The following is a 57,671-nucleotide window of genomic DNA, read 5'->3' as shown; positions in this document are numbered from 1 at the left end:
ATACGTATCAATTTTTAAATCCTCGGTGCGGACTTCCACCTGAATTTCTTCATTAAATTCAGGCATAACTTCGCAAGAAACAAACGAGGTATGACGTCGTCCTGAAGCATCAAACGGCGAAATCCGGACAAGCCGGTGAACCCCTTTTTCTGCTTTCAAATAGCCATAGGCATTATGTCCTTTGATCGACAATGTCACACTCTTGATTCCCGCTTCATCCCCAGGAAGATAGTCAAGTGTTTCCACTTTAAAGCCCTTCTTTTCTGCCCAGCGAGTATACATGCGAAGGAGCATGGATCCCCAATCCTGGGATTCCGTTCCACCGGCACCCGGGTGCAGCTCTAATATTGCATTATTTTTATCATATTCTTCACTTAAAAGTAGCTGAAGCTCAAATTGAGCTAAACGACTTGATAATTGTTCTAGCTCTTCTTCAAGCTCAGCCCTTAATTCTTGGTCATCTTCTTCTTTAACCAGTTCATAGGTGATTTCGAGATTTTCGTAGGATTCATTTAACCCCAAAAACTCATTTACCTGATCTTTTAACGCATTGGCTTCGCTAATAACCGTTTGAGCCTTTTCTTGGTCATTCCAGAAATCAGGCTGCAGCATCTCATCATCTAGCTCAGCAATTCTGGCTTCTTTATTTTCAAGGTCAAAGAGACCCCCTAAAGTCCGCTAATGTTTTAGCTGTTTTCTCAAGTTCATTCCGAATTTCTGCTAATTCCATTTTCTTCACCTCTATAAAAAATAATCATTATGTGTTTATTAAATTAATCAGTCCCTATCCATTATAGCGTGATAACCTAAATAAATTCAAAATTAGACCATCATATTTTTAAAACACTCCTATCCCTAGGCGAAAATTACCTGCAAAATTCCATTAAATATCCTTAGTATTTATATATTTCAATGTGTCAAAGATGGTACTATTAAATTAGAACAGACTGGATCATCCCTTATACATAGAAAATTTAGTTTGGGAGCTAAACCAAAGTAAAGGAGCAGGAGAATGGAGAAAATAAACCGTAATGAACCTTGTCCTTGCGGAAGTGGGAAAAAGTATAAAAAGTGCTGCGGTGTACATGATGCCATTTCCATCACTGGGGTCCTATTAAATGAAATAGATGAACTGCAAAAACAGTTCCTCCATTTTGCTTACTATCATTATGGTCATGATATTATAGAGGATTTTGAGATTCTAGAAGCAAGTATGGAAATCGAAAACGACCAGGAGCGGGAATTCTATGAATTGATTCACGCCATTTGGTTTTCTCTTTTTGAAGGTTTGGATGATGGCGAAACCATCGTTTCAAAATTTATTTCAGCTGAAGCTGGCAAAATAAAACGTCCTAAATTAAAGCAGATTTTAAAGTCATGGACCTATGCAAGAACGGTAGCCGGGATCGTTCTTGCTGTAGATGATAATCTCCTGACCATTCAAGATGGTTTTACATCAGAGCGCCTTGAGTCGATTAATTTAAATGAAACCTATGAGGTAAAGGAAGGAGCGTTCTTTGTTGGTATCCTGCTGCCCTTTGAACAAAAATATGTTTTCTTTCCCTCACCATTAGAATTGCCAGATCTTAAGCCGGATCTAGCTATTTCCTATATCGAAGATAGCAGTATGGATGCAGATTATGACTCTCCACAAGAATATTTGACAGACTTCTTTATGGATGTAGTCAGTGAGCTGCCGATGGTGGGAGGACTGCTCGAAGTAGATGAGATGGATTGGCCTGCCCCTATATACAAGGAAGTAGCCAACCTTTTTAAAGAAAAATTGGAAGAACAAATACCGCCTCCCATTTTAGATACAGGAGTGATTCTTTGGCATCAATTTTGTCAAAAAAGACAAAAACGAATCCAAAACCCAACTATTTATGTAGCTGCCCTTCATTATTTATTATCAACTTTTGCTCCTATAGAACAAGTAACTCAAAAGGAATTAGGGAAACAATATGGCGTGTCTCCAAGGAGCATTTCGACTATCACCTCAGAGCTTGAAAAAGAATTAAAAGATGAAATTGGCGAGTTAATTAGGATCATCTATACGGAAGATCCGATTTCTGTTCAGGTTCCGCCCCAGGTCATTGAGTTTCCTAAAAAGGAAGATTCTCAATCTGCAAAGACTGCGGAGACAATTTCTAGTGTCACGCCACTTCAGAATGTATCAGATAAACCTGTAAAGAAAACCAATGGGCGAAAGGTTTCTAGGCGTGATGAGGAACGGGCCCGCAACTTAATCTATGACGCTATGCAATCGGACGGTAAACAGCGTTATAAATTGGCAGAAGAAGCACTAAAGCTAAATCCAAATTGTGCCGATGCATACGTGATCCTTGCAGAAAAAACCAAAAGTTTAGAGGAAGCAATCTTGCTTTATGAAAAAGGAATCCAAGCCGGCGAAAGAGAACTCGGCAAAGAATTTTTCATGGAAAACAAGGGTTACTTTTGGGGGTTAATTGAGACAAGACCATTTATGCGGGCAAAACTTCATTATGCGGAGGCCCTTTCACTTTTTGGAAAGGTGGACAAAGCTGCCAAGCAATACGAAGAATTACTGGAATTAAACCCGATGGATAACCAAGGTGTCCGGTACTCGTTGTTTGTTGCTTATATGGATTTAGAGGACTTTGACAAGGCACATATGCTCCTTGATTTATATGAAGAAACGAGTGCTCAACAGTTATACAACAAACTATTGCTGGAGTTAGTTAAAAATGGCTACACAGCAAGAGCCGGCATGCTGTTGAAGGGGGCAAAAAAGGAAAACAAATATGTCATTCCTTATTTAACCGGAAAGAAAAGACTTCCTGCCTATCCGCCGGATTTTTACGGCGTTGGGGATGAGAATGAAGCGATTGTTTATGCAGATATGCATTTGCATTTGTGGAAGAAGATGGATGGGTTGGTGGAATGGTTGAAGGGGAAATAGATTACTTTCCATCACTTCTTAAAATAAGAAACACGAGAGTTTTTTGCTCTCGTGTTTTCGTGTTTATGGACTTGATGTTTTCACACCTGCAAGCGGGGCATGGGCTGCATTCATTGATTGTTCTCTAAAGTCCTTATAAGTCTTTGTTTGATCACTATGACATTCCGAGCAGCCTCTCACATCATCCGCTTGGTGCCCAGAGATGGTTGAATCAATGGCAGCCTTTTTACCATAAATCTCTCTTCCTTTATTGTGGCAATTTAAACAGAAATTTCGTTCATTTGCTGCGTTCCATGTGGTTCCCACGGTTTTAAATTTATCATTTTCAGATACACCAGGATTATTCCCCAGTATTTCTCTTAAATTCATTAAATTATTTGAACCATGTGTTTCATGACACTCTGCACAAGGAATTGGACCGCTTAGTAAACTGCCATCACGTTGGGTTTGTTGATCAGCAGGCAGAGTAAAATTGTGACCTGAACTTTGTTTAAGATATAGTGTTTCGATATCGGATGGATTAGAATCCACCGCACTTTTTTCAGCATTATGGCATCTTAAACACAAGGAATAATCAGATAGGGTTTTAAGGGTAGAATCAGTTAGTTTATCTGAAATCGTTCCTTTAGCAGTTAAAGATTTATTATATGCTAGTGTTTCTAATTTCCCCTTATCACTACTTATGGTTGAAAAATCTATATAATCATGACATGATTCACAAGTTGTATCGAAGCTGTCTACTGTTGGATTAGATAATCCTTGATCAGGATTTGCTTTGTTGTGTGTATACACATAATGATCTTTTAATAGGTTTTGATTTTCTTCTGACCATTCTAAATGTGGATTATGGCAGCTAGCACAAGATTCCTGCTGTTTTAATACTGTATTAGCAGCAGTATAACCATGAAGGTGCTGACTATCCTTATTTTCGATAGATGGCGCATTTAATGTCCCATCATGACATGCCATACAATAATTTTGTGATGGATCATTAGCTGGCTGATTTTTTGAAAGTTGCTCTGTAAATTCAATTTGATATGACCCTCCTGTTAAAGAAGAGCTCTTGGAATCATGCGGTCTATGGCAGGCCGCACACATATTGGTATTTAATTTATAATGTCCATGTGGATTGGATGATGCGTGACTTTGCGGATCATCTGGATCATCCCACTTGACATTCGTCATGGTTGTGAATTTAAAAAGCTTAGTAAAAATGGGATTATCCAAATCATCCATAAGTTGTGGATCAACATAAACCAAATAGGTTTTATTCATTTTTAATTCATTATTATTAGGGGTAAAGATCATGTCATAATAATATTTTCCATCTTTAACAACTGGTTCACTTATTTTTGTTGTGCCTTGTAATGTATTGGAACCTAATAATATTTTAATAGGGTCATAATTATTATTTTTTATCTTATTTTTTAGTTGATTCATTTGCTGGTCATCCACTATGGTAATCTTTAATTTAGCATCTAGAGGGACATTGGTTAAATCTTCGCCCTTTCGACCAGCTCCATCAGCTAGAATAATTGCTGTTTCCTTCACGTATGGTCTTGTTAAAAATAGGGTGAACTTGATAGTTGAAACGCCGGTTTCATTAGTTAATAAGTTTTTAATCTGTACTGTAAAATTATGTTCCCCTTCTTCCAGGGAAATTGTGGAGAACGTCCATTTCTTCGGCGAACTACTTTCATCAATAGCCCAATCCGACTGATTCGTAATGGAATCTGAAATGATTTTACTATTTTCATCAAAAACAATAAATTGCAAGTCACTCTTTGAAACATTATCTGCAGTATATTCGCCTGAAATCTCTACTCGTTTTGAATTTAGAATATCATCTGATTGTGGAGTTGTAATTGAAATACTAGGTACAGTTATTACTGTCGAATTAGTGATAGTAAATGAAAGAGTAGCCGTTGATACATCGTTTGTAGCTGTATTTTTAACTTCTACAGAAATAACATGACTTCCCTCTTGTAAGGACGAATTAGTAAATGACCATGTCTTAGGTGTACTGGTATCGTCAATAGTCCAATCTGATTGGTTGGCAGAAGAATCTGATATAACGTTACCATTTTCAGAAGCCGAAAAAAGGAGATCAGTCTTTGTAATATTATCAGCTGCATAGGTTCCCGAGATTGTAACATCCCCTTTATTAACGACTGCATCTGGGGATGGGGAGTCAATTGTAATGGAAGGCTGACTTTCAATCGCTGAGTATACACCTGTAGGTTGAAAGGAAAAAATTGAGGTTAGCACTAATAATATAATTAAGAAACTACAAAAGTACTCTGTCTTCATCTTGTAGAATGGTTTCATATTTTTCAACTCTTTTTCTGGTAAATTTTATATAATTTTCTATTGTAACTTAATTATATATAGGAATTATATGATTATTATAGCAATCAAGCTGAGAAAAAGTTGGGGCAGAAATAAAGCAATTTATTGACAGAATTGTGTCTTATATTTTGACTAAATTGTGTCTTATATTTTGACTAAATTGTGTCTTTATGAAATAATAAAATAAAAGCAAGGCAACAATTATTTGCTACCTTGCTCTTTAAACAACTACATTTCACTTTTTAAAGCTAACAAGTAGTGGCGCTATTTGTTGGCTTTTTTATTGTCTTGGAGTACCTGGCTGACCAGATTTTAATGCATCGCCAGCCACAGGGCCTACAGAGTGGCTGCCATAAACAGGATCGTTTGCAACTGGATCAATGTGGTTATTGTTAGGGTTATTAATAAATTGTCCTCCTGAACCATGACAAGCGTAACATACTGACATACCAGTATAACGTTTTAATGCAGAAGATGGGTTTGGATCCACAAAGTAACTCAAATCATTTTTATGATTTGCTGATGTGAATTGAGATTCATCGTTAGCATCTTTCATGATTGTTGCATCAGTACCGTGACCGAAGTGGCAGCGCACACAAGTAAGCTTGTCATTTCCAGTAGTGTGCCGGTGTGCTTGTGTGTACACTCCAGTTTCATTTGTACGTACGTTAGATAGATAGTCAGTGTGACAAGAAGCGCAATATTTACTCATTTCTGTACCACTGTCATAGATATAATTATCAAAGGTATTATCAAATAGAGATCTAATATCAGTAGTAGTTTCGACATCAATACCTAGGGATATTTGTGCCTTAGTAACTGCATCAACTGCTCCAGCATCACCAAATGCAAAGCCATCTCTCCAAACAAATGTAAGGCCAGTACCCGCACCAGTTAAGATTGTATTAGCTGGCTCGCGGCTAGAACCTCTTAACCATAAAGAATAGTCTTTAGCATAAGCTTTGCCAGTCCATCTGTATGTCTGGATCACTTTTTTGCCTACTGTAACATTTGCACGGGTATATAAGTAACCCTCTGCCTTTGTATCAGTGGAAAGGTCACTGGCTGCTACAGTTTTCTTGGCAACAATATATGGTGTAGTCATGGAAGCCGGTAACTTACCACCATTGGCATCAATATCGTAAATAGAAAGATCTTTAAATAATTTACCGTTTAATGAATCCTTTTGAGATTCAGTTGCATTAGCGAGTGTTACTCCTGATGGTAATGCTTTGTATTCAACTCCGCCCCAGCCTAGTGGGTCCATATTCAAGTTGTTTTCTGCAGTAGAACCGGAACCGTGTGGTGCGTGACAGCTTGCACAGTTAAATTCATTCCCCCAGATAACATTACCTGATACGCTTTTTGTGTTTCCTCCAGGAGCTGCACTTACTTTAATGGAGCCGTCTGATTGGTGAAGGGAACCGTTGTGTGTAGAATCTGTTTTAATGTTAAAAGTACCAGCAATCTCATTTGGAGTTTCTTCATTAGCTGTTGCAAATGCATTGTATGCTCCAGTTGTACCATCATGACAAGCAGAACATGTGCTGTATACGCCGTCTTTAAATAATAAAGCTTCACCGTTAGCAGCAGTATGCGTTTGGTGACAGCCTGCACAAGAGTTTGTGTTGTTTTGATAGAAACCGTGAGTATTTCCGCCTTTCTTAGCAGTTCCAGGCTGTCCAGTATGGTTGGCGTTTGTAATTCCTGAACCATCCACATCCAAAAGACCATTAGGGTCATTTGCTATGGAAGCCAAAGCTGGATTTTCATGAGAATAATTTACAGCGAATTTAGTCTCGGTTGGTGTAGCGCCGTCCATAAGGACAAATTTATAAATAATCTTTGCCTGATAATTAACACCAGTAGCAGGATCAGTTGATTGTGGGATAGTGATTGTTCTGTACTCAGCAGCAGCACCAGTTGGTTCTGGGTATGCCGGTACATCATTTAACTCAGCTGATGTAAATTTTAATGTATACTCCCCACTATCTTGTCTCTCATAAACTTTTACGCTAAAGTCTTTGGTAGGATCGTCACTAGTGTTAATAAACTTAAAGCTAAACCCTTGGCCGTTTGCTGTCAAACTGCCCCAGTAGGCACCTCTTGCAAAAACAGAGGTGCTGAGTATTCCCACTAAAATGAATGTTAGGATTAGTGAGAAACTAATTTTGATCTTACTCATTCCAAAAAACCTCCCTGTTTCTCTCTTTTCTCTCTCTATCTTTTTCACTCTATTAAAACAATACTTCCTCTTATTTAGGCATCACCTCCTTTATCAATCTAAATGTTTAGTTAGTAATAAAGGCCAACTCTCGCATTCACGGTGTCGGTGATGAGCACTTCCCCTTTGTCATCAATGAACAATCCGTTTGGAAGATAAAATTGTCCTTTATCGCTGCCGATTCCACCATATTGGAAAACTTGTTTCCCGTTTTTATCAAAACCATAAACGTAATGAGTCATGTTATCAACCAATAGTAAGGTTCCATTTTCTTCAACCCCAATTCCTCTAGGGTTCACGAACTTAGAGCTGCCTTTACCATCTGTTGAACCGTTAATAATCCGCTTGAAATTCCCTTTTTTATCATACATGACAAGACGTTGATTGCCAGTATCGGAAACATAGATGTTTTTATCGTTGTCAATGGCGACTGCATTAGGCGAGTTAAGAAAATCGTCTTTCCCAGTCGCAGTTGCGATTTCAAGCAATTTCTTTCCTTTTAAGTCAAATACTAATACTTTATTTTTTGGAATATCAGTTACGTAGAGTTTATTATTGTAAATTCGTAGACCGCCAGGGCCCTTTAACACATCAGCTTTGTTTGCAACTTCAAAGTATTTAATGAATTGTCCCTTTGATGTAAAGATGGAGATTTTGGCGTTGTATAAGTCAGCAACATAAATGTTTCCATCCTTATCTCCTGCAATACCGTAAGGGAATTGAAATTGACCTTTATTTGTACCTTCTTTGCCAAATTTAAAAATAGGTGTTCCAGAAGTATCAAAAGCTTGAACTTGTTTATGATTAGTATCTGTTACATAAACGTATTGACCTACCTTAGTAACATCCATTGGCTTTTCAAGCGGGTTATCTAAATCCCCTTGAATATAGTAGCTTAATGTCGGAGGCCCTCCTGGTTTTACATCACTTGCTACTTTTATTGCATCATCCTGAAGATGGAAGAAGTAAATAACCGCAAACAGAGCAATACTAAATACGACAATAGCACCCATCCATTTATACGTTGTCTTTTTTTTCATGAATCCCATCTCCTTCCTTATTTCTTTTTAGATTTTAAGCGTTCTAATGCTTCTAATGCTGGTTTAAATGTTGGGTCAAAGGAAAGAGATTCTTTATAGATATCTTCTGCGTCCTTTAGCTTTCCTTGATTCTCTGCAATTAAGCCTGTCTCATAGATAATATCTGTATTTCCTGGTTTAAATCGATAGGCTTGTTGAAGTGCTTCAGTTGCTTTGTCATACATCTTTAATTTTCGGTAGCTTCTTCCTTTTAATAAAAGACTTTTATAATCCTGCGGAGAGAGTTTTGCTGCCTTTGTAGCCATTTGAAGTGCATCATCAGTTCTATTTTGTTTATCATAAACAATGGCTAAATTAAGATAAGCTGCATAATAATCTTTATCTAAGCTTTTAGCTGTCTGATATTCTTTAATGGCATTGTCATCGTCACCTTTTAAGAAATAACTATACCCCAGTTGAACTCTTAAACTTGGATCATTTGGTTTCTCTTCCACAAGTGCCTTGTTATATTTTATTTGTTCAACAATTTGATCATCATTCTTATTCCAAAGGTATTTTTCACTTATAAAGTAGCCGGCAGCTAGGCAAATGGCCAAGGTTGCTACAAGGATGATAAGGGATTGCCACCATGTAAACTTGTCTTTTTTTACTTTTTGAGCATTTTGTATTCTTGATTGTTCCTGGGCATCAGGCTGAACTAGACTTTCCATATTAGCCCTCCTAATCTAGTTAATTGCCATTATTCTCTATGGCATGAAGTACATTTTGGTTTATTGTGACAGGTATAACATGACTCATTTGGTGAAGTCACTGCACTAATGTTGATTGGATGGCGTTCCTTGAAGTTTTTTCCATCATGCATAGCTGGATGACAACTGTTACAAGTAACATTCTTCGTTTTGTTAAAGCCGGTATTTTGATAATCATGGCATGCAAGACATTTTTCCTTGTTACCTTTAGCAATGGCACCATGGAGATTCGTATATCCTTTTACGTGGCTTGCTGGTTTCTTTGTATGACATTCCTGACAATAGGTATTTTCCATAGCGTATTCTTGTGCGGAAATTTGTTTTGTTTTTAAATTACCATTGCTTAAAAATTGTTGTGATGCTGGAACATCTGCCATACCTTCAATGTCTGTTTTTGACATATATGAATGACATTTATTACAAGTCTTTATGTCTTTTTTAGCTAATTTTCCATGATTCTCAGTCTTAAAATTAGAATTTTGATGGGATTTTGGCAGGATCCCATTAGAGTGGCATGTTTTACATTCAGTTGATACTTCCCTTGCTTCATGGCATTCCATACACGTTTCCATTTTTGGTCTTGTAAAAATTACATCGCTCATCATGGATTTTCCTAGAGAAGTGTCCCATTTATCATAATCGGATTTAAATGTTACATTTCTTTCAGATATTTTCCCGTGTGCAACCCCGCTGTGACACTGCGTACATTTAATATCTTTAGCTAAGTGCTTATTATGTGGAATGATTAAATCTCCTGATGTTGTTACTTGTCGTTTACTCATATCATGACATTGTTCACATGCGGAATTAGGTATCTCTTTAGGCATTTGAATGGGTGCTGTATAGGAATTGGTTTCCTTCTCAAAGATCTTAGTTATGCCTTCAGCTTTATCTTTCGCTATATTTTTGGCCCCCGGCTGTATATGACAGCTAACACAATCAACCTCACTATGTGAAGAAGCTTTCCAGGTATAGTATTCAGGCTTCATCTCATGACAAGATGAACAAAAAGATGAACTTGAGCTTGCTTCTAGCCCAAATGTGCCTAAAGCAAAAAATAGGGCTAGAAACAAAACGGTTAGAGTCATTATTTTTATTACCTTATAGCGATAACTCGGAGGGGCCGATCGCGTTTCTTTTTCCTCTTCCATAAAAGCGTCCCTCCAGATTGAGATTTAACTAGTTTTTCGCATCATCTTTAAAGCCAGTTCTATGGCAGTATTGGCAGTAAACATCTGTTGCTGCTTTAGCTTCAGTCGAGTCAGCTTTTGGTTTTTCGAAATCGTGGCATACAAAGCACTCTGCTTTTTGATTAGCTGTTTTTGCCTTATTAGCATGAGCTGTTAACCATTGATCACTATTTCCGTGACTAGTCGGACGATCAGAGTGACATGCGCTGCAGAATTTATTAGTTCTTGCTTGTTCTTTAGCCAGCGTTACGTTCGGTGTGTATTTCACTTTCTTATTTCCCATTTTAAGAAGAGAAATAATATCTTCTTTTGGAATTTCTCTAACCCATTTAGAATCTTGGTGACATTCCATACACGTATCTAGCTTTTTGATCGCTGTCGTTCCGTGATTGTTGTTCCAATCTAGGTTTTTGTGGGATTTTGGAACCTCTGTCTGTTTGTGGCAGGTTGTACATTCCATTGAAAGCTTCACATCTTTCTTTTCCTTGCCAATTGCTTGCAAAATAATAGATTGTGTTTTTTCATCATTTGCTGATGCCAATGTTTCAGTAGTATTCACTTCACTTGCTGCTTCAGTCTTAGCTTCTGCCTTTTCTTCCCCGTTTGCAGCCGTTTTGGTTTCTTCAAGTTTTTTCTCTACTTCTTCCGGATTCGGCGGAACACTATAGGCTGGGTCCTTCCAAGGTTTTTCGCCATTATTCACTTTGTCATGACAGTCAATACAGGTTCCCATGTTAGGTCTCAAGTATTTTTCTTCCATTAACTTTTCAGCGCTTTCCTTTGTCCATTCGCCGCGCACATCTTCCGTATTGATTCCGCGAGAAGCCATTTTCGCATGGACGACACCTGCGTGACAGGTTATACAAGGGATCCCTTGTTCAATATGTCCTTTGTGGTTAACCTTTAAGTCCCCTGAAGCTGTCACTAAACGATTTTTCGAGTGACACTGTAAACAGTTTTGGTTGGAAACTGCTTCTTCTTCTGTTTGAACAATTTGTTTTGGCACACCCGTTGCGTGATAGTATAATTCCTTAACTGATTTCATTTTGTGTGTGATCATATTAACAGCACCAGGTTTTATATGACATTGGACACATGAGATCTGATTGTGTGCACTGGCTGTGTAAGATGAATATTCTGGCTGCATTTCATGACAGCTGGAACAGAATGACGGAGAGTTTGTAAAAGCGATGACTCCATATCCCCCGCCAAATAAAACAATACAGCCTATTAATGAAACAAATAGTAATTTCCACCTGTTAACTGGATTTTTCCAATCTATAGCTCTGAATTTTTGCCAGAGTCTGCGTATTGGGCCCGTCTTTTTTCTATTTTCTCTCGATTCGGGTTCTGTCTCTTTATTTTTTCTCCCCCAAAAGGCCACTTGTACTCACCCTTCCCATATCGGACTTTTTATCTATTTATTTTCCATATTAACCTCTCTAAAGGTAGTATCTAATATTGCCAGAGTATATTCCAATGTACAATTTGTGAATATTTTTTCATACTTTCGACAAGTTCATTTTCACCTAAAAACAACATATAAATGTTGTTATATAAAGGGTTATTTATCACTGTCCTTATGTTGTAAAATTAAGTGAGTTGTATTTTTATACGAAAATAACCCCATTATATGCGATTATTATACAATTCTAAGTTCCTTCCTGTTTAACCGCCATCTGTTTGTCAAAATTGACGGAAAATCGAATTTTTGACCATGCTTTATTAGGAGTTCAATGGACAAATAATATATAATAGTAGAATCACAATTTTTCCTCTGTTTTAACATTGTTGTCACTGTAAAAAGTAAATGGTAAGATGAAAAGGGAAAATATCGAACATTTTGACGGATTTTTTTATTGTGAATTAGTCTCAGATAAAGGAGCGTTCATCAGGTATGGGGATTTTAAATAAAGTATTTGATATGAACAAACGCGAGTTGAAGCGTTTAGACAAGCTTGCTGCGAAAGTAGACGAGCTTGCAGCCGCAACAGAAAGATTAACGGATGATCAGCTTCGTGAAAAAACAGAAGAATTTAAAGCACGCTATCAAAAAGGCGAAACACTTGATGATTTGCTTGTTGAAGCATTCGCGGTTGTCCGTGAAGGCGCCCGCCGTGTGCTTGGATTATATCCGTACCACGTCCAGTTAATGGGTGGTATCTCTCTTCATGAAGGGAACATTTCCGAAATGAAGACCGGGGAAGGTAAAACGTTAACGGCAACGATGCCGGTTTACTTAAATGCACTATCTAGTAAAGGGGTTCACGTTGTTACAGTCAACGAATACTTGGCAAGCCGCGACGCCACTGAGATGGGACAGTTATATGAATTTTTAGGACTCACTGTCGGTTTGAATCTCAACAGTATGGATAGCGAAGAAAAGCAGGCTGCCTATGCGGCAGATATTACCTACGGAACAAACAACGAATTTGGTTTCGACTATCTACGTGATAATATGGTCCTTTATAAAGAGCAAAAGGTTCAACGGCCACTTTTTTATGCGGTCATTGACGAGGTTGACTCCATCTTAATCGACGAAGCCCGTACACCATTAATTATTTCAGGCTCCGCGCAAAAATCAACCGCCCTTTATATACAAGCGAATGCGTTTGTAAGAGTGCTGACAAAAGATGTGGATTACACGTATGATGAGAAAACAAAAGGCGTTATGCTGACTGAAGAAGGGATTAGCAAAGCAGAGAAGGCTTTCGGAATCGAAAACCTCTTTGATATGGCACATGTTACCCTGAACCATCATATTAACCAGGCTTTAAAAGCAAATGTCAGCATGCATCTTGATGTGGACTATGTTGTCCAGGATGGCGAAATTGTCATTGTGGACCAATTTACTGGCCGTTTGATGAAAGGCCGCCGCTATAGCGAAGGATTGCACCAGGCCATTGAAGCAAAAGAAGGCCTTGAAGTTCAAAATGAAAGCATGACAATGGCTACCATTACGTTCCAAAACTACTTCCGTATGTACGAAAAATTGTCTGGTATGACTGGTACAGCGAAAACGGAAGAAGAAGAGTTCCGTAACATCTATAATATGAATGTTATTGTGATTCCAACAAATAGACCGATTGCCCGTGATGACCGTCCGGATTTGATTTACGCAACCATGGATGGTAAATTCCGTGCGGTTGTTGAGGATATTGCTGAGCGTCATCAAAAGGGACAACCTGTTCTTGTTGGTACAGTCGCTATTGAAACATCCGAATTAATTTCAAACTATTTATCCAAAAAACGGATTCAGCATAATGTCTTGAATGCGAAAAATCACGAACGCGAGGCTGAAATCATTGCCGAAGCAGGACATAAAGGTTCAGTAACCATTGCGACCAACATGGCCGGTCGTGGTACGGATATTAAGCTTGGGGAAGGTGTTCTTGAACTAGGCGGACTCGCTGTTATTGGTACCGAGCGCCACGAGAGCCGGCGGATTGATAACCAGCTTCGCGGACGTTCCGGACGTCAAGGGGACCCTGGTGTGACTCAGTTCTACTTATCTATGGAAGATGAATTGATGCGCCGGTTCGGCTCTGACAATATGAAAGCCATGATGCAAAGACTTGGCATGGATGATTCCCAGCCAATTCAGAGTAAAATGGTCTCTCGTGCGGTTGAATCTGCACAAAAACGCGTGGAGGGCAACAACTTTGATGCCCGTAAACAGCTCTTACAATATGACGACGTTCTTCGTCAACAGCGTGAAATCATTTACTCCCAGCGTGATGAGGTATTAGAATCTGAGAACCTTCGTGACATCGTTCAGAAGATGATTCTAAACTCGCTTCAGCGGAATGTAGAAGTTCATGCCCCTCGTCATGAGGATGAGGAAGAATGGGATCTTAAAGCGATTGTGGAATACGTTCATGCCACGCTTCTCCATGAAGGGGATATTACGGTAGATGACCTAAAAGGCAAAGAGCCGGAAGAAATCGTTGAAACGATTTTTGCCAAAGTCGGGGAACGCTACGAAGAGAAAGAACAGATCCTGTTCCCTGAACAGATGCGTGAATTTGAGAAGGTTGTCACACTACGAGCCGTTGACTCTAAGTGGACAGATCATATTGATGCGATGGATCAGCTTCGTCAAGGAATCCATTTACGTGCCTATGGACAAATTGATCCACTTCGTGAATACCAGCATGAAGGTTTCGCGATGTTTGAAGCGATGATTCAATCGATTGAAGATGAAACGGCCATGTACATCATGAAGGCAGAAATTCGTAATAACCTTGAGCGCCAGGAGGTTGCAAAAGGTCAAGCTGTGAATCCGAAGGAAGACGGCGAACCAGTGAAGAAAAAGCCAAAAGTGAAACAGCTTGATGTCGGCCGTAATGCTCCATGTATCTGCGGAAGCGGGAAGAAGTATAAAAACTGCTGTGGAGTAGGAAAATAAATACTTTTAGGATTGGCGAGTCAACCGCCAATCCTTTTTATATGAAAAAAATCAAATTGTTGATAAGTGAACAAGTTGTTCATTAAATTGTGAATATTGTGGATATAATGAATCTGTTTTTGTGAATAATCATCATAAAAAGAGTTATCCACATGGGGATAACTCTTTTTATTAGTTCCTTTTCATATATTCTAGAATCTCCCAAGTCCCTTTGGACCATAAGAAGTATTCGCATACGACTGGGTAGCAACCGCACCGACCCCGGCTTTTGCCCATGGAACTACTGCTCCTACTCCTAAAAACTTCGATTGTACCGCAATTCCCCACTCTTTTTCATTTGGATCATAGCCAATGATTGAAAATGTCATTATGTAACCTCCACTATGTTTAAAGCTAATTTTATAAAAGATAAGATTACAGTATATCGAAAATGTATATTCTATCCAAAAAAACGCTGCTCCCAATTTGGAGCAACGTTTTTATTCCTATTAATGTGCTTCAATTAAGCCATAGCGACCATCTTTCCGCTTATATACAACATTTGTACGGTTAGTATCTGAATTTGTAAATACATAGAAGCTGTGGCCAAGCATGTTCATTTGAAGAATGGCCTCTTCACTATCCATTGGTTTCAAATCGAAACGCTTTGTACGTACTAATTCAAGATCTTCATCATCATAATCGTGAACTTCAGGGCTTTCGGGTGCAACAAAAGTGAAAGATGGTTCCCCTTTTTCACGGAATTTACGGTTCACTTTGGTTTTGTGTTTGCGAATTTGACGCTCTAACTTGTCAGTAATTAAGTCAATTCCCGCATACATATCAATGTTTGTTTCTTCAGCACGTAATACTAACTGTGGCAGCGGAATAGTTACTTCCACTTTTGAAGATTTATCTTGATTGAATCGAAGATTCACGTGTACTGTCGCATCTGGTGCCTCAGTAAAATAACGCTCTAATTTGGATATTTTCTTCTCTACATACTCTCTAATTGCTGGAGTTACCTCAATGTTTTCGCCACGTACGTTATACTTCATGTGGACTCCTCCTTTTGTTAAGGCTATGTAAATACAATTCTATTTTACCCTATGAGATTCCTGCTAAAACAATACAGAAATTTTGTCGAATTATTGACAAAAACAACAGGGAAATAGTGACAATGGTGAATACAAACGTTGACTTTACTGAATTATTTTGTCTAAAATGAATGGTTATTCATATATTTATTGTATTATTTTGGAGGACTATTTGCCACTAAAACGCTTAGGTGATACGTTACATATATGTGAACTTTGAATGGAGCCGGTCTACCTTGCGATGGTTAGGGATTGAATGCTCTCTGCCCCCGCCTCTTTTAAAAGCTTGGCAGCATGTCTTAGTGTTGAGCCTGTAGTGTAAATATCATCAACTAATAAAATCCTTTTATCTTTGATATACCCATTGTGTTTCATTTTAAAAACCTGTGGGATCTGGATTCGTTCTTCCCTTGATTTTTTCGATTGCTTTTCAGAATGGACGCGGGTAAGAATTTCTGCTGCAGGAAAGCCGGCATAGGTTAGTACTGCCGTTGACTGGTTAAAGCCCCGCTCGTACAGCCGCTCTTCGCTTAAAGGGATCGGAACCAATAAATCGGGAGCCATTTCTGATACTTCTTTTTTAAAAAGTTCTATAAATACCTTTGCTAATATATAGTCGCCGCGAAATTTGTAAGTGGCAATCAGCTCTTTTAAGAAATCATTGTAAAGATAAAGAGAATGATTTTTTTCAAGGAATCCCTGCCATTCGGGGTCTGCCTCCCAGCGGGTGCAATCATGGCACAAATCACCATTGCGGTATTGTTCTCCTAAGCGGTGAAAAGGTCGGCTGCAGATTCGGCAGGTTTCCCCCTCTACTTTTTCCAGCCTTTCTTCACAAGTTGGGCAAAGAGGCTGTTCTTTTTCTTTTGAAAATAGTGCTACCCATCCAACGGCCGGGGCAATGACACGATGGCAATAGAGACAACGTTCCTGCTGAAATACACTCATTTTGCTCCCTCACGTGAATCAAGTAAGCCTCTCTTCACACCTTCCCGATTCATAGTCATAATCTGCTTCCTCGCTTTTAGCATTTCTTCCGTTTTTCCATAATGGAAAAAGCTCACCACACCTGAAGGATGATCCTTGCTTCTGCCTGCCCTGCCAGTGATTTGAACAAGGGCGCTTTCCGTAAAAATAGAATCCTCCGCTCCGACTACCGCTACGTCGATATTGGGAAAGGTCACACCTCGCTCAAGAATAGTGGTGGTGAGAAGCACGAGTATTTCCTTGTTCCGCATTTTTTGTACCTTGCCTTTTCTATCAGGATCTTCCGCATGGACCGCTTCAATGGCGGGATGAATGTCCCTTAGGATTTTAAGAGCTTTTTCCATCATCGGGATATGTGGAAAAAAGACTAATGTCTGTTTGTTTGATTGGATTCGAGTCTTTATCCAGCGAATCACATTGGGAGGCAGCTTCCCTTTTTGAAGCTGTTTTGACCAGTTCCCGCACCAAACGAACTCTGGGACTGGGAGCGGTTTGCGGTGGAACCGGGCAGGGATCGTGGTAAACGCCCTTTTACCAGAACGGCATTCCCTTTGCCATTTTGAATTGGGGGTCGCGGTTAGATAAATCAAGGCGGAAAGAGGTTTACGGGCCTGGGCGGCGGCATATTGGAGGGACTCCTCCACCGTATATGGAAAGGCATCAACTTCGTCTAATATGATGGCATCAAAAGCCTGGTAAAATCGGAGGAGCTGATGGGTGGTTGCGATGGTTAATGGCGCATACAGATGACGGTCCTCGCTCCCGCCATAAAGGGAGGCAATGGGGATTTCAGGAAATGCTGCCTTTAATCTCGGGGTCAATTCTAATACGACATCTGTTCTCGGAGTGGCAATACAGATTCTTTTTTGGGCGGCAAGTGCGGTCTCGATTCCAGCAAACAAGACCTCTGTTTTCCCTGCCCCGCAAACCGCCCAAACGAGGTGCTCTTCATTTTGCCGGATGGCTTCGACCACATGGTCAGAGGCTACTTTTTGCCCTTCAGATAATGTACCTTGCCAAGCCATGATTTGGGAAGGATTTTGTGTCTCGGGTGCGGGTCCATTCCAACTGATGAGAGGCGAGCATTCACTGATTCTCCCCATCATGAGACATTGGCGGCAATAAAGACAGTTCTCCCCGCATCTTGCGCATGGGTAATTGGCAAACCACTGTGGATCCTTGTTGCCGCATCGCACACATTCGAACTGTTTACCGCTTTTTACTATTCCCTTTCGATAGGTAAGGTAGCCATTCTGGTAGTGCTCTTGAATTTCAGAAAGTGGGAAGGGGAGATCGTCTAATAGGAGCTGTTTACCGGTAAGGCGCTTCTGGAGGTCAGGATTGCAGAGGAAGGTTGGATGAAGCATCGGCTGCGGGATGTGCGTGATGTTTGAGATGGGGAGGGAATCCTCTTTTGTGTTAGTGGGGATTAATAGGTTGTCTTTTAATGTAAATCGCATGTGTCGTCACCTACTTTGAGTTTGATGTTGTTCATATATGGTCTTGTTGGTGCTTTTGAAAAAAATAAGGTAATCGATGGGGAGTAGTTGAAGGTTATGGTGAAATAGCCATCTTCTTAGAAGGGATTGCAGTCTACGGCATTGAATCCGCGGGTCTTCGAAGGCTTCTTCTGAGCCGTCCTTGTTTTTTCGGATGTGCTGGTTAAAAACATGATCAAAATATAAGGATCCGTTGATATTTTTGGCTTCGATGATTAGGATATGGGTTTGGGAGATTAGAAGGGTATCGATTTGAAAATAGATGTTGTGGAGTTGTAGTTGAAGGTCGTGGAGGATGAGGTAGTTTTCTTGTGGCAGTTCTTTTATATAGTTTGCTAAGGCCCATTCGCCCCAGTAGCCTGCCCATCTTTTGGCTAGATCTTTTTCAAGCTCGGGATAGGTTGGATGGTTCCGGTTTCGGTATCTTTTTAGAACCACGGTGAGGATAAGTCTCATGGGAAGGGTTAGTTCTTTTATTATCAATATAGATCACTCCTTTTTTCATAGTAATTCTACATATATTGATAGATTCCTACATAGTTTTGAAAAAATTTGGGTAATTATTTTTGATTATGCAGAGGAATGGGATGCAATTCAGTGGATTTGGCCTGGAATTCCGCGTGTTTTTGGATTTTTTCCGCGCAATTTCTTATTAATTTCGCGCACTTTTCATTTTTTCCCGCGCAAAATCCCAATTTTCCCGTACACCACAAAACAAAAGCCATCCCAGCCCATAGGCCGGAATGGCATCGAACTTACTATTCTATTTCTTCATCCAGCCCATCCCCATCGCACCTTCACCTAGATGAGTACCAATCACAGCGCCGAAATAACCAATCATAAATTCCACATTCGGATACAAAGCAGCTAACTCCTGTCGCCACTCCTCTGCTTCCGCTTCACGATTCGCATGAATAATGACCGCCCGGTATTTCCCGCCGTCTGAAACATCCTCACCGAGTAAATCAACCATTCGTTTCAAAGCCTTCTTCCGTGTGCGAATTTTTTCAAACGGAACAATCACCTTGTTTTCAAAATGCAATAGGGGTTTCACCTGAAGCAAACTGCCTATAAAGGCTTGAGCACTCGACAAGCGGCCGCCCCGTTGAAGATTCGACAAATCATCCACCATAAAATAAGCTCGAGCAGTAGTTTTCAGATCCTCCAACCGGCTCATAATCATCTCAGCCGATTCCCCTCGCTCGGCCATCTCCGACGCTTCAAGTGCATAAAACCCCTGAACCATACAGCTGATCTCAGAATCAAAGGAATACACCTTGATCCCCTCCACCATCGTGCTTGCAGTGACCGCTCCCTGAAACGTCCCGCTGATGCCGCTGGATAAATGAATACTAATCACTGCATCATAGTCGGACGCAAGCTGCTCATACAGCTCCACAAATTTACCGATTGGAGGCTGCGAGGTCGTTGGCAGCTCTTTTGTTTTTATCTCTTCATAAAACGCATTTGCGGTTAAATCAACTTCTTCTTGATAAACATCAGTCCCGAAAATCACATGTAACGGGATCATGTGGATCTTCCATTTTTCTCGTAACTCTTTCGGTATGTACGCGGTGCTATCCGTGACAATTGCCGTTTTCATAAAAAAGTACCATCCTTGTCTTTTAAACTACACTTTATTGTATATGAAACCACAAAAAAAGAACACACCGTAACGGCATGCTCTAAAAAAATTATCTCACTTCTACCCAGCCATTCTTAATTGCAGAAACAACAGCCTGGGTACGGTCGTTTACGTTCATTTTTTGCAGGATATTACTTACATGGTTTTTAACGGTTTTTTCACTGATAAACAATGATTCACCGATGCCTCTATTGCTTTTTCCATCCGCAAGCATTTGTAATACTTCACATTCGCGGCGGGTTAGTAAATGTAATGGACGGCGGATTTCAAGTGTTTGCACATAGCCCCCTCCGGAACGGCCGGTGGTGGTAGCTAACTTGCGGTATTCATTTACAAGATTGTGCGTCACTTTAGGATGTAAATAAGAACCGCCATCTGCTACAACGCGAACCGCCTCAATAAGAGCATCAGCATCCATCTCTTTTAATAGATAGCCGCAAGCACCAGTTTTTAATGCATGTGTCACATAATTCTCGTCGTCATGGATGGATAAAATAATAACTTTCGTATTAGGGTACTGTTCAACAAGCTCTTTTGTTGCTTCGACACCATTTTTTCCCGGCATATTGATATCCATAATGACAACATCAGGCTGATGCTGTTCAACAATTCCTAATGCATCGCTGCCGTCATCCCCTTCAGCTACAACTTGGAATGACTTTTCGAACTCTAGTATTCTCTTAACACCTTCTCTGAATAGTTGGTGATCGTCAATAATAGCAATTTTAGTCGTCATTTGGTATTCCCCCTTGTTTCAATATAATTATTTTTCGTAAAAGAATCTTTAGTTAATTAATGGAACACGGATCAACACGCTTGTTCCTTTACCAATTTTTGAATCATAAGTAATTTCCCCTTCAAGCAGGTCAACACGCTCTCTCATCCCAATCATCCCAAACGATTCAGGCTTTTTGATGGAGGTATCGAACCCAACACCGTTATCCTTAATAAGGACTGTGACAGCCGAATGGGTAATTTCCAATCTGACTTTAATTTCACAGGCGTTGGCATGCTTGAGTGCATTTTGAACAGACTCTTGGATCATTCGGAACAGGGCAACCTCATATTTAGTTGGGAGGCGGCACTCCAGACCGGTATTGGTAAATTCAATCCTCGAGTGGTTATGATATTCTTCGATGGTTTGTAAATATTTTCTGAGGGTAGGTACAAGCCCTAAATCGTCAAGAGCCATTGGACGGAGATCATAAATAATTCTCCGAACCTCATACAGTGCGGAACGCACCATTTTTTTATAGCTATGCATTTCAGCAAATGCTTCATCAGGTCCTTGTTCCCTATAAACACGTTCAATTAGATCAGAACGCATAATCACATTGGCCAGCATCTGTGCCGGACCATCGTGAATCTCCCGGGATAAACGTTTCCGTTCTTCTTCCTGGGCTTCAATAATTTTTAGGCCAAAGTCTTGTTTGGCTTTAGCCGTTTCAATAACTTCTCCAACTTGTTTTAGATCGCTTGTCAAGTAATTCATCACAACAGATATTTGGGAAATAAGCTGGTCGGCGCGATCAATGGTGTCGTTTAACCCTATGAGGCGACGTTCCAAATCATCCCTTTTTTCTAAAAGTTGTTTTTTATACTGCCAGTTAATGGAGAGGTCCATTTGCAGCTGGTGGGCTTTTTCATAGGCCTCCCGAACCTCCTCTTCAGTATAATGCTTAAAATTCATACTGACCTCTGACAGCATAAGACGAGCTTGATGAACTTGCTCTTCAAGCTGGTTGCCCTCTTCAATAAGCTTAACCATCATTTCTTTAATATTACGGAGTTCCGTTGTCATACTCTCGTAATCTTGACGGCATTGTTCGCCAATGCGAAAAATATCACTCTTTGAGCAGGTTACTCTTTCAATCATTTCTTCACGAATTTCATCAATTGACTTCGTATTCACTTGTTTTAATTTCATTTCTTTCCCTCCAGGGTTTTCCCTTAAGGCCTTTAACATTTTACCTTGAAGTTTAGCAATTGGCGAATGTAACACCTTATTGACCTTCCACTAGGGTGAAAGTAATATAATGATAGTGCTGCTTTATATTTATACTTTTTGAACCATTACTATTATATCATTCGAACGTTACTACCGTATTAAAGGTATATTACAACAATATTTTTTTAAATAAGAAAGGAACTTATCATGCTGCCACTTTATCATACAGTAAAACAGACGGGCGAACACGAGATTACCATTCAAAAATCCCGTTTTATCGCCCATATTTCAAGAGTTGAAACCGAACATGAAGCACAGGAATTCATCCAAACCATAAAAAAACAACATTGGAATGCAACTCATAATTGCTCTGCCTACCTCATTGGTGAGCATGACCAAATCCAAAAAGCCAATGATGACGGTGAACCAAGCGGAACAGCCGGCGTGCCAATTCTCGAAGTTTTAAAAAAACGAAAGCTAAAAGACACGGTTGTTGTAGTTACCCGGTACTTCGGCGGAATTAAATTGGGTGCAGGCGGGCTGATCCGTGCATATGGGAAAGCCACATCAGAGGGTTTAGACGCAGTTGGAGTTGTCGAAAGAAAGCTCACACAAATTTTACATGTGAACATTGACTATACTTGGCTTGGGAAAATTGAAAAGGAACTGCGCTCCTCTGAGTATAAAATTAAAGAAATTCATTACTTAGATACTGTTGATATTGAAACCTATGTGGACAAAAGTCTGATCCAAGCCTTCAAAGATTGGATGGTGGAGTTAACCAACGCCCAATGCACAATCGACTCAGGAAATACGGTTTACCTGGAAGAAGATCTAATCAGGTAAAAAGTAGTATCTTGATGTCGATTATATTCCGTTTCCATTTAAAGTACAATTGGGAAAGTTTTTAACTTAATTAATGATTGATTAAGCCATCGGGAATGGTAAAATTAAATACGATAAACTAAATTTCGACATTTCTATTTTCTACTAAGGAGACTTATATGATCCAAACAAGAACGATTAAGAGAAAAAGAAAAAGGTTCAATTTAAAAAGATTTTTATTATTTGTCTTAATATTTATCATTCTGCCAACAGCTGGATACTTTGGCCTAGTTTCATATAAAACATATAAAGCTACTGCAAAAACTTACACCCAGCTAGAAAGAGGAAGCCATTCCGACTTAAGAGATAAAGAAGTAACCATTAGCAATGATCCTATTTCTATTTTATTAATAGGTTTAGAGAATTATAGTACGAACTATAAAGGCGGACGAACAGATTCATTGATAGTAGCCACTTTTAATCCTGAATTGAAAACAATGAAGCTGGTCAGTATTCCTAGAGATACCTATGTATATATTGACAAAAAAGGAAAGAAAGATAAAATCACCCACGCGTATGGTGTGGGCGGACGAGATGCAACGATTAAAGCTGTTGAAACATTATTAAATATTCCTATTGATTATTATGTACAGGTGAATTTTGATGGTTTTAAAGATATTGTTGACGAAATTGGCGGGGTAAATGTTAATGTACCGTTTGATTTCTATGAATATACGGATACCCATCCACGAAAAACAGTCTATTTCAAAGAGGGGCCAGCCTCATTAAATGGGGAAGAAGCTTTAGCCTATGCAAGAATGCGAAAGCGGGATCCACTTGGTGATTTTGGCAGAAATGATAGACAAAAAGAAATCATTAAATCGATGATCGATAAAGCATCCACACCTAGTAATATTTTAAAGATTGATAAGATTGCTAATCAAGTAGGGAAAAATGTTACCACGAATATTACTATGAGCGAACCGCTTTACTTTTTTAAAAAATATCACGGTTTCTCTTCGGACAAAATAGAATCACTTAAAATTAAGGGTGATGATATTTATATTAATGATGTTTATTACTTTAAGCCCTCTGAAGAAAGCCTATCAGAAGTTCAGCAGCAGCTTCAAAACCATCTTGAATACCATAACGAAAAAGACAGTCAATAAAAGCACCTCAACAATGAGTAATGAATACTTATTGTTGAGGTGCTTTTTATTCACCAAATGTCCATATTTCCAAAGAATATTATTCCCTTAGTTGTAAAAAATAAAAAAGAAAATGCATAAATGAATATGCATTTTCTTCTAATTTTAAGATTTACCCGATAGTTTTCTGTACATTCTAAGGAAAGCTTTATTACGTTCACTTACAATTCCAACTAATTCTGCGATGATGTGAACGATGATAAACAATACCACTAAAACAATTAACGCAACCCAGAGAGTCGCAGACTCTAGTAAGATTGCTGCGATACTAAATAGGATTCCAAAGCAGTAGATAATTAATACTGTGTTTCGATGGGATAAACCAAGTGCCATGATACGATGATGAAGATGCGATTTATCTGGCGCGCCAATCGGCTGTCTATTCATTATTCGTCTAATGATGGCAAAGGTCGTATCGAAAACTGGAACACCTAAGATAATGATTGGAATAATTATACTAAACAAGGTTACACTCTTATATAGCCCCAGTAGAGAAAGAACGGAAATACAGTAACCTAAGAATAACGCACCTGTATCACCCATAAATATCTTAGCCGGATGAAAGTTGTAAAAAAGAAAAGCAAGTGTACTGCCCAGTACAATTAAAGCTAGAGTAAAGATTAATCCTTTACCAGATAGTGCGGCAAGAAACGCTAATGCGGCTATCCCTATGGATGATACCCCAGCTGCAAGTCCATCCAGACCATCAATTAAATTAATGGCATTGGTTATACCGACAATCCAAAAAACGGTTAGCGGGTAAGAGAATAAACCTAAGTCCATCCGATCCACAACAAAAGGGATGGTTAGGAAGTCAATTTTCAACCCAGAGCTTACAATTAAACAAGCGACAACCAGCTGACCAGCAAATTTAACCTTTGCAGACAGTTCATATAAATCATCAAGAATCCCGATGATGATAATTAAGCAGGCTCCCACGGAAATGGTAACAATCCGTTGAGTGTATAGTCCAGACACGAAAAAACCTACAAAAACACCGATAAAAATTGCGAGTCCTCCGAGACGAGGCATAATCGATTGGTGCACTTTTCTTTTATTTGGTTTATCAGTGGCCCCAATTTTTAACGCAAGTTTTATCACAAACGGAGTAGCGATTAATACTGTTATAAACGAAGCTACAAAAGCTAGGATGTTTTGTAGATTTAGCATAATAAGATCTCCTTTTTAAATAGGATTATTAATATCATTATCAAAACAATTGTTTTAATACAATAAATAAAAAAAAACAATTTTCCCGATTTTATGCATGTTTTCACCAAAATCCACGTTAATTGTATCATTAAATTGAATGACTGACTAGAAAAAAATATTTCCGTCGTTGACATTCATAGAAAAACATGTAACCAGCATCCATTATCGCAAAAAAAATCCCCTTATAGAAGGGGATTTTATATCATTTATCTATGCTTCTTAATGGCATGGTATGCATAGCCTGTGAAAGAAGTAATGGATTTAAGCAAGGAAAGTTTTTCAATTTTCCTATATACATACCAATTTCTTTTTGCCGCTTTTATTTTATTATTTGAAATCGAACCTTCTACCTTTCGATAATAGGCTAATGTTTCATCCAATCCATAGGCCAAGTGGCCACGCTTTAAAATATCCAGCCAAAGGACAAAATCCTGCCTTGTCCTGATATTCACCATCTCTATGTGCCCAATGGTTTCCTTATTAAGAACCACTGTTAAACAGCCGATGATCGTATTTTTTAATAACCCATCATAATCGATATTGTCAGGAACATGAACAATTTTACCTGTACGTGTCCCATTTTCCTCCATTATTTCGTATGCAGTGAAAGAAAATGGCAAGTTCCCTTTTTCCATAAAACGGATTTGCTTCATTAATTTATCTGGATGCCAAAGGTCATCACTATCCAAAAAGGCAATATATTTCCCTTTGGAGAACTTGATGGCTGTATTTCTGGCTACAGCAGCTCCACTATTTTCTTCAAGATTAACGAGACGGATTCGGCTATCTGCTTCAGCAAACGTATTAATGATTTTTACGCTGTTATCGGGTGACACATCATTGACAAGAATCATTTCCCAATTTTCATAGGTCTGTTGTTGAACAGACTTGATGGTTTCAGCAATAAATTTTTCAGCTTTATACACTGGAGTAATAATCGAAACTAATGGTTGATTTTCCATCATAGCCTCTCTCCTTTCTTGTGTTAGATTCAATAAAATTCCGGTATCCTACTGCTTTTGGTAAGCAAACATTTCCTTTATTGCTGCAAAATAAAACGGAAATGGCCTTTCCAAATGGGAAAACTTTTTTAAAAATAAGGCTGTCAGCATGATCAAACCTGTCCCTGCCCCAAAAATTTGTTTGAATAAGGGGCCCTTACTCATGAAAGACTTTAAATTTAGTCTTGATTGCTGTGAAGGCTTGGCATGATAGACCACAATTTGATTAAAAAACCCTAAATGATAGCCTTTTTGAAATAGGTTTGACAGCATGATATTTTCTTCACCGCTTGGATATTTAGCTCCTAAACCAAAATATTCATTAAACAACAATTCATTTTTATTTATCTTATTTAAGTTAATAAAGATTTCAATGGATGATCGCTGCAATACTTGACGCATATTTAACTTCTCGATCGGCTGACCTGGGTAGTTTTTATAATAGGCGTTTTGCTCTGGATCGAATATTTGAAAACACACGACATCAGTCTGCGGATGATTTTCAGCAGCAACCTTTACTGTTTCAAAAGCATTTTGCGGATACCAGCAATCATCATCCGAAAATGTAACAATATCACCAGTAATATAAGGGATGGCCTGGTTTCTTGAATAGGATAGTCCCTTTTTATTTAATTGAATATGCTGTATGTTCAAAGATTCATTAAATGTCTCGATATCCTGTGATACGATGTCATGATGATCCTGTGATAAAACGATAACCTCTAAATTTGTATAGGTTTGTTCATGAATGCTATTTAATAATCTGACAAATTCAGGACTTCTAGTTCCAAGTGTTGGTATGACAATGCTGAATTTCAATTCATTTCCCCCTTCTTTTAGGGTGCAGAAAATTACCTTCTGTTTCTATCCCATTGATGAATTATATCAAAAACATATAAATAATTGAAACTTCGATCATCAATTTGTCATGGAAATGAAAAGAATAATAAGAAGGGAAAGTTTCTAACTAGAATTGTTAGTAACACGGACATGGAATTTAAGAATCAGTACTATTTTCTAATGCTCTACAGAGTTTACCTTTCACCATAATTGAGGTATTCTTTAATATGTCCTCTTACAATTAGACAAAGTAGGTGTAAAACTTGAAAAAAAACAGCATTGCTAGTAATGCAGTTTATTTATTTTTCGGAAATGTCTTAGTAAGGTTTTTAAGTGCTGCTTCGACTATTTTGGTTGCCCGGCATTTAGGAACCGAAGACTATGGTATATTAAGTATTTCATTGGCATTTGCTTCTGTCGCTGGTTATTTTACAGATATGGGTTTAACCAACACACTCATCCGCGAAGGAACGAAGGAAAATGCTTCTATACCAGTTCTCATGAGCAGTTTTTTTAAGGTAAGGATTATTTTCTCTATCTTAACTATTATCATCTCGCTAGTGATTGTCAATATACTTTATGATGATCAATATATCGTCTACATCCATTACCTTGTATTAATTCCAAGCATTATCGGTTCTGCTCTGCAATTAATGGGTGCCGCCTATTATCAATTGATAGAGAAGATGCATTTTACGGCATTAATTAGGACGATCGCAAGTTTGACTACAGCGGCTGCTCTAATCCTAGGAATGGTATTTCGATGGCCATTAACCTTTATAGCACCAATCTATGGTCTAGCAAGTGTCATCGCTGGATTAATCTCGTTCGGAATTGTCATTAAACACGTGAATATTTTTAAGGGATGGGACAAAGGAATCCTAGAAGATATTTGGAGTTTTACCTTAACCGGGCTGACCATCTTGTTATTACCGCAAATTGGTCCAATTATCATAGAAAAGTCTTCGACGTTAAAAGAAGCGGGGCTCTTTTCAGCAGCCTATCGAATTCCTTCATTAGCTTACCAGATACCAAGTGTGGTAGCAGCTGCGTTTTATCCCGTTTTATTTAGGATGGGGAACAATAAGGAATTTGAAAGCCATTTAAATTTAAATATAAAAGAAATGAAAGTCATGAGCTTTCTTGGTGTGGCCATGGCCATCCCGTTTTTATTTTACAGTGAATGGTGGATCGACTTTTTATTTGGTGAAAAGTGGGGAAGAGCGGCATTGCCTTTATCTATTCTTTCTTTACAGATCATCTTACAGTCCTTTAATTATCCTATGGCAGATGCGTTAACTACCACAGGAAAGCAAAAATACCGAATGATCATTCAAACTTCTACCTTAATCGTTGGGGCGATTCTTTATTACGTATTTAGCTCTCATTTAGGAAGCACTGGCGGGGCTCTTGCAGCGCTAACCAGTGAGGTGATTATGTTTGTGGCATTTATGATTTTCCATCACAATGGAATCAAATTAATGACCCAAGGAAGCGGCAAGGTCGTCTTATCCTTTGCCATCATTGCTGGCATTTACTTTCTATTAGGAAATCACATCCATCCGCTCGTTTCCAGTATTTTACTTGACCTAATTTTTGTGATTCTCATGCCGCTCATTGATAAAGAACTTAGAAGCGAAATCGATAAAAGAATTCTTTCAAAAATTCGTTCAAAAAAACAAAAAGAAGTTATGGAATAAAGAAAAGGCTGTCGAAACTTTCGATAGCCTTTTTACTTTACTATCTCTCTTTATTAATCAGCGCTTTAATTTTTTAAAATATTTAAATTTAGGGCTTTGAATAAGTCTGTTGATTTGCGCTCCAGGCGCGAGCGGTTCGCGGGCGTGCCAGGAAGCCTCCTCGGCGCTTTAGCGCCTGCGGGGTCTCCCCAGCCCCGTACTCCCGCAGGTGCGAAGCACCGAGGAGGCTCCAGGACCTCCCCGCGGAAAGCTAGCTTCCTTCGCTGCAATCAACAGGCCTTTTTGCAGAGACAATCAATTAATAAATAATCCGTAATTTTAATTTAGATTTAGACAAAATAAAAAAAGGGTTGGCCTAGTCGGCTAACCCTTTTTTACTTATTGATATTTCATCTGCCAGATTATTACTGCCAGCTACCTGTAAAGTATAGTCCCCATAGGTAACTTTTTCTCCAACAGGAATCCCTCTCTCTTTCAACTCCTGATAAGAAACATCCACTGGCAATCGTAATTCCACGATCTTATTTTCTTTAGTAAAGCCCATGTATGAATTAAAACGTTTATAGTAATAGTACACATCAACCTTTCCCTTTCCTTTAAATACAAAGTTAGGTTGACCATACTTATATAGTAAATCATTCTTATCCATACCGATTGGAGCCGGCACACCCTCCAATAATCCCATTTTTGCAAAATCTAAAAATTTAGTGGAAAGCACTTTATGATTATTCTTCGTAAAATTCACTGAGAATGTTAATAGATTGGACTGGGCAATAAATTGATCATCTGCGTCTTGAACTTGGTCTTCCTCCACTGGAATATTGGTTACCATCTGTTCAAACGGAACTAATTTATTTCCGATCATTATTTTTTCCACTTTATCATTGGTTACGCCAAGAGCCACTTTCTGATCGTTCATTTGAAAAAAGAGAAAGGACATCTGTTGATCTTTTGGTTTATATTCGTATACACCAATGTCTTTTAACTTAGATAGAACCCGTTCCTTAGTTGTACCAATGGTGATTTTTTTTGATAATCGAAACTTTGGATTCGTTGTTATGATATATTGAGATATTTGATGATCTACATAGACAGTAAGCTTTTCGTCCGGAAATGCATAGAGAGCTCCCTTTTTCTCTACAGGTGTTTGAATGATATCTTCAATATTATGGATATTCTCACCAATACCAAAGCCGAACACGGACAATTCATTTCCAATGGAAGTGTACTTAGCACTTTCCACTTCTTTGGTCTTCAATTTTATACTGCATGCAGATAAAAAGATGGACATACAAATGACGATTAATGACATGCTTTTTAATTTCAAGTTTTCCACTCCATTACTGCTGTTTTTCTTTTTCTTTTCCTTCTCCAAGCCTCATAAGTAAAAATACAATTAAAATAACAGCCCAATATCTTGGCGTTACAAAATCAGCACGATAGGAGGATGTCACAAGCAAATGTACAAATTCAATAAGCGCGATAAAGTAATATTGATTTTTTCTGCCATTTTTCAGTAAGACAAACAAGATACTTAATAGCGCAAAAATAACAATACAAACACCAGCAATTCCATTTTCAAAAAATAGATCAATATACATATTATTTGATGATGTTGCAAGGCTTACCTTATTGGGTAGAATCTTAGTGAAATGTAAAAATTCATAAGAGCCCGGACCATACCCAAATATAGCTGAAATCCAAGAATGATCGAATAACCAATAAAACGGCATGATATACATATAAATTCTACTTGATGACTGCGGATTAAACAGGTTTTGCATTCTTCCTAGAATTGGACTGAAAAACTTCTCAAAAAGCCCAGGTTTTAGCAGGATCGCTCCTACAAGGACGATGACAGCAAGAATGACGACGGCCCACAAATATTTTTTAGGAACCTTCGGATGAAAGATCAGATAGAGAAATAGAAAGCCTGCCAATAACATTAAATTAAAATAACCGCTGACGGAAAAAGAGAAAATCAAGACTACCATGGTTGGAATAACCAATAATACGACATATATCCACTTTTTCTTAAAGGCTAAATAACCCAGGATGAGCATATCGATTAGGAAAGGTCCTAGATAGCTTGGTTCATCCGCAAAAGAGGTTAAACGGAAATTGAAAAAGCTTGTCCCCGTTACACTATGGATATAAGAGCGTGTTGTTATATCAAGAAACGGAATATCAAGGGAGAAATATAAAAGCTGCCATATCCCCACTAGAACTAATAAGAAAATGGACAAAGGATAAACTTTGATTAAGTTTACGATCCTTCTTTCCTCCATAAGAGAGAAAATTTTATATCCGTAATAAAGCATAATTAAAAAGGTTGCGTAATAAATGGTTCTTGTTAACATGGATCCTTTTATATATGAAACATATTCTACACTTTTGATGACATTCAATGTATAGATGGCTGAAAAAATAGATAAGACAATCGCAAGAATGAAAAGAAAAACAAACTTCTTTAGAGACCGATAAGAATACTCTGATGTTTGTCCCTTCCCTTTCACTAAATAAAAATAATAAACAAGAATAAGGAAACTTATTCCAATTGATAGTAAGGCAGGAGTTGGAATAGGTAACATATGAATAAACGGATAGGATGTTGTGAGTTGGATGAAAAATAAATAGATCCCAAAGACCCAAATGATGCCTGTCTGAAAGAAAGTCTCGCGACGATCAAAAATACTGTTGTTTCCCATGAAAAAGCTCCTTTTTGAAATAACTCGGATTATCGATTGACATACTTAATATCTTTTAAGTAAAATACAGAACCCCTCTTGGCCCATTCCGTCATATACATTAATTTCTGCTTATCATTAAAACGATATAACAGATGATCCACCTCAACATAAGACGTTCGATTGTTTGAGGAAATGATTTTTTTAAGGACTTTAAAATCTTTTTCAGAAACATGATTCGTTGGATTTAAAAGAAGTTGAAATTGTGACCAGCTCATATCATTTATGTTATTTCGTATGTATTGGTCAGCTTCAATTAAATTTCTAGACTTTAAAGGTTCTCTACCGCATGCTGACAAAATCAAGATTGCACTTAACCCGAGAAAAAAAAACATTTTTTTCATTGTCGTACTCCTTTTATCCCTTCAAATATAAACAAAATAAATTGGGGTTCCAAAGATTTATGTATACCCTAAAGAACCAAGAATCAGATGGTCTTTTTCCTTTTTGAGCTCGATTCCCTTTTAAATACCCAAAATCAAGCTTAACAAATTTTGATAAATTTCTCCATAATATTTACGTTATCTAAATATAAATCCTCAGATATTCTTAGTAGTTCCCATTTTCGCCCAATTCATATGGGAATAAGTGAAATATCTTACCTTATTATTTCGTTGAGTAAAGTTAATAATACAAAGAAGACTGCCATGTTGGCAGTCTTCTTTGGCTGTCGAAAAACTTTTGATAGCCTTTTATTCGACTTATTTTCTTTAATAATTCACCGCATTAATTTGTTATAATATTATTAATAAAAAGGCTGTTCAACAGTTTGTTGATTTGCGCTCCAGGCGCGAGCGGTTCGCGGGCGTGCCGGTGAGCCTCCTCGTCGCATTCGCTCCTGCGGGGTCTCCCCTGCCCCGTACTCCCGCAGGAGTCTTCGCGCCTTCCGCTCCAATCAACAAGTGTATTCAATAAAAGACAAACACTTACAATAAATAATAAAAATAAGTAGTGAATTTCATGCTTAGGCTAAAAAACCCAGCCAATCAATATGAATTTGTTTCTATTGATAGATTAGTTCGGAAAAACCACCTTCTATGCTAGATTGACAAATATATTGATTTTTGGTTTCTTCTTTGATGATAATAGCCACCCAACTGATCCTTTCATCTTTTTAAGCTGTTGTTTATAGAGTATCTTTATGATAATTAGTTCTAAAAGACAACTAGAAAGAGAAACAAAAATGACTTAAAACTCCATGATCCATTTCCACATCTTCTACGATTACTTGGAACCGTCAACATTGATTTAAAAAAATATTGCAACACACTTAGCAAGGTTAGTAAAGATGTGTGCAATACTTAAGTTAACTTGCCTCCCTGTTGATTGGAACGGAGGGCACTCGACTCCTGCGGGATAGAGAGGTCACGGGAGACCCCGCAGGCGCAAAACGCCGAGGAGGCTCCCGGCCTCCCCGCGGAAAGCGAGTGCCCGGAGTGGAAATCAACAGGCCCATTAGCAGAGACAAATATTAATAAAAAATGGTTAATTTAGATTTAGACAAAATAAAAAATTGTGAGAAAAATACCCTTTTCTCCACAATCTGAAAGAAGACTGCCATCATGGCAGTCTTCTTATGTTTAGTTATTAATAAAATTGTAAAATTCGTTCGCAGTGTACCCGATCTTTGGAGCCCACGCTTCATCTGTAGAATATTGGTGCCAGCTGTTGTCATTCCTCATGTTATCAACCGTTGGCTGAGGATAAGCATAGTTTGACATATACTGATCCCTAAACACATAGTTTTTACTAATCCAAATGGCCCCAGCTATGATTCCGCCTTGAGGTGTATCATAGGTATAAGCACCTTGTGCGGGCTGACTATCTATCGCGCCAATGCCATAAAAATTATATTTTGTTTGCGAAATACCAGAGTTACCCCAGCCTGTTTCCAAGGCTGAATGAGCAAGTAAATAGATCGCATTTAGCCCGCTTTTTGCTTGGGCCTCTAAATAGGCAGCACCCATATTAGTCATCATAGTTGTTTTTCCATTGGTTTTATAGTTAATAAATCGATTGATTTGATCAGCTGTCACATTCGCCTTTGTATTAAGCGGAGTAAAGACTGTTAACTGATTGGTTATTGTCCCAAGCTTATCAAATTCATATCTTATGAGATCGTACCCCTGATTATCTCCAGGATTTAAAGCACCCCATATCCATCCAGTCATCCCTGTAGAGGTTTGGATTTTATACCATTCAGCATAGGTGCCAGAAGTTTTAAGATAATCTAAGAGGAACACTTTTGATCCACTTCCCACTGAACCCATACTTCCGTAATTTGTTCCAGGGCCCGATCTTATGGTTCTTGCATCCTTCACGTACCATGGATCCTTTTGCGGCTCTTGATCCAGATAGTCTTTTTGAACCCAGCCAATGGTACCGTCAACCGTTTTAATTTGAGCAGCATAGGCTGTCTCATCAAGTAGGAACACAATATCGCCATATGATAACTCAAGGTAACGGGTATAAGACGGATTATAGTAGGTTAAATGCTTCGTATAATCACTAAGTTCACTAAAGCTTCGATAAACAGGTAACTTCACTGCTGTTACATATTGAGCAGTTGTTGGAATCGGACTTAAATCAAATTGAAATGAACTTGTTGATGTATCTTCTCTGTATTGAATTTCAATCCAGTGAATATCCTTTTGAGCCGTATTGTCAAGGTCCGCGATCGAAATCGTCATTGAATCATCAGCATACGCGCCTGTCGTCCAGCGATCCACAACTAACTTCCCATCAATATAGACTCGAAGACCATCATCTGCTTTTGTCTTTAAAATATATTTACCGGCAGTGATTCGTTTGGCCGTCGTATATCGAGCTGAAAAATTATCGGAAGAGATACCTGGTGCAGGATTTCCCATCTGATTATCTACATTTAATACAGTTGTTTTTGTATCAGCATTTATTACTTGAGCTGCCGTTGGCAGACCCGTTACATCCTTATTTGAATAGTAATAAGCGAGCCAGCTTCCAAATGGAACGACATCTGAAAAAATCGCTGCATCATTAAGACTATCATAATAGGAAGTTTTAATCGTATGTTTACCAGCAGTTACTCCCAGCCATAGGGCCCGATCGAGTTTGCCACTAGCCGCTGTCCAGCGGTCCACTAGTAATTTATCATCAGCTTGTACCCGAATCCCATCATCGGCATGGCTTTGAACAAAATAATCTCCGGCATTATAATAGTTTGTTTGTTCAAATAACGCTTGGAAGTTATCTGCAGGAATACCATTACGCGGACTTCCTGATCCCCAATTATAATGAATATCTCCATTATATTGATAGAATACATTAGCACTGCTAATCTTTTCATAGTTTAGGTTAAGAAAGGCCCCTGCCGTATCTTCCTGGTATTCTACTACGACCTTATGGCTGCCGCTAGTCAGATAGATTCCATTTTTCAAAAGTTCTCTTGTACCATCGATAATCTTTTGACCATCTACCCATACTTTGACATAATCATCAGCATTTGCTTGAAACACATAGGTCCCAGCGGTTGTGTTGAGTTTTCTTGTATAACGGGCTGAAAAGTAGTCCTTAGGAATCGATGGATTAGGGGCAGCTGTTCCCCAATTGAAATTTAGCTGAGGAATTTTTTCACTCGCATTTTTCCCGCCAATCACAATCGGAGTTCCTTGGAACTTGCCATTTGAATAATATTCACCTAGCCAGCCGGCATCATCTAAAGCTGATTCAAATGGTTCCAAGTAGGTCTCAAGAGAACTTGTCCAGGTGTCTTCCCGATACTGTACTTCCATCCAATGGACATTTTTCTCAATCGGGTTAGAGACTTGGCGGTCAGAAATAGAGACTTTAACAGCTTCCCCCTTGTACGCGCCTTTTTCCCAACGGTCTAGCACTAATTGACCATCAATATAAACCCTGACTCCATCATCAGCCTTTGTCCGTAAAACATAGTCGCCGGCTGCTATTTTTTTAGCCGTGGTATACCGAGCTGAAAAATGGTCAACAGGAATGCCATTTGCTGGCGTCCCCTGCCCGCTATTTTCTGATAGCTTTTTCAGACTGTCCGTCGGTTTTAGGACCTTTGCTGCAGTCGGGAATCCACTTAAGCTTGTATTTGGATAATAATAAGCTAACCACGAATCAAATGGGACGATGTCAGAGAAGATGCCTGCACCTTTGACGTATTCCAAATAATTGGTTTTGATTATATGTTGTCCTGCGGTAACATTCATCCATAAGGCTTGGTCAAATTTCCCAGTCGCCTGTCCCCAACGATCAATAAGCCTCTTTCCATCTACATCCACCCTGACCCCATCATCTGCCAATGTCTGCACAAAATAGTTTCCACTATTTAGTACTTGGGTTTGGTTAAAGGCAGCTGTAAAGCGATCCTTTAATCCAGACGGGCCGCTTTCCCCCCAATTATAATGGACTGTGGTCCCAGGAAGGGATAGTTGGCGAAAAGGAGTATAAGTAAAGGATAGTTTGGCTGGTCCAGCATATTCATAATACTCAACCACGACCGTATGAACTCCAGCGGTTAAATAAACCATTGCCTCTTTAGCTGAAATACCGTCTTTCCATGAATCCAGAACGGTTTTTCCATCAACCTTTACTCTTACGCCATCATCAGAATTAACGTTAAAGGAGTAAGTACCTTCCTTGAAGCTGGCCTTTTTCGTATATCTAGCTGAAAAATTGTCCGCCGGAATATAGGGACTCGGTGACCCTTTTTGCCAATCGAAGTTGAGCTGCGAGATTTTATTCGAAGAATTGACTCCGCCCACGACAATAGGTGTCCCCTGCAAGTTCCTAGTAGGATAGTATTCTGCTAACCAAGTATCCCCTAAGGCTGTATTGAAGGGTTCAACGAAAAAGTTCACGTAACTCGACCAGATATCATCCCTGTATTGAACTTCAAACCAATGGATATTTTTTTCCGCTGGGTTCGATACATTTCGATCAGTGATTGGAATTTTTATGGCCTGCTCCTGATAGGCTCCTTCTTTCCATCGATCTAGGACGAGCTTACCATCCATATAGACTCTTACCCCATCATCTGCTTTTATTCTTAGCAGATAATCTCCTGCAGGCAATCTCTTTGCTGATGTGTATCGAGCCGAGAAGTGATCTATAGGGATCCCGCTTACAGGACTGCTTGTGCCGCTGTCTTCGTAAAGTTTTTTCAAAGTTCCCATTGGAGTTATGACCTTGGCTTTAGTTGGCATTCCTTTTAGTTGATCGTTAGGATAGTAGTACGCTACCCAAGAATCCAGCTTAGCCACATCCGAAAATACGGCCGCTCCATTTAAATACTCGATATAATCGGCTTTGATTGTATGATTGCCGCCTGTAACACCGAGCCATAAGGCTTGATCCATTCGGCCATTCGCATAACCATATCGATCGATTAACCGATTGCCATCCGCTTCTACCCGAACTCCATCATCTGCCAGCGTCTGGATAAAATAATCTCCTGCAGTAAGGGATTTACTTTGATTAAATGTTGCAGTGAAGTTATCCTTTAAACCATTGGGTCCGCCTGAGCCCCAATTATAATGGACTTCCCCTCCATTTTGTGTATAATGGGAGGTTTGTCCTGCTGCATGGGTTTCGCTAGCTAAAATAATGGTCGATAGAAGTCCAGCTCCAACTCCTAATATTAAGTTTTTGAACTGCAAACTTACTTTCACCCCTTTATATCTATGAATCTACAATTGTATAAAAATAGTAGAATATTTTTCTCGAGTTTAATATTAACACAGACTTTCGACAATTTTAACCCTATTCTCATGTTTTATTGCATTTTTTACTATAATTTTACAAAGATGTCTCAAAAATAATAATATATTACTAGAGAATTTCCAAAAATAATAAAAAACTGTCGAATGAAATTTCGACAGTTTTCTTGGTCTATTATTTTAATTCCGCTAGAAAATCCTTTAAGGCATCTCGCCAATGTCTCATATCCTTAAATCCATTTAATCGTAACCCCATATGATCAAGCACGGAATATTTTGGCCGAGGAGCAGGTCTCGGGAAATCTTCCGTTGTACATGGGTGAACATTCATCTTGATTCCAGCTTCTTCAAAAATGGCCTGGGCAAATTCAAACCAGGAGCAAACTCCGGAATTGGATACATGGTATGTTCCATAGTTTGTTGTAGAAACAATCGCTGCAATTTGATTGGCTAAATCCCAGGAATAAGTTGGGCTGCCAATTTGATCATGAACGACTTGAAGCTCCTCTTTTTCTTGGGCAAGTTTGAGCATTGTTTTCACAAAATTTTGTCCATGGACCCCGTATACCCAAGAGGTACGAACAATAAAGTATCTTGTATGAAAGTCACGAACAAATTGTTCGCCAGCTAACTTAGATTTCCCATACACACTGACCGGACTTGTCGGTTCAAATTCGTTTAGCGGTGAAGTCGCTTCTCCATTAAATACATAATCCGTACTCACATAAACCAATTTGGCTTCTGCTTTTTCCGCTGCCATGGCAATGTTACGTGATCCAATGGCATTGACTTTATAAGCTGCATCCGTATCACTCTCTGCCAAGTCTACTTTGGTATAGGCCGCTGCATGAATGACGATATCTGGATTAATTTCAGCAAATACCCTTTGAACTTGGTCTAAATTTGTAATATCCAGATCCTCTCTTCCAAACCCATAAACATCAAAATCCGGTAAATCCTTAAACAAATGAACAACATCCGTTCCTAATTGACCCTTGGCCCCTGTAACGATTACTTTCATTTGTTCACACCGTACTGCTCTTCATAATAATGTTTATAATCACCTGATTTGATATTTTTCCACCAGGTTTTGTTATCCAAGTACCATTGAATGGTTTCAACAATTCCTGTATCAAAGGTATACTTTGGTTTCCAGCCTAGTTGAGTCATGATTTTAGTAGGATCAATGGCATAACGGCGGTCATGTCCAAGCCGGTCTTCCACATATTTGATTAAATCCTTGGATACACCTAGTTTTTCGACAATTAAATGAACAATTTCATTATTGGTTCTTTCATTGTGTCCGCCAATATTATACACTTCTCCAGGCTCACCTTTATGAACGACTAAATCAATGGCTGAGCAATGGTCCTCCACATGAAGCCAATCACGAATATTTTTTCCATCACCGTAAATAGGAAGTTCTTTACCCTCAATCGCGTTTGTCACCATTAGTGGAATCAGCTTTTCAGGAAAATGGTATGGACCATAATTATTCGAACATCTAGTAATATTAACATTTAAGCCATATGTCTCATGATAGGCTTTTACCATTAAATCTCCTGCTGCTTTGCTGGCAGAATAGGGGCTATTCGGAGAGATCGGAGTTTCTTCTGTAAAGTAGCCAGTTTCCCCTAAGGAGCCATACACTTCATCAGTTGATATTTGCACATATTTTGTAATCTTATTTTCTCTAGCTACATCTAATAATACTTGTGTTCCCAACATGTTGGTTTTTACAAAAACATCTGGTTCACTAATACTCCTGTCCACATGGGACTCCGCAGCAAAATTGACGATGACATCAATTTTATGCTCTTTTACGATGAAATCCACAAGCTCTTGGTTCCCAATATTGCCCTTTACAAAGGTGTAATTGGGTGAATTCTCTATATCGCGAAGGTTTTCTAAATTACCGGCATATGTAAGTAAATCATAATTGACAATTTTATAATTCGGATATTGTTTTACCATGTATCGAACAAAATTACTTCCAATAAATCCTGCCCCGCCTGTTACAAAAAGGTTCACTTCATTCACTCCTAGCTAAAAGTTGTTTTCTGCATCCTTTAATAATGGATGTTTGGTATCCTTTTCAGATAATACCGGATTCGAAACCGGCCAATCGATTCCTAAGCTTGGGTCATTCCAAAGAATTCCCCGATCGTTTTCAGGAGAGTAATACTCGTCCACTTTATATTGAACTTCTGTATTTTCAACCAGTGTGCAAAAGCCATGCGCAAATCCTTTAGGCACGAGAAGCTGTCGCTTATTGGCATCCGTTAGAATAAATCCCTGCCAAACTCCATAGGTAGGAGAATTTTTTCTGATATCGACAATGACATCATAAATGGCTCCTCTTGTCGCACGAACCAACTTTGTTTGTGCTTTTGGGTTCAACTGATAATGCAGCCCTCTTAGCGTACCAGCTGGTTGGGATAATGAATGGTTATCTTGAATAAAAGTAATATTTATATCGTTTTTTCTAAAAATCTCTTCATTATAGCTCTCCATAAAAAAACCACGATGATCACCAAAGACGTTCGGTTCAATTAAAAAGGCATCTGCAAATTTTGTCTTGATTAATTTCATTCCTGTCACCCGCTTACTCTATTTTCTCTAGATTCGATCTGCTAATCGTAGCAGATATTGACCATATTCATTTTTACTAAGCGGCTCTGCCAAAGAGATGAGCTGCTCACGTGTAATATATCCCTTGCGGAAGGCAATCTCCTCCAAACAAGCCACCTTCAGACTTTGCCGGCGTTCAATCGTTTCAATAAACGTAGAGGCCTCGAGAAGGGATTCGTGTGTACCTGTATCCAGCCAGGCAAACCCTCGGCCCAATAACTCTACATGGAGATCTCCCATCTTCAAATACGCTTCATTGACAGAGGTAATTTCTAGCTCCCCTCGTTCAGAAGGTTTGATCCCTTTCGCAATTTCAACCACCCGATTATCATAAAAATACAAACCGGTCACCGCATAAGAAGATTTCGGAACCTTCGGCTTCTCTTCAATAGAGATGGCCTTTCCCTGCTTATCAAATTCTACTACTCCAAATCGTTCTGGGTCCTTTACATTATACCCAAAAACAGTCGCTCCTTTTTCTCTGGAGGCCGCATTTTCGAGCAGTTGGGTAAATCCGTGACCATAAAATATATTATCTCCTAAAACTAGAGCTACATTATCATCCCCAATGAAGTCTTCCCCAATGATAAATGCCTGCGCAAGTCCATCAGGTGAATGCTGTACCGCATAGCTAATGCTAATGCCTAAGTCCGCTCCATTCCCTAACAATTGTTCAAATCTTGGCGTATCTACTGGGGTGGATATGATGAGAATCTCTTTTATCCCTGCCAGCATTAACACAGAAAGAGGATAATAGATCATGGGTTTGTCATATATCGGCAATAACTGTTTTGAAATGGACCTCGTAAGTGGATAAAGCCTTGTTCCACTGCCGCCGGCTAAAATAATTCCCTTCAAGCTAACTACACCTCTATTTCAGATTATTTTTTGTTAGAATCCATGACATGTAAAATGAATTCCACTCGTTTTAAAAACGTGTGATTCTCAATGATGTGGTGATACCCTTTTTCTGCAATTCTTTCTCTTTCAGCAGAATTGTTTAAGTAATACTCAATCTTATCAAATAATTCTTGCTCTGTCTCATAGGTCTCCAGCATATCTTTTCCCTTAAAATGGTCCTTAATATAAGGAATTTCATCAACCAATTGAAAGGTTTTGGCTGCAAGGATTTCAAACACCCTGGGATTGCACCCTGCTTGTGATTGGGAATGATGAATATTTAAGGCTATTTTAGACTGTGAGTAAAGAGTGTTTAATTCCTTCGGAGTGACAAATTCATTGGTATAATATTTATTTATTCCAGAAAAATGGTATTTTAAGAAAGAGTCTGGTTTTTTAAGTGAAGTATATTTCCCATATATTTTGATATTGAGCTTTGGAAACCTCTTAACCAGCCTATCAAATAACTCCAGTCTATTTGGATATAATTTTCCTACAAACAAGACATCAATGTCCTTCTGATCGGTAGGAATGGGATAGTAATTATTACTGTCTGCAGCCATTGGCAAAAAGTAAGATTCCACATTTTCTTCTGCTAATTTTGCTACATCTGTTTCTTCAAACATGAATCGGTAATCGAAATTTCTGATTAGTTTATATGTATTTTGAAAGCGGAATACGGAATCCATCATCCACAAAACGGTTTTGGTTTCTTTGTTTATTTCTCTTAACGTATTTTCCTCCAGATAGCTTCCTTTAATAAAAAGAACTAAATCTGGCTTTTTCGTTTTGACAAATGATAGGATGGACTCGTTGATTTGCCGCTTATAGGCTTGGTAAAAATAATCGATTTTTAGCCTTGGAGATAAACTGTAATATAAAAAGTTTTTAATATTTTTAGGAAAAGCATCGTAGTAATCAATAATTTCTGTGGCCCACCCTAATTCTTTGAAAGCATATTCCACACTCTCATTGTAGCCAAAATAATTCGGTCCTACGATTAACACCCTTTTATCCATAGAAAACTCCTTTTTGATCGCTCAGTTCTCAATTGTATTTTTATCACGTCAGTTACATGAACTAAAATTCCTTTTTATATTATAACAATATAAACTAAAAAGGAAATAATGTTATAACATTACCAGGTTGTCGAGAAAGGGTATTTTTCTTGGCAATTTTTAATTTTGTCTAGATCTAAATTACTGATTAATTAATTGTCTCTGCTAACAGGCCTGTTGATTTCCGTTCCGGGCACTCGCTTTCCGCGGGGAGGTCCTGGAGCCTCCTCGGCGCTTGGGCGCCTGCGGGGTCTCCAGTGACCTCTATATCCCGCAGGAGTCGAGTGCCCTCCACTCCAATCAACAGGGAGGCAAGTCAATCTAAGATGGTACACACTATTACCTTGCTAAATGTGTTGTAATCTATTTTATATTTTGGCAGTCTCAGTAAAGAGAGTCTGTTTTAATGATTCAAACTATTTGTAGAATGATGTGGAAATGAATCATTAAGTCTAAAAAATCTTACGTTAGGCAAGGTTTATTTTTATTTCTTATTCTAGTGGTCTTCAGAACAAATACCAAAAAGATACCCAATTAAATATTGAATTGACACATGTTTTTATTATTTATTGTGAGTCGAAGGTCTTTATTGAATACACTCTGTTGATTGGAGCGGAAGGCGCGAAGACTCCTGCGGGAGTACGGGGCAGGGGAGACCCCGCAGGCGCTTTTGCGCCGAGGAGGCTCCCCGGCACGCCCGCGGAAAGCGAAGCGCCTGGAGCACAAATCAACAGACCTTTTGCATAGACAATCTTCTTTCCATTTTTGCATTTCTTTTCACCAATCATTAGTATAGAGTTAATCATATTATTTGGGTGGAAGGTAGATTATGAAAAAGTTATTGAAATTTGGCCTAGTGGGGGTTGGGAATACCCTTCTATCGATCGGTTGCTATATCTTGTTCGTGAAATTAGGCATGCACTACCTGCTAGCAAATATCCTTTCCTATTTAATTGGTTTATTAAACAGCTATTATTGGAATAAGAAATGGGTGTTTCAATATACGGAGCGCCATCTTTCTGTTTTTGTAAAATTTATCATCGTCAATTTAGTAGTTCTTAGTATCAATACATCCATTCTTTATTTTTTTGTAAAAATAATAGGCTGGAATCAGTATCTTTCACAATTAATCGCTACTGGTTTAGGAATGGGCATCAACTTCATTTTAAATAAAAAGTGGACCTTTGAGCCCAGGATGAACAATAGGGAAAAAGCACAGTAATATATGAAAATAACCCAAATGAAAATGTATCATTTTCATAGAATTCATTGTATATTCCTATCGATAGACCCAAAGAGGTTCCGCACGAAAAAAGCGGAACCTCTTTGGTTATTCTGCTGCCTGTATCCCTTCTACGTTTTCCAATGGGGGCTGCGAGCGTTTATTATGAAATTTTTCTAATGTGAGAACAAGAACATGAACAATTAAAACGGCCAGTGCCAGGAATTCTACCGCAGAATCGAGATAATACCAGGAAAGCGTGGCGCTGATATCGTAAAGAGAGTGCACGAGGACGGTGACCCAAAGGTTTCTTGTCCATAATAAAATCAATCCAAATAATAAGCCCATATTGGCAAAGGTGACAATAGCACCAATCCGAACTTCCCATGGCTCTACTGAATCCAATGTATGGTCAATCCCAAACAGGATAGAAGTGAGAAATAAAGCAAGCATTAAAAAGAGGTCTCTCTTCCCACTTGCCCATTTTTTCGGGAATACCTTTTTACATACGACTAGCAGGAGAATAATATAAGCCAGCCGCCAAACCTCTTCTAATCCGGCAAGGGCATCCGTATATATATCAGCGCCAATGGTATCTATTTGATCAAAAAAAGTTGAATTAGGTTCGGCTTTTGTTCCGGATTCTACAGTTTCTGAATGCTGTGGATCTACGTCCATCTGCATATCCGTGTATTCTTGAACGTATTGATCATAATCAACGTTAAAATCGTTGAAGGTATTGGATGAATAAATATTAATAATCGTACTTCCAAGGAAGAAGACCAAGAAGGCCCCTGTAAACTTTAGCGTAAGCTTCCGTTTCGTTACCGGGTGCGGTTCCGAACTGCGAATCCGCTGGTGAAGCTTTATACCAATAAAAAAGGAAGATACCATCATCGCATCATAAAAGGTACTAGCTAAATAGCTGAAACGGGATAAATAAAGGAGAACTTCAGCACCTATGGTTACTACTAGCATAGCAAAGAGTAATTTTATTGAAATCGGTTTTGTTAAGTTTGTTGTCATCCGCATCATTCCCTGCCTTAATGCTTATTTTAATAGTGTTACTGCCCATAATCCAAATCCATTTAATAAAAGCAGGAATAGAAAACAGCCTAAAATCCACTTCCAGGTTCTCTTCACTATTTTTCTCCTTTAAGATTATTGTTGGGACCATTTAAATATACCTCTGCCCCATGTTTAGCAAAACTATTAATAGATAATAATAGTAATAATTTAACATACCAGCAGACAAATATCATTACTATGTTGCTTCCATTATTCTATGAGACAGGTGATTTTTTAGGCTAACGATACATATGAATGTACAAGCTGAATGAATTTTAAGGATAAGGAGTTTGAAAATGAAACGGTTAGTTTCTTTGTTGCTTTCAGTTGTGATAATCTTTGTGTTGTCAGCGACAAATCCTGGACGGTCCGAATACGTGGATTGGGTTAACCAGAAAACAATGGATCAGTCGTCCAACCTGCTAAAAAGGGGAATTCTTTCAGTTGCCGGAAAATCCATTTTCGATGCAGGTACAACTAAAAAGGATTATGTTGTTTTTTCTATCTACAAGACGGATTTCACGGATGTGGGGATGGGGAAGATGACGACGCTTGGGATTTTTAATCAGTTTATACCATTGACTAACTTAGAAAAAGAGAAATAAAGGAATGCGCCGAATGGAAGAATATCCACTCGGCCTTTTTTATGCATGGCTTGAGAGCTTTTTCTGCTCTAAAAACCGTTTAAAATTCGGATCGTATGAATAGTTCCTTTCCACCAGCCGTGTCGTGCTCATCTTTAGGCTTCCCCATTCATGATGGGGATAGGTGTGAATCATGCTGCAAAGCCTTAAAAGACGTTCTTTTGGTAAGTCTTCAAGAAATTCTTCTATAAATGAAGAGAATTCTAGGATATACAGCTTCATTCGTAAAGCCGTATCGGCAATAGCGATTAAGGAGTCCCTTCCAAAATCAATCTCGATGTTCCCTCGATAGCAGATTAAATAAGCGATACACTTTTTAGATATCCGGGCTCGGTTAAGATTTAACATTCTAAGAGCATACTTTACAAAATCTCGATCATAGGAGGATGGAATCAGCCGTTCAAGCTCCCTTTCCAAACCATTCTTTAATGGAAGCTTGTTTAATACCCTCACCTGTCTTATTTTTACGGCATCACTGAAAACGAACTCTCCTATTTCTCGCCATTTTTCATAAGCCTCTTCGACCTTTCCCTCTTTTACCTCCGCTTCCGCCAGGTCACTGTCAAAGCGTATTCCAGCTTGGATGTTACGTAGATCCTTCCGAAGGCGTTTTTTCAACTGGCAGTAGTATTCACTTTTTAAAAAGAAAGAAAGGATGACGATGTAGCTAATCCCAAAGGCGCACCCCCCAGATAAATAGTACATGGTTTGCTTGGCTGGTGCGAAAATAATCCCCAAGCCGGTTATCGTTAGAATCCACATTAATTCGGTCATTAAGCGTTTTATAAAGCTCTTCTTCACAAATGTGCAGACTTTTTTATAGTGCTTTCCACATACCGGACAGATCTCATCTTTTAAAATCGAATAACGTTGACACTTCTTACACATTTTAAGTTTTTGAAACTGATAGTTCTGTTTCTTTTTAGCCAAGGGTATCACCCTCTGACAGCATGATGACCAATTCCTCATCCATATCATTAAAACTTCCATTGCTGTGTTTATTTTTAAGTAATTTATAGATTCTAACAATCAAAATGGAACCTAGGATACTGGTAAAAATCAGCCCATACATGGATTCTCCTCCTCTTATCTCAATAAAAAGCCTGGGCATTTCTCTAGTAGATACCTGTTGAAAGGACCAACTTTATCATTCTAGGGAGGACAGCTTGGGAATATAATGACAACAATCGGGTTGGGTTGTTTGGAGGTTATTTTCCCTTAGAAATAGAGACAGCAAATGGAGGTGGTACCTACATGTTAAGAAAAATAATGCGTTGTTTCATCCTGCTGGTGATTATTTTCTGGAATATCAGTTATCTTAATGTACGCGCAGCAAGTCCGTTACATTCCACCTCTCGAATGGAAGGAATGCTCGTGGTAGACGTCAGTAACTCGATGAAAAGCAGTGATCCGGTTAATATCAGCAAAGAAGCTATGAAGATGTTTATAGATATGGCTTCGCTTGAAGGAGATAAAATCGGGATAATCGCTTATGCTGACGCGGTTATGCGAGAAAAGGCAATGGTGAAAATCGGTTCACAACTAGATAAAAAAGACTTAAAGTCGTTCATTGACTCACTTGGGAAATACGCCTATACAGATCTGTCCACCGGGGTTTCAGAGGCTGTAAAGGTACTGGAATCAAGCCATGAAAAGAACTACACCCCGCTGATCGTTCTGCTTGCGGATGGAAATAACGAACTGAATCCAAGGGGGACAAAAACGAGTGCTCAGGCGGATGAAGCCCTTCAATCAGCGGTCAGAGAGGCAAAAGCTAAAGGATATCCTATTTATACGATTGGCTTAAATGTAGATGGAAAGCTGAATAAGAACGTGCTCACGAATGTGGCGAATAGCACAAGCGGCAAATTCTTTGAGGCCACTTCAGCGGAGCAGCTCCCACAGATCCTAAGTGAAATTTTCGCACGACATTTACAGCTGAAAATTGTTCCGTTAAAACAACTGATTGGAAATGGTGACTATCAGAATATTAAATTTAATGTTCCAAATGAAAATGTTCTGGAAGCAAATATCTCTCTTCTTTCGAAACATCCGGTTGAGGTACAACTGATCAATCCTTCTGGTCAATCGGTATCTATCCCTTCCGATCAGGTCTTACTGACACAATCAGGGACCTATTCTATGGTCAAATTGCTGAAGCCGGTGCAAGGTGCTTGGACATTAAGAGTGAAGGGTCTTCCACAGGATAAAATCGATATCAACCTTATCTATAACTATGATTTACGATTGAAACTGAATACACTGCCGAAGGAAGGCTATCAAGCGGGGGAAACCGTTCAAGTTGGGGCATTCCTCGAGGATGGCGGCACAGCCATAAAGGATCCATCCATTTATCAATCCCTAAAGGGAACCCTGTATGTCAAAGACCTCGATAAGGGAAAAACAGAGGAGTTTTCGTTAAAGTCCGGTGAACAAGGTTTCACCGGGAAGTTTAAGTTTGGCAGTGCATCTGCTTATGAAGTGGTGGTGAAAGCGGAAGATAATAGCTTTTTCCGTGAAACTACTCCACAGAAACTTACCTTGCAAACAGTCGACGCTGCTGCTCCCGTACATGTGAAACCAAGAAAAACATCCGGTACTGTTAGTGACGGTCATTCATTTAACTGGCTCTATCTTGCTGGCGGTATAGCGGCGATTATCTTCCTTGCGGCTCTGGCTTCCCTGCTGTGGTCCAAAATAAAAGTAAGTAACCGCAAGTTTAGCGGACAAATCGTGATTGAAATCAAGGATGAAGGAACCGGCGACCGAACCAGTCCGCAATATAAAAAACTAAAAATCTTCAAGGGAAAATTCCGCCTCCATCAGCTGGTAGCACTAGCTCCGGAGTTTGCGGAAACCGACAAAGTCATCTTTAAACCGGCGGGAGGAGACTCACTGTTACTCCTTAATCACTCAAACTGTACCATCGAAAAAAGCGGCCGGGCCATCAATGCCCAAAAAGGCCTCATCATCAAACGAAACGACCGCCTGCGCATCATACCAAAACAAGTTAATAAATCCATTTACATTGAGTATATTTCATAAGGTGACAGGCACCGTTTCTAACATCAAGGGAGGAGTTTTCTATGAAAGCTAGTGTTAGGGAGCATATACAGCAGTTGGATGTGTCGTTGGGCGGGGGGATTATTTCGGAGAAGATCCGTGTGGATACGATTGGGAATCCGATGCTTGTGATTGGTCTTGGGGGAACGGGGATTGATGCCCTGCTCAGGCTTAAGTATCAGGTGAACCGCCGATTTAAACTGCCGCAGGATCCTTTATCAAAAAAGAAAAAGGAAAAACCCAATAACATTGAATTTCTTGCCTTTGAAACCAATGAATATGACCGCAACAAAAAATACAAAGGGATTGGCCTCGATCCAACGAAGGAGTTCGTTCTGCTCTCCAACCCGGAAATTGGCGGCCTGCTCCAAAACCGCAGTACTCTCGAGTCCTATATCAAGGAGTGGCTGTCACCTGAATTATTAATTACCGACGGAATCAGCGGAGCTTCCGGTGTCCGCCAGGCGGGCAGACTGCTGCTGTTTACTAAAATTAATCAAGTCGTCCAGACGATCGAACGAAAAATTGAAGCTGTCCTTGAGGGGACCAATAAACGGCTATATGTGTTTATCCTAACAGGTCTCTCCGGAGGCACAGGCAGCGGCTGTTATCTTGATATTGCCTATATCACCCGCGGAATCATGGAACGAAAATTCGGACCAACCGGCGTCGATAAAGTCAGCATGCTTGGTTACCTTTTCACTCCGGATGTGAACCTGTCTAAACGCGGCTTAAGCTCCCATACGGTCGAATATATTGAAAAAAATGGCTTTGCTGCGTTAAAGGAACTCGATTACTGGATGAATTGTGATGAACGAAATGAACGCTTTAAAATGAAGTATGGCAGCCTATTAGAGGTCAATTCTCCGATGCCGCCGTTTAATCTTTGCCATTTAATCTCAGGGACCAATCTCGAAGGAAAGTGGCTCGAGAATGCTTATGATTACTGCATGAATGTCACTGCTGAAAATATTACGAACTTCATGGCCAATGAAGATAAGAAATCCAGTGAAGAGTTTGCGATCCACGACTATATCAGCAACATCCGAACTAATATTGCCCAGATGCCAAAGCCTTATGCTGCCAACTACCAATACAATATTATCGGAGCATCCATGGCCGAGATTCCGCTGGAAGAACTGACAACCTATCTCGGCTATAAACTATTTGAAAAAATGAGCAAGATGTTTGAGGTGGAACACGACCAAACAGATGTCGACCAGTTTGCGGAAAAACTGCGAATTGACCCCGACTCCCTCCATCAGCGTTTCAATGACCGTGTACCGGAGCCCTTATCCGGATATGAAAACAGCGACCGCTTCTCTTACCAAAACGTCATTAAATCGGGAGTCATTCATCTCGATGAAGAACTGGAAAGAGAATACTTACTAAAAGCGAGGGAGCAATACCGGAAATGCAAAAAGCAGCTTCCTGGAGAAATCATGGAAGAATTCCGCCGGCAAATGGAGCGCTTATTCCTCCATCCGCAAAAGGGCCCTATCTATGCATCCCGGCTCATTTACTCGAATGACGGCTTCTGTCTGTTAAAAACCTTACAGGTATATATGACAGGTCTCCGTGATCGGTTGGAACGAATCCCGCAAGCGATTCAATCGGAGCAGGAATATGCACATAACAAATTAGAGGAAGCTCGAAGTGCCTTTATCGCAAAAGACCGCAAAAAGAATGCCTATATGGAGGCCAAACTAAACGAATATTACGCCAGGGCGGAAAAAGCCAGAATGGAAGAAATGCTGGAGTTTTACGAAGATTTCTACCAACTCTTAAATAACCAAAACAACAAAATCTATGAAGTATATAAAGAAATCTTAGAAACCTTAAAAACGATTTTTGAAAAGAATGCCGATATTTTAATAGAGGGTGAGGAAATAAACCAGGATCAGTCCTACACCTATTATTGGCATTTGGTCAGTGTCCCGGATACCTCCCCAGAGATTCAGCGGATATTTCAGTCTAAGGATGGTGAAATGCTGATCCAGCAATGGTCGGAAATGCTCCTTGAAAAATCAGCCTATTGGGTCAAGGAATCGGAAGTAGATGTGGTTGGTACGGTGTCAGAGTTTCTCACCGACCAGTTCGGTGATTTGATTACAAGATCGATGGAAGACTTTTTACGTCTGAAGTACGGCGATGATAAGCCCATCGACAAGATCATTGAAGAAAAGATTGCCGCCCGCCTGGACCGTGACGCCCTGCCGGTGTTCCACCTGGCAAACAGCAACGGCCAGCTCCACTTCCCGCAATGGGGCTTTGTGTCCGTTCCTGTGAAGGCACCAAACATTTTTAACGGGATTAAAAATTTTGAAAAACACTCGTTAAGCCATTCCCGCTTCACCATTAAAGAAAGTGAATTAAAAAACAGGATTTTCTGGTTAAATACGAAAAATGGGATACCTCTTTATGCTTATTCACCATTGACCATATATGAAGCTTCCTATGAAAAAACCATTCTCGAAAAAGAAGGTGTGGGCCGGCACCTAGTTCAAACAGAGACAGAAAACTGGCTCTACCTCCCTTCACCCATCCCAGAAAAGTCATGGGGAGATACGTACCAGAATCCGAGAGTGCAAGAGTACAATACGTCCGTCCGGTCGCTGTTTGACGAAGCAATGAAATTTGGCTGTATCACCGTGAAAGATGACGAGCGCAACACAAGTGCAAAATACCAATGCCATTTTACCAAAGAGTTCAACAGCGGTGCGTTATTTGCCAAATATGAACTTGACCCGAAGAAGCTTGATCAAGCAAGCATTAGAAATCTTAACCTGGTGCTGCATCATCTAAATGAAATGTTTACGGGGGGAATGGAATCTACGGGCTGCTGTGATATTTTTGGAAGCACCAATGTAGAAATGGCAAAAGAAAACTTGATCCGTTCCCCAAAGCTAATCGAAAAAGTGAAATTAGAAGTACGAAAGTATCGTTTTATTCAAGAAAAAATGATTGAAATCGAGCAATACCTTTCCCTGCAAAAAGAACAAGAAATGTTGATAAATCAGTTTATCCAGGCCATTTACACAAATACCATAAAAAAACGAGGAGCGTTATACGTATACGATAAAGATTTAGAGGAAGATGCTTGGGAGCCGCTCGTGAACCTGATGAAGAAGACGAAATTTGCAGACTTCGAAATCTATCAAGCATTCAAAGCGTTAAGCCCAAAACAAAGAGCACAGCTCGAAAAAAAATCAGAGCGGCGCTCAAGTGAGTTAATTCAACAAGAAAGTGCAGCACAGCTAATTTTCGCTCTAGAGCAAATGGCAAATACCTATAAAAAAGAAAAAGAAACCCTTGATTATGAATACAAGGATTTGGTTAATGGCGAGGAATTGTACCATTTTTATAAAGAGATGCTGATGAAAGTCCAGGAAATGCTAAGGCAATTGAAGTCATAAGATAAACTCATGGCCACAGGTGAATCTACGCTGTGGCCTCTAATTCCAAATCTTCAAGGAATCATGTTTTTATTGGAGGGATACACCTGTGCGAGATCTTTTACAAAAGTATGCCGACTCCTTCTCCATCCACCTCGAAAAATTGAGTCAATCAGAAAATGTACAGCGCAGTGTCAACTATCCGATTGTTTTTTTATTTATAGGTGACCTTGTGAAGGAGGCCCTATTAGTCATCAAAAAGATGAATCAGGAAAAATGGCACAATAGCAGCGGAGTTATCTATTTACATGCCTATCAAACCGAAACGATGATCGCGGATAACTTGTTTTCAGTCCAGATGGACGATAAAGGGATACATCGTAAATCACAACGAAAAGACATGTATGAGGCCTTTGATCAGAATGAAACCATGCTCATCGAACTGAATAAATGTTTTCGCAAGGCTGCCTCCAAACTTGCTGAATATGGAAAGGCCTATTCATCGTTTCAAAAGGTAAATCTCTGTGTCGTGACAGCGATTGATGACCCTGTAAACATTCTTATACCAGAAATCACCTTGCTTTTAAAAAGTATCCTGCAAGAATCCTTTCGAATGGTGGAAGTGGATTTATTCGGGCTGCTTAAGGAAAAACAGGACGGTGAAAACTTTGCCTACTCTACCTCGCTTGGCATTAGCTTTTTAAAAGAACTAGATCGGTATCAACAAAATGATTTCTGTTTTGAGAAAGATCTGCAGCTGACAGAGGATCATTTAAGACTGCCTGTAAGCCACCATTCTTCTCCGCTCTTTGATATGGTCTATTTATTAAGCGATAAAAATGAAAATGGGCTAATTACGGAAGAGGCCATTCAACAAAACTATGAAATTATAAGCAATTTAAACCTGTTGAAAAATCGAAAAATCATTACGGACTATCATGAAAAAATGGACAGTTACCAGCATCAAAACTTTAAACGGGCAATCAAGGGAAATTTACCAGACCCCGTCTATGCTTCGGCCGGTTTTGCCAAAGTGACCCGCCCGAATCAGACAATCATTCTTCACGCGGCCAGTCACTTTTTTCATGAGCTGTTAGAAACTCTTAAATCGCAAAGCATCCAGCCCAGGGAGAAAATACTTAGTCTTTTTGATTTAACTGAGTCCTCCTTTCAAAAATATTACGAGCACTTCCTTCCTTCTGCTGATCAGCTTCATGACATGCTCGGATTGATCAGGGTGACCAATTCCTATCAAACCGTGAAGGCAATGACGCTGTTTGAAGCGGAGGAGTATCTTTATGAAGGGGGTACCCAAGCCTTCTTTTCTCAGAACTTTGAAGAGCCTGTCCGAGCGTTTCTACAGAATTTAGACCTTAGAGAGCAAATTGAATGGTGTTTCTATGAAAATGTAATGAATCATGAACAATACGGACTATTTTGTGCCTATCGGTGGACCGCTGATCAGCCTAATTCAGAAATGAATATTTTGAATGAAATGAAACGAATGTTGGAAGAAACAAGGAACGAGCTGTTAAAGCTTGAGGAACAGCTTGACGGGATCTATCAGCAAGCAGTGGAGCACAGTCATTTTAAAAAAAGCGTTCTTCCCTTTTCGAACAGGAAAAATCTAATCAGCTTTTTGGATTACTTTTTCACAGAAGTATATGGTACCCAATATGAGATCCTTAAGCTAAAGGTAAAACAAAGCATCTTAAAACAATACCAAGCAGTACTCGGAGAACTTCATCACTCTCTAAAACCAAAAATCAAACTGATCAACACAGTGGGAGCCATCCTGAAAAAGACCGCATCGGAAAGTTTGTTAGAATCTGACGATGAATTAGAAAAAAATATTGCCCAATATTATGGGGGGATGCTCAAGTCGGTTACGGCAAGATTTAAGGAAAAACAGGGACCCTATTTCTTTTTAAATGAACGTTTTTTTGGGAATCTTCCTTCTTATCTTGAAAGGGAGAATCCTGAAGACCTTCTTGAACGATTGCTGTTTGTTTGTGAACGCGAGGTACTAACTCAGAAGGAGTTTCACCGCAGCTTTGAAGATGAATTGTTAGATCGGTCCAATGTCATGACCAACTATGAAAACAGGGAAATTCTTACGAAAGAGGATTTGTTTAAGAAATTATATCTCCGTTTGGACGTTGGGTCGTCTGTCCATATTGAGGTATTTCACTATACCCATGTAAACCGTTATGAAGAAAAGTATTTCTTCGGCGACTTTTACAGCCAGTTCATGCAGTATGCCTTAGAAAAAGAATATGAAACACGGCAATGGAAGGTTGGCTGTTCACATGAAAAGAAAACAAGCGGAATTGAAAAGCTAACTCTTATGGGAGGATTCACATTAAAAGACCTTATGTACTATCGCAATGGTGAAAAGTACTATAAGAAATATACCGAAAATGGGTATGAGTTTCACTCAAAAGCGGAAGCGTCCGTTTAGCGGCGTATGGACTGGAGCGCTTCGACTGAGATAAAGGAAACACGGAGAGCGACAGCGATCCGATGTTGACTTATCGTAGGGAGAAGAGCGAAGTCCACTAGCCGCTGGACGCTGGAGCTAGACGGGTATCAAAGTTAAAGTCCTTTACTATTATAATTTCAAAAGCGGAAGCGACCGTTTAGCGTACCACAGGACTGGATTAGTGAGCTTCAAACAGAAATAAACCTTGGTGGTGATCAGTGGTGAACTGGGAACCGATTTCTTCCCCTATTGATGAAATAAAAGATATCAAGATTACACGAACGGACACCGATGTACATGTTCGCTGGTTTTGGCCAAGCAAAATTGATTTTGTTTATATTCATAAAACTTCTACAGACAAGATAAAGTCCAATAAGGAATTCAATCCACATGATTTAAAGCTCTACACTCGTGAGGAGTATAAAGCAAACCAAGGGTACTTTCTCAAGCTAGACACAATAGGGCAAATGGCCCTTCGGATTTTCCCTGGTAAAAAAGAAGGTGGCCAACTGACTGTCTTTCGTCAAGAAAATGAACACAATTGTGCCTATATCAGCGGGTCCACGGCAAAGGTTTATTTTTCAATCACTTATAAACATAAACTCTTTCAGACCCAAAAAAGAGTAAAAATGGCCATTACTACCGAACTGCCACTCAGAAAAGATGAACTTGTCTACGTAAAAAAAAGCGGTGGAGTTCCCCTCTCGGTGGAGGATGGAACCATCTATCCTTTTATTCGGGACTTCGTTCCCGGAAAAACCGTCCTGTCGGAAATTGAAATTGATCAACATGAGTTCATTCAAATTTTCTTAAGAAACGGAAAAGATGCGGCTCAACATTTTGAGCTGATTCCTGTATAGGGGGTCCATTGATGTTCTCACTATTAAAACGCCTCTTTGAGAATAAACAGCCATTAAAGGAAAGATTACCATTTTACGATATTGTCTGCCCTTACTGTTTTTCAAAATTCCACCATGAGGAGGTCGTTTTCAGGGCCGCTCATTATCGGGAGGACGACGAGGAATTCGCCCTTCAGGAAGATGAACAATTAAACAGTTACCGTGCTAAATTTGGACTTGCGCCAATTGATGAACTAGAAGCAATTATTGAACCATTGAGGGTTCCAGATGAACAAAAAATCTATTCCAATCACGTCTTAATGGGGATTTCTGATAAATACTCCATGGTAACACGAAATCGGCTTTGCCCTGAATGTCATAACGACCTGCCAATTACCGCCGGAAAATATCCAAGCAATATCGTCTCAATTGTGGGTGCCACTTCAGTTGGAAAAACAGTTTTCATGACCACGCTGATTCACACACTCCAACATTTGACTGCCAATAATTTCAATGCAGCCTGTATTCCACTTACCACTGAAATTAGCAGACGCTTTCGAATCAACTATGAAGCTCCTCTCTTTGAACATGGGAGCTTGTTACAATCAACAGAAAAAACCATCCGGCAAGAACCGTTTATTTTTCAATTTATTTTTAAAAATGAAGACCATGCTCCGCTGACTCTTGTGTTTTTTGATGTTGCAGGAGAAGGAATGACCGACAAAGACTATCTCAAGCTTCATGCCGCTCATATTAAAAATTCAGCCGGGATTATGTTCTTGGTCGACCCCATCCAAATTCGTACCATTCGCGATAAGTTAATTTATCAGATGGGAGAACACCCAGGAGAAATTTCGGTCCAAGGTGAGGAGCCCCGCGAAGTGGTGATCTCGCTTTTCAGCGACTTTATCGCCCATTTAGAAGACAGCAAAACAAGTATCCTTACCGCAGTGATATTAACAAAAAGTGATCTTCTACATGCGTTAAAAGATGGGGCTGGGGATTATATCGGGACGAACAGTAATGTGTTTCGCCATTTTACGCACCGGGAATATCTCGATTTAGGTGAGTATGAGAATATCAATGGAGAAATGAAAAGATTTTTAACAAAAGTGGATATCCCGCTCGTGAATGCGCTAGATGTGTATTTTAAGGAAATCTCTTACTTTGCTGTATCCTCATTAGGAAGTAATCCCGTTAATCAGCAAGTAAGCGGGATAATTAGTCCGGTTCGTGTGGATGAACCATTTATTTGGCTGCTTTATAAATTGGGATATATCGAGGGGAGACACAGGGAGTGACCGAAAAAATTCACCAGCATATGTATACACGGGAACGGAAAGGAATATTTCAAGACTCCGCCGGATATGACACCATTGCGATGTCAGAAGGGCTTGAACCTTTTTTTGTAAAAAAATATTTGCATCCTTTTTGTCTGTATCATGGTCCAAAAAAGCTCAGAGAACAAGGTAACAGGGATTCTTCTTGTTATCCCCCGGCGGTGACCATTTTTCAGCCTGAAACCGGTGAGCTTGTAATTGGTCAGGCTGTTTTTGTTCCTGCGGATTTTACGGGTGCCCGCAGCACCTATTTTATGCATAGCTTTGTTATTCCTTCTGATCAAAAAGATCACTGGGTTCAACAGCCCGAAATGCTGTTTCAACTCAAGGAATCCTTTCAAACAAGCTATGATATCAGCCAAGGTCCTGTTCTGCCAGAACTAGAGTTGGTTTCCTATAAAAAAGCTGATATTTTAGAAGATATAGTACTAAATAGGCTGGGGATTAAAAATGCTGACCTTCAGCAGCTCTTGTATGCGGTTATGACTTCGATTTCCGGTAAGAAGAAGGTATTCATTACTCTAAATGTGCCTTTGCAGGAATACAGCCGTTACGCACTTATGCTGCTAGAATTACTTTTTCTTTATCTGCCATATGCTTTTAGAAATATGCTAGGGGCCATTACCTTTACAAGTGAACCAGAAACAAGAAATTATATTCATGTTACCTTTTTTGAACCCGGAACACTTAATATCAGTGATCCTTCGATTAAAAAGCAATTTATTTTCGATTTTGCTGGCGGATTTATTTCCAGCGTATCTTTGCCCCTTGAACAAAAGGAGTTTTTTGATTTTGCCTTTGAGGATTTAACCCGGATGGATGATTTCTTTAAATTTTCCGAAATGGCATTAGCCGGTTTACCAGTAGAGGAAAAATTGTCATTAGAAAGTTACAATCAGTTAACCGATTTATTTCTTACACTAGCCAATGATGACCGTGACCTTTTCTTAAAGGATAAAGTTGCATTCCTAGATAAACTGATTAAATTTTTGAAACATAGAGAGGAGGATAAGTCACCATTAGTTGAATTGTTTTTGAGGGTTTTGGAGAATGGACAATTGGCTGTTGATCTTAACCTTCGTATGAAGAATCTGAAATTAGAAGATCTTAAGTGTTTTAGGGATAATATTTCCGATGAACTTGTTTTAAAAATAAAGAATGAAACCGCACGGGATTATTTTTTGGTTCTTAAAGCTCTTTCGAAACTAATAAATTCCTCAGGAGAATCAGCTTCTTGTTATCTTAAGCTGTTAACTAGTAATGGCCGGCATCAGCTCAATGGGATGCTGCAGAGAATACTCAGTGAAAAATCTATATCAGCACCATTTCGATTACTTTTTATCGCCTTTGAAACTAGTAATGATGAGGTTGATTTTCCTAAGTTATTGAATTTTATCATTAACCATTATAACGAGATGACCATGTGTTCATTTATTAAAGAGAGTGCGAACCTTGCAGCGGTGGACTTACTCTTTAGAAGTTCGTTAAAATCGTATTTAATACACCATCCAAGGTCCATTTGGAAGAATAAGACATGGCGAAAGGAATTACAATCAGTGAATGATTCTTTATTTAAACTTTTTGTAAAGGAAATAGAGAAAGAGACTTCCAATCCGCTTGTTAGGTTACTAAAAGGAATGAGCTGAAAACGATTTTCCTCTTAAAAAACAAAAAAAGGCAGCTATTTGAGCTGTCTTTTTCCGTGCCTGGCAACGTCCTACTC

The 57,671-nt window shown here is 39.2% G+C and carries 42 protein-coding genes and 1 pseudogene (1 of these 43 running past the window's edge); 13 read left to right on the top strand and 30 right to left on the bottom strand.

Translation table 11 applies throughout. From position 1 onward, the window contains the following. Positions 1-730, bottom strand: a protein-coding gene (gene prfB, locus CVD27_RS11930) for a peptide chain release factor 2 (protein WP_101648134.1) whose coding sequence is annotated in 2 segments (ribosomal slippage) — positions 1-657 and positions 659-730 — 1,101 coding nt in all (it extends 372 nt beyond the left edge of the window). Because the reading frame shifts where the segments join, the coding sequence is not laid out codon by codon here. Between the two features lie 282 nt (positions 731-1,012). On the opposite strand from prfB, the gene CVD27_RS11925 reads away from it, so the two are divergent. Continuing rightward, positions 1,013-2,938 (top strand): SEC-C metal-binding domain-containing protein, encoded by a 1,926-nt coding sequence (locus CVD27_RS11925; RefSeq protein WP_101648133.1) that lies wholly within the window; start codon positions 1,013-1,015, stop codon positions 2,936-2,938. A gap of 63 nt (positions 2,939-3,001) precedes the next feature. Here the strand turns inward: CVD27_RS11925 and CVD27_RS11920 are convergent, their stop codons facing one another. The 6 genes from CVD27_RS11920 to CVD27_RS11895 form a co-directional block, all read right to left on the bottom strand. Continuing rightward, positions 3,002-5,206 carry a cytochrome c3 family protein gene (locus tag CVD27_RS11920; protein WP_180960243.1) on the bottom strand — a complete coding sequence of 735 codons (2,205 nt, stop codon included), beginning with the start codon at positions 5,204-5,206 and terminating at the stop codon, positions 3,002-3,004. Positions 5,207-5,567: 361 nt separating this feature from the next. After that, positions 5,568-7,472 (bottom strand): cytochrome c3 family protein, encoded by a 1,905-nt coding sequence (locus CVD27_RS11915; protein WP_101648131.1) that lies wholly within the window; start codon positions 7,470-7,472, stop codon positions 5,568-5,570. Between the two features lie 110 nt (positions 7,473-7,582). After that, the gene (locus tag CVD27_RS11910) at positions 7,583-8,551 is read right to left on the bottom strand and encodes a 6-bladed beta-propeller (protein WP_101648130.1); all 969 of its coding nucleotides are present in this window, start codon (positions 8,549-8,551) and stop codon (positions 7,583-7,585) included. A gap of 17 nt (positions 8,552-8,568) precedes the next feature. Continuing rightward, a complete protein-coding gene (locus CVD27_RS11905; RefSeq protein WP_101648129.1) occupies positions 8,569-9,261 on the bottom strand; it encodes a tetratricopeptide repeat protein in 693 nt (230 codons plus the stop codon). A 29-nt stretch (positions 9,262-9,290) separates the two neighbouring features. Continuing rightward, positions 9,291-10,451: a NapC/NirT family cytochrome c gene (locus CVD27_RS11900; RefSeq protein WP_101648128.1), complete on the bottom strand. Its 1,161-nt coding sequence runs from the start codon at positions 10,449-10,451 to the stop codon at positions 9,291-9,293. A gap of 28 nt (positions 10,452-10,479) precedes the next feature. Then, complete coding sequence (locus CVD27_RS11895; RefSeq protein ID WP_101648127.1) at positions 10,480-11,874, bottom strand: cytochrome c3 family protein; 1,395 nt, start codon at positions 11,872-11,874, stop codon at positions 10,480-10,482. A 513-nt stretch (positions 11,875-12,387) separates the two neighbouring features. Between CVD27_RS11895 and secA the strand changes: the two genes are divergently transcribed. Continuing rightward, a complete protein-coding gene (gene secA, locus CVD27_RS11890) occupies positions 12,388-14,898 on the top strand; it encodes a preprotein translocase subunit SecA (RefSeq protein ID WP_101648126.1) in 2,511 nt (836 codons plus the stop codon). Positions 14,899-15,101: 203 nt separating this feature from the next. On the opposite strand, the pseudogene CVD27_RS11885 reads toward secA, so the two are convergent. The 8 genes and pseudogenes from CVD27_RS11885 to CVD27_RS11850 all read right to left on the bottom strand — a co-directional run. Continuing rightward, positions 15,102-15,266 (bottom strand): annotated as a pseudogene (locus CVD27_RS11885) (DUF1028 domain-containing protein); the annotation flags it as partial. A 120-nt stretch (positions 15,267-15,386) separates the two neighbouring features. Further along, on the bottom strand, positions 15,387-15,935 hold the full coding sequence (hpf, locus tag CVD27_RS11880; protein ID WP_101648125.1) for a ribosome hibernation-promoting factor, HPF/YfiA family: 549 nt from the start codon (positions 15,933-15,935) through the stop codon (positions 15,387-15,389). 270 nt (positions 15,936-16,205) lie between these two features. Next, a complete protein-coding gene (locus CVD27_RS11875) occupies positions 16,206-16,922 on the bottom strand; it encodes a ComF family protein (RefSeq protein WP_101648124.1) in 717 nt (238 codons plus the stop codon). Beyond that, on the bottom strand, positions 16,919-18,421 hold the full coding sequence (locus CVD27_RS11870; protein ID WP_101648123.1) for a DEAD/DEAH box helicase: 1,503 nt from the start codon (positions 18,419-18,421) through the stop codon (positions 16,919-16,921). Before CVD27_RS11870 ends, CVD27_RS11875 begins: the two co-directional genes overlap by 4 nt. A gap of 6 nt (positions 18,422-18,427) precedes the next feature. Continuing rightward, positions 18,428-18,943 (bottom strand): nuclease-related domain-containing protein, encoded by a 516-nt coding sequence (locus tag CVD27_RS11865; RefSeq protein ID WP_101648122.1) that lies wholly within the window; start codon positions 18,941-18,943, stop codon positions 18,428-18,430. A 280-nt stretch (positions 18,944-19,223) separates the two neighbouring features. After that, positions 19,224-20,063, bottom strand: a complete 840-nt coding sequence (locus CVD27_RS11860; protein WP_101648121.1) for a DegV family protein — start codon at positions 20,061-20,063, stop codon at positions 19,224-19,226. A 91-nt stretch (positions 20,064-20,154) separates the two neighbouring features. Further along, positions 20,155-20,841, bottom strand: a complete 687-nt coding sequence (locus CVD27_RS11855; protein WP_101648120.1) for a response regulator — start codon at positions 20,839-20,841, stop codon at positions 20,155-20,157. Positions 20,842-20,889: 48 nt separating this feature from the next. Then, positions 20,890-22,032, bottom strand: a complete 1,143-nt coding sequence (locus CVD27_RS11850) for a sensor histidine kinase (protein ID WP_101648149.1) — start codon at positions 22,030-22,032, stop codon at positions 20,890-20,892. Between the two features lie 228 nt (positions 22,033-22,260). Between CVD27_RS11850 and CVD27_RS11845 the strand changes: the two genes are divergently transcribed. Continuing rightward, complete coding sequence (locus CVD27_RS11845) at positions 22,261-22,899, top strand: YigZ family protein (protein WP_101648119.1); 639 nt, start codon at positions 22,261-22,263, stop codon at positions 22,897-22,899. Positions 22,900-23,057: 158 nt separating this feature from the next. Further along, a complete protein-coding gene (locus tag CVD27_RS11840) occupies positions 23,058-24,047 on the top strand; it encodes an LCP family protein (RefSeq protein WP_101648118.1) in 990 nt (329 codons plus the stop codon). A gap of 144 nt (positions 24,048-24,191) precedes the next feature. Here the strand turns inward: CVD27_RS11840 and CVD27_RS11835 are convergent, their stop codons facing one another. The 3 genes from CVD27_RS11835 to CVD27_RS11825 all read right to left on the bottom strand — a co-directional run bounded on the left by CVD27_RS11835 (position 24,192) and on the right by CVD27_RS11825 (position 27,118). Next, the gene (locus CVD27_RS11835; RefSeq protein WP_101648117.1) at positions 24,192-25,256 is read right to left on the bottom strand and encodes a glycosyltransferase family 4 protein; all 1,065 of its coding nucleotides are present in this window, start codon (positions 25,254-25,256) and stop codon (positions 24,192-24,194) included. A 248-nt stretch (positions 25,257-25,504) separates the two neighbouring features. Then, positions 25,505-26,263, bottom strand: a complete 759-nt coding sequence (locus CVD27_RS11830) for a glycosyltransferase family 2 protein (protein ID WP_101648116.1) — start codon at positions 26,261-26,263, stop codon at positions 25,505-25,507. A 45-nt stretch (positions 26,264-26,308) separates the two neighbouring features. Then, positions 26,309-27,118, bottom strand: a complete 810-nt coding sequence (locus CVD27_RS11825) for a glycosyltransferase family 2 protein (protein WP_257984340.1) — start codon at positions 27,116-27,118, stop codon at positions 26,309-26,311. A 284-nt stretch (positions 27,119-27,402) separates the two neighbouring features. Here CVD27_RS11825 and CVD27_RS11820 point away from each other — a divergent pair, with 284 nt between their 5' ends. Beyond that, on the top strand, positions 27,403-28,839 hold the full coding sequence (locus tag CVD27_RS11820) for a flippase (protein ID WP_101648114.1): 1,437 nt from the start codon (positions 27,403-27,405) through the stop codon (positions 28,837-28,839). Between the two features lie 355 nt (positions 28,840-29,194). Here CVD27_RS11820 and CVD27_RS11815 read toward each other — a convergent pair whose 3' ends face one another. The 9 genes from CVD27_RS11815 to CVD27_RS11770 all read right to left on the bottom strand — a co-directional run bounded on the left by CVD27_RS11815 (position 29,195) and on the right by CVD27_RS11770 (position 41,856). After that, complete coding sequence (locus tag CVD27_RS11815; RefSeq protein ID WP_101648113.1) at positions 29,195-30,166, bottom strand: hypothetical protein; 972 nt, start codon at positions 30,164-30,166, stop codon at positions 29,195-29,197. A 13-nt stretch (positions 30,167-30,179) separates the two neighbouring features. Further along, positions 30,180-31,547: an O-antigen ligase family protein gene (locus CVD27_RS11810; RefSeq protein ID WP_101648112.1), complete on the bottom strand. Its 1,368-nt coding sequence runs from the start codon at positions 31,545-31,547 to the stop codon at positions 30,180-30,182. 29 nt (positions 31,548-31,576) lie between these two features. Beyond that, positions 31,577-31,930, bottom strand: a complete 354-nt coding sequence (locus CVD27_RS11805; protein ID WP_101648111.1) for a hypothetical protein — start codon at positions 31,928-31,930, stop codon at positions 31,577-31,579. 1,236 nt (positions 31,931-33,166) lie between these two features. Continuing rightward, entirely contained in the window at positions 33,167-37,246 is a 4,080-nt protein-coding gene (locus tag CVD27_RS11795; protein WP_101648110.1) for a PA14 domain-containing protein, read from the bottom strand. A gap of 235 nt (positions 37,247-37,481) precedes the next feature. Beyond that, positions 37,482-38,327, bottom strand: a complete 846-nt coding sequence (gene rfbD / locus CVD27_RS11790) for a dTDP-4-dehydrorhamnose reductase (RefSeq protein ID WP_101648109.1) — start codon at positions 38,325-38,327, stop codon at positions 37,482-37,484. Further along, the gene (gene rfbB, locus CVD27_RS11785) at positions 38,324-39,337 is read right to left on the bottom strand and encodes a dTDP-glucose 4,6-dehydratase (RefSeq protein WP_101648108.1); all 1,014 of its coding nucleotides are present in this window, start codon (positions 39,335-39,337) and stop codon (positions 38,324-38,326) included. Before rfbB ends, rfbD begins: the two co-directional genes overlap by 4 nt. Before the next feature lie 15 nt (positions 39,338-39,352). Beyond that, positions 39,353-39,898, bottom strand: coding sequence for a dTDP-4-dehydrorhamnose 3,5-epimerase (rfbC, locus tag CVD27_RS11780; protein ID WP_101648107.1), 546 nt, complete (start codon positions 39,896-39,898; stop codon positions 39,353-39,355). 27 nt (positions 39,899-39,925) lie between these two features. Further along, entirely contained in the window at positions 39,926-40,795 is an 870-nt protein-coding gene (gene rfbA / locus CVD27_RS11775; RefSeq protein ID WP_101648106.1) for a glucose-1-phosphate thymidylyltransferase RfbA, read from the bottom strand. A 23-nt stretch (positions 40,796-40,818) separates the two neighbouring features. Continuing rightward, positions 40,819-41,856 (bottom strand): CgeB family protein, encoded by a 1,038-nt coding sequence (locus tag CVD27_RS11770; RefSeq protein WP_101648105.1) that lies wholly within the window; start codon positions 41,854-41,856, stop codon positions 40,819-40,821. Between the two features lie 868 nt (positions 41,857-42,724). Here CVD27_RS11770 and CVD27_RS11760 point away from each other — a divergent pair. After that, positions 42,725-43,117 (top strand): GtrA family protein, encoded by a 393-nt coding sequence (locus CVD27_RS11760; protein ID WP_101648103.1) that lies wholly within the window; start codon positions 42,725-42,727, stop codon positions 43,115-43,117. A gap of 108 nt (positions 43,118-43,225) precedes the next feature. Here CVD27_RS11760 and CVD27_RS11755 read toward each other — a convergent pair whose 3' ends face one another. After that, positions 43,226-44,143, bottom strand: a complete 918-nt coding sequence (locus CVD27_RS11755; RefSeq protein WP_180960242.1) for a CPBP family intramembrane glutamic endopeptidase — start codon at positions 44,141-44,143, stop codon at positions 43,226-43,228. Between the two features lie 338 nt (positions 44,144-44,481). On the opposite strand from CVD27_RS11755, the gene CVD27_RS11750 reads away from it, so the two are divergent. Beyond that, positions 44,482-44,790: a DUF4359 domain-containing protein gene (locus tag CVD27_RS11750; RefSeq protein WP_101648101.1), complete on the top strand. Its 309-nt coding sequence runs from the start codon at positions 44,482-44,484 to the stop codon at positions 44,788-44,790. Positions 44,791-44,829: 39 nt separating this feature from the next. Here the strand turns inward: CVD27_RS11750 and CVD27_RS11745 are convergent, their stop codons facing one another. After that, positions 44,830-45,759, bottom strand: coding sequence for a hypothetical protein (locus CVD27_RS11745; protein ID WP_101648100.1), 930 nt, complete (start codon positions 45,757-45,759; stop codon positions 44,830-44,832). Next, positions 45,752-45,901, bottom strand: a complete 150-nt coding sequence (locus CVD27_RS28050; protein ID WP_180960241.1) for a hypothetical protein — start codon at positions 45,899-45,901, stop codon at positions 45,752-45,754. Before CVD27_RS28050 ends, CVD27_RS11745 begins: the two co-directional genes overlap by 8 nt. A gap of 182 nt (positions 45,902-46,083) precedes the next feature. Between CVD27_RS28050 and CVD27_RS11740 the strand changes: the two genes are divergently transcribed. From CVD27_RS11740 to CVD27_RS11715, 6 genes are all read left to right on the top strand, one after another. Continuing rightward, the gene (locus CVD27_RS11740; RefSeq protein ID WP_101648099.1) at positions 46,084-47,874 is read left to right on the top strand and encodes a VWA domain-containing protein; all 1,791 of its coding nucleotides are present in this window, start codon (positions 46,084-46,086) and stop codon (positions 47,872-47,874) included. A 41-nt stretch (positions 47,875-47,915) separates the two neighbouring features. After that, on the top strand, positions 47,916-51,308 hold the full coding sequence (locus CVD27_RS11735) for a tubulin-like doman-containing protein (RefSeq protein ID WP_101648098.1): 3,393 nt from the start codon (positions 47,916-47,918) through the stop codon (positions 51,306-51,308). 88 nt (positions 51,309-51,396) lie between these two features. Continuing rightward, a complete protein-coding gene (locus tag CVD27_RS11730) occupies positions 51,397-53,748 on the top strand; it encodes a hypothetical protein (RefSeq protein WP_101648097.1) in 2,352 nt (783 codons plus the stop codon). Between the two features lie 239 nt (positions 53,749-53,987). Next, positions 53,988-54,629 carry a beta-mannanase gene (locus tag CVD27_RS11725; RefSeq protein ID WP_101648096.1) on the top strand — a complete coding sequence of 214 codons (642 nt, stop codon included), beginning with the start codon at positions 53,988-53,990 and terminating at the stop codon, positions 54,627-54,629. An 11-nt stretch (positions 54,630-54,640) separates the two neighbouring features. Further along, a complete protein-coding gene (locus CVD27_RS11720; RefSeq protein ID WP_101648095.1) occupies positions 54,641-55,909 on the top strand; it encodes a TRAFAC clade GTPase domain-containing protein in 1,269 nt (422 codons plus the stop codon). Continuing rightward, entirely contained in the window at positions 55,906-57,594 is a 1,689-nt protein-coding gene (locus tag CVD27_RS11715; RefSeq protein ID WP_101648094.1) for a GAP1-N2 domain-containing protein, read from the top strand. Before CVD27_RS11720 ends, CVD27_RS11715 begins: the two co-directional genes overlap by 4 nt. Positions 57,595-57,671: the final 77 nt, after the last annotated feature.

Origin of the sequence: Neobacillus cucumis, from assembly GCF_002860255.1 — a bacterium.
GTDB lineage: Bacteria > Bacillota > Bacilli > Bacillales > Cytobacillaceae > Neobacillus > Neobacillus cucumis_A.
Note: the sequence above shows the minus strand (reverse complement) of the source record. Positions and strands in the feature narration are given on the sequence as shown.

Coding starts and splice junctions, on each gene's coding strand:
- CVD27_RS11925 (WP_101648133.1), top strand. CDS start 1,013: ATGGAGAAAATAAACCGTAATGAACCTTGTCCTTGCGGAAGTGGGAAA.
- CVD27_RS11915 (WP_101648131.1), bottom strand. CDS start 7,472: ATGAGTAAGATCAAAATTAGTTTCTCACTAATCCTAACATTCATTTTA.
- CVD27_RS11910 (WP_101648130.1), bottom strand. CDS start 8,551: ATGAAAAAAAAGACAACGTATAAATGGATGGGTGCTATTGTCGTATTT.
- CVD27_RS11905 (WP_101648129.1), bottom strand. CDS start 9,261: ATGGAAAGTCTAGTTCAGCCTGATGCCCAGGAACAATCAAGAATACAA.
- CVD27_RS11900 (WP_101648128.1), bottom strand. CDS start 10,451: ATGGAAGAGGAAAAAGAAACGCGATCGGCCCCTCCGAGTTATCGCTAT.
- secA (WP_101648126.1), top strand. CDS start 12,388: ATGGGGATTTTAAATAAAGTATTTGATATGAACAAACGCGAGTTGAAG.
- hpf (WP_101648125.1), bottom strand. CDS start 15,935: ATGAAGTATAACGTACGTGGCGAAAACATTGAGGTAACTCCAGCAATT.
- CVD27_RS11875 (WP_101648124.1), bottom strand. CDS start 16,922: ATGAGTGTATTTCAGCAGGAACGTTGTCTCTATTGCCATCGTGTCATT.
- CVD27_RS11870 (WP_101648123.1), bottom strand. CDS start 18,421: ATGCGATTTACATTAAAAGACAACCTATTAATCCCCACTAACACAAAA.
- CVD27_RS11860 (WP_101648121.1), bottom strand. CDS start 20,063: ATGAAAACGGCAATTGTCACGGATAGCACCGCGTACATACCGAAAGAG.
- CVD27_RS11855 (WP_101648120.1), bottom strand. CDS start 20,841: ATGACGACTAAAATTGCTATTATTGACGATCACCAACTATTCAGAGAA.
- CVD27_RS11850 (WP_101648149.1), bottom strand. CDS start 22,032: ATGAAATTAAAACAAGTGAATACGAAGTCAATTGATGAAATTCGTGAA.
- CVD27_RS11845 (WP_101648119.1), top strand. CDS start 22,261: ATGCTGCCACTTTATCATACAGTAAAACAGACGGGCGAACACGAGATT.
- CVD27_RS11840 (WP_101648118.1), top strand. CDS start 23,058: ATGATCCAAACAAGAACGATTAAGAGAAAAAGAAAAAGGTTCAATTTA.
- CVD27_RS11835 (WP_101648117.1), bottom strand. CDS start 25,256: ATGCTAAATCTACAAAACATCCTAGCTTTTGTAGCTTCGTTTATAACA.
- CVD27_RS11830 (WP_101648116.1), bottom strand. CDS start 26,263: ATGATGGAAAATCAACCATTAGTTTCGATTATTACTCCAGTGTATAAA.
- CVD27_RS11810 (WP_101648112.1), bottom strand. CDS start 31,547: ATGGGAAACAACAGTATTTTTGATCGTCGCGAGACTTTCTTTCAGACA.
- CVD27_RS11805 (WP_101648111.1), bottom strand. CDS start 31,930: ATGAAAAAAATGTTTTTTTTTCTCGGGTTAAGTGCAATCTTGATTTTG.
- rfbD (WP_101648109.1), bottom strand. CDS start 38,327: ATGAAAGTAATCGTTACAGGGGCCAAGGGTCAATTAGGAACGGATGTT.
- rfbC (WP_101648107.1), bottom strand. CDS start 39,898: ATGAAATTAATCAAGACAAAATTTGCAGATGCCTTTTTAATTGAACCG.
- CVD27_RS11770 (WP_101648105.1), bottom strand. CDS start 41,856: ATGGATAAAAGGGTGTTAATCGTAGGACCGAATTATTTTGGCTACAAT.
- CVD27_RS11760 (WP_101648103.1), top strand. CDS start 42,725: ATGAAAAAGTTATTGAAATTTGGCCTAGTGGGGGTTGGGAATACCCTT.
- CVD27_RS11755 (WP_180960242.1), bottom strand. CDS start 44,143: ATGACAACAAACTTAACAAAACCGATTTCAATAAAATTACTCTTTGCT.
- CVD27_RS11750 (WP_101648101.1), top strand. CDS start 44,482: ATGAAACGGTTAGTTTCTTTGTTGCTTTCAGTTGTGATAATCTTTGTG.
- CVD27_RS28050 (WP_180960241.1), bottom strand. CDS start 45,901: ATGTATGGGCTGATTTTTACCAGTATCCTAGGTTCCATTTTGATTGTT.
- CVD27_RS11740 (WP_101648099.1), top strand. CDS start 46,084: ATGTTAAGAAAAATAATGCGTTGTTTCATCCTGCTGGTGATTATTTTC.
- CVD27_RS11735 (WP_101648098.1), top strand. CDS start 47,916: ATGAAAGCTAGTGTTAGGGAGCATATACAGCAGTTGGATGTGTCGTTG.
- CVD27_RS11720 (WP_101648095.1), top strand. CDS start 54,641: ATGTTCTCACTATTAAAACGCCTCTTTGAGAATAAACAGCCATTAAAG.